Raw genomic sequence first — 57671 nt, 5'->3', positions numbered from 1 at the left:
CTTTGTTGATATTTATCTCTAAAATTTCTAGTCTTTTTTGATAAACTTCTGCTGTAACACTCATCGTATCAAGTGCAGTTTTAAAGCGTTCTAGTTGTTTAGTTTTTTTGCTTGAATCTATATCATATTTATTATCAATATCTATTGAAGTTAATTCGTTATAAATCATTTTTTCTTTTTCTAAAATAGCTATCAAATCAGTTAGTTCATTTTTTCTTTTTATATAATCATTGTAACCTGAGGTAAGTGTTTTTTTAAGTGAAATTCCTGCAAAAATATCAAAAGGGTTTGATATGCTTGGTCTATCTTCAATACTTGGAGGAGTGATTATCTTTGAAAAGGGTGCTGTATTTTTCTTTTTTAGTTTTTCTATTTGAGAAGCTAAAATTCTCTCTTTTGAAATCAACGCATTTAGTTCATCCTGCTGACTTAGATTTTTTTTAGCTTTATTTTTAAGGTATTTTATGCGTTTTTTTATCTTTTGAAGAGAATTTCTAACATCAAGAGAGGTCATATAAGAAGCGTAACTTTTCGTCCAAACTTTCTCTTTAGATATTTCATTTTCAAGATTTTGTAAAGTTCTTACATATTCTATAACTTTTGTGACTCTTTGTCTTTCTTTTAGCTCGGCATTAGCTTTTAATTCTTCGGCTGTAATCTCATTTGCAAATAATACTGAAGAAATAAGTAATAAAATTGATAATATTTTCATCATCATACCTCTCCAAATTCATTTAAAACTGAGATAACTAAATCTTTATCTACTGCATCAGTAATTTTAACGCCACCGATGCCAACAGGAATGATAAAAGTTATCTTAGCATCTGAGCTTTTTTTATCAAGAAAAAATGTTTCATAAAAATTATCAGAGTTTTCTACATTATAGGTTATCGGTAGCTTGTATTTTTGCAATAACTCTTTTATACTTGAAGCTTCTTCTTTACTCATCAAGCCCATCTTTACAGATATTTCATTTGCCATAACCATACCTATGGCTACTGCCTCTCCATGTAAAAATTCTATATATTTTGTTTCATTCTCAATAACATGACCAAAAGTGTGTCCATAGTTTAAAGCAGCTCGTATGCCATGCTCTTTTTCATCTTGAGCAACTACATTAGCCTTTGTTTGAACTGCTTTTTTTATAACCTCTTCTAAGATTTTTTTATCTTTTAAATTGGCAGTTTGCAAATATTTAAAAAATTCTTTATTAAAAGTTATAGCCATTTTAACTATCTCAGCAAAACCTGCACTAAATTCTCTTGATGGCAAAGTAGTTAAAAAGTAAGGGTCTATATAAACAGCTTTAGGCTGATGAAAAGTACCAACAAGATTTTTACCATAAGAGTTATTCATACCTGTTTTACCACCTACACTAGCATCTACTTGAGAAAGAAGTGTTGTAGGTATCTGAATAAAGTTTATACCTCTTTGATAAATACTAGCAGCAAAACCTGTCATATCACCGATAACTCCACCGCCAAAAGCAATGAGCATTGACTTTCTGTTAAACTTTTTTTCAAACATAGAATTAAGTATGGCATCTATACTTTGTTGATTTTTATACTGTTCTCCATCTTTAAGCGTAATGATGTGAAGTTCTTTTGCAGATATATTTTTTAAAAGATATTTCAAATGTAAAGCAGACACAGTATCATTTGTAACAATAGCTACTTTTGTGTCAAAATATAGTTTAGGAAGTGCATCAATAGTTATGTCATATGAGTTATCAATAGTTTTTTTAAGAGGTATGTTTACTAGCATTATTTATCCAAAATTTTAATTAATTATATGAATAGATAATACTTAAAAAAGGCTAAAACAAGGCTTTATAATTGAACAGGTATAAAAATTTGATGGTAATTATCTAGTTTATAATAGAGTTTTTCGCTATCGGTAGAAAAGAGAGAAAAGATTCTATTTTTAGTTAACTTTTGCGTAAAAGGTAAAATATGCACAAAGTTTTCTTTTTTCTTAAGCACTCTAATAGGATTTTGTGTTTCTTTGATAACTTTAATATTTTTAGAAAAAATCGTTGCAAGGTTATAGTAGTGTTCTATCACTTCTTCTTTTTCTTCTTGATGTTCATTCATATAGTTGTATATTTCTAAGTTAAAACCAAGTTGTTCTGAAATATCAAAAATAGTCGCAGAAATCTTTTCTAAATCTCTGTTGTCACCTAAAATAATCGCCGCTTCTTTGATACTAGAAAATGGTTTATCTGATAGTTTCAAAATAGGAACATGAGATTCATAAAGAAGTTTTCTTGTATAATCATTTGCAAACATATCGCTAGAAACTATAACAAGTCCAATATGGTAAGATTTTATATCTTTATAAAAAACCTCTGCTAAATTCCTTGACTCATACTCTATATCAACAATAACATTGATATCTCTCAAATCTTTAATATACTGAAGTGTTGGGATATTACTCGGGTTTACTACTTTTATGATTAGGTCATGTTTGAATTTTTTATGTGCAAAAACTGCTCTTGTAATTAACTCTTCTATTGTTGTAAGATTAACCAAGGTCATATCAACATACAAGTAAAGATTAGAACCAAATGGTTCTGGAAACTCTCCAAGCTCTCTTTTAATAGCACGATAAACTGACTTTAAAACTGCTGGTTCACCCACCAAAACAAGTTGGTCATTTGGTTGAATCATTCTCCTTCTTGAAGGCATAAGAAGTTTTCTATTTCTATATATAGCAACTATTCGCCAGTTTTTTTGCTCTATAACACCTATATGCTTATAAACAAAAGAGCTTCCAAATGGAACAAGAACTTCCATGATTTCACCCTCACCTAAACCAACATTTTGAGCAATTACTGGAACATTTGGAAGATAGTCAAGAAGTCTAGATGCTAAAATTTCATTTGAATTTACTATGACTACATTTGCATCTTCACTTTGTAGTTCATGCTGCGTTAAAACTATTGTACGGAGCTGTGCTTTTACTAGTTTAATGTTTTTGATAGTGTTTTCAATCTCAACTAGATTGTCCATAGCAATCATTACTTGGACAAATTCCATTTTAAGAAGGTTTGATAATTTTGAAAAACTTGTCGGGTCAAAATTATAAAATTTAAATCGTGCTGGATTTATATCTTCATACTCTTTTGCTCTGAGTTCAACTATATAGTAAATATTTTCACTAGTGTGAGTTTGAAGGACTCTTCGTATAAAATGCTCGCCAACAGTGCCATCACTAATTATCAGTATCTTTTTCATAGGCGAATTATATCATTTTTAGATTAACTTTTATTTCTTTACAAAGAGCTAAAAAATCTTCCCCATATCTTTCATACTTAACCTCTCCCACACCGTTTACTTCTAGCATTTCTTCTTTGTTTTGTGGTAGTTTTATAGAGAAATCTATAAGTGTTTTATCCGAAAATACTATATATGCAGGTATTTCATTTTTAGTCGCAATTTCCAGTCTTAATGCTCTAAAGAGTTCAAAGACATCATCATTAACTGGAGTTGATTTTTCTTGTCTTTTGGTCTTAGTTTTTATATTCATCTTATGAGCATCTATCTCAATTTTTGCTTTTTTTTGTAAAGTTTTTATACCGAAATTTCTAAGCTTTATAGCTCTAAACTCGCCTATTTCCATAGCATCTAACTCAAAAAGTCTATCGGCAACTGCGTTCCAATCATTTTTACTAACATCACTTCCGATACCATAAACAGAGAGTTTATCATGGTTAAACTGAAAAACCTTTTGCCCTTTTGAGCCTCTAAGTACATCTACAACATGAATTAAACCAAATTTTTGTTCGCATCTATAGATGCCAGAAAGTAATTTTTGTGCAAGAAGTGTTATATCTACTTTTTTAACCTCTCCTCTTTTACAGTTATCACAGATTTCTTCACAAGCATCTATATCATCATCAAAATAGTTGGCAATTAGTTTATGCCTACATTCACTAGAGTTTGAATAACTATACATCTTGCGAAGTTTATTATAGAGCAACTCTTTATATTCGCTATTTTCTATTTCATCTATAAATGATCGCATCTTAACATCATCAGATTTTGTATATAAAAGAAGTGTTTGTGCATTTACACCATCTCTACCTGCCCGTCCTATCTCTTGATAGTAGTTTTCCATGGTTTTTGGCATACTCATATGAACTACAAAGCGAATATTACTCTTATCTATACCCATTCCAAAAGCGATAGTTGCTACTACTATATCAATCTTTTCATAGATAAAATCTTTATATACTTTATCTCTTTGTTTACTTGGTAATCCTGCATGATACGCTCCAACGCTATAACCTTTTGTTTTTAAAAAGCCTGAAACACTTTCCACATCTTTTCTACTAAAGGCGTAAACTATTCCACATTGAGCACTAAACTTAGATATAAAGTTTACTAATTGATTTCGTCCATTACCAACTCTTTGCTCTGAGTATATTTTTAGATTATCTCTAAGAGTTTTTCCACGAAGCTGTAGAGGATTTTGTAGGTTTAAAGTTTTTACTATATCTTCTTGAACTTTATGAGTTGCTGTTGCTGTAAAAGCGGCTATATTTGTTGAAGGGAAAATCTTTTTTAATAAACAAAGATTTCTATAATCTTCTCTAAATTCATGCCCCCACTCACTTACACAATGAGCTTCATCTATAACAAAAAAGTTTATCTTTACTTTTTTTAGAAGTTCAACAAAACCATTTGCACTCAATCTCTCTGGTGCGATATACAAGAGTTTAATCTCACCTGCTAATAAGTCTTTAATAGTTTCTTGTATCTCAGCATAGTCTTGCGAAGAGTTTATCATTTGAGCTTTTATAGAGCTATTTACAAGAGCATTTACTTGGTCTTGCATAAGAGCGATTAGAGGAGAGATAACGATGGTAACACCTTCCATCATCAGAGATGGAAGCTGATAGCATAAAGATTTTCCACCACCTGTTGGCAAAATGGTTATCAAATCCTTCTTAGACAAGATAGCATCTATCGCTTCTTCTTGAAAAGCTCTAAATTCATCATGTCCAAATGTACTCTTTAGTATTTTATATTTACTCATGTGGGAATAATACATTCATTATGCTTATTCTCATATTTTTAAAATCCTAATTTTTCAAAATCACCTTCATTCATTTTTCTACTTTCACCATCTAACTCATAAATGCGACCTTTTTTAGCTTTGCCATTTTCCATAGAAACTCTATATTTCATATTTCCATTTTTATAATACTCTTTTTGAGTTCCATAAAAATTTCCATTATCATCAAACTGAAGTTTTGCCTTCATACTTCCATTTGAATAGTAGATTTTTTTATTTCCAATCAGCTTATCCATTTTGTAATTACTTACTGACTTTAACTGTGAGTTATTGTAAAACTCTTTTTGAGTTCCATTTATCTTACCTTTTTTCATAGGAATTTTTGCTTTTAATCTACCATTTTCATAATAACCATAAGTAACTCCATCTACTTTACCATTTACAAAATATGTTTTTGTTTTTATACGCCCACTTTTATAATAAACTCTTGCATGACCGTTTAACTTTCCATTTTTATAAGTTTTCTCAAACTTTACTTTTCCATTTTTATACAGAGTCTTTTTAACCTCTGCGTTAAGTGATGTTATTGCTAACAATGCCACTAAAACAAGTCCTATTTTTTTATTCATTTTTTTTCCTTTTTTTTTAAATTTAAGTTTTATTACTTATAAGCCTATTTCTTCAGGATCCACATGTTCAGCTATCCCACCATGACATTCATGATGTTTATGATCCATTCCCTCTGGACAAATCGCCACAGTATTTACTATTAAAACAGGAACTAAAAACAAAGACACTACCGTAGAAGCAATAGAACCAAAAATCAAAGCAACACCTAATCCACCAAAAATAGGGTCAGTAGAGAGTAATAATGAACCTAATATAATTGCAACTGCTGTCATAACGATTGGCTTTGCTCTTGTTGCTGTTGCAATTGCTATAGCTCTTCTTTTCTCTACACCTTTTTTTATAAGTGCCATAGAAAAATCTATAAGTAACAATGAACTTCTAGCACTTATACCCATTAAAGAAATAAAACCGATGAGTGAAGTAGCAGTTAAAAAGAAGTTTATATCTGCGAAGAAGAGCGAAATAATATCTGTAATAAAATGCCCTGTAATAACCCCAATGATAGACAAAAAACTTGCTAATAAGATAATACCACTTAAGGCAAATGACTTATAATACATAACCATAAGTAAAAACATCAAGACAAGAGCTGCAATAAAAGCACCACCAAGGTCACGAAAAGTATCAAGAGAAACTTTCATCTCTCCATCCCATCTAAGCAACATTTTTTTACCTGAATTTTTTTCTACTAAGTTTAAGTCAAACATATAAGTTGACATTCCTTCTACTTTTGTAACATTAAAATCATCTGATAGTTTTTCTATTATTGTATCTCTTGCTTCTAAGAGTGGGTAAAGCTGAGAAACCAAATCACATTCTGCACTAATACTCACAAAATTTTGTAAATTTTTTCTAAAAATAGTTGGACTAGATGGAATCTCATTTACACTTATAACCTCTCTTATTGGTATCATCATACCCTTTTGATTTAAGAGTTTTAATCTTGACAATTTAAAGTATATCGCTGATTTGGAATTTGACATTATCTCTCGACTTTTATCATCAAGACGAACAAAAATCGGAATTTGATCTTGTTGTTTTTTAGAGTTTTTAACAGCAACAACCATACCCTCAAAAGCAATATATAAAATATTATTTACCTGATCAACACTAAGACCACTTTTTATAACTTTTTCTTTGTCTGGAATTATTTCAAAGTATGGATATATATCATCTTGCATAACATCTATATCAACTAAACCATCTGTTTGACCTAAAATCATAGCTACACGATTAGCAGTTCTACGCATCAACTCATCATCTTTACCAAAAATATTAATCTCTAAAGTTGCAAAAGTTGGTGGACCTGAAGGCATTTCTACAAATTTAATAGATGTAGAATTCACTAAAGTTCCACAAGTTTTTTGGATTAAAGGACGAATTCTATGTACCATTTTATATGATGTTTCATCTCGTGAATGTTTATCACTAAGATTTATAACCATCTCAGCTTGGTTTTTCATTCTCTTCAGGGCACTACCTTTAACTAACCCTGCATAATCCAGTGGTGCTCCTTGAGCCAAATATATTTCAATATTTTTAACAGCTTCTTCTTTTTTCAAATACGACAAAACACAATTTGTGACGCTGCTAGTTTCTCCAATCGAACTATTAGTAGCTGTATCTACATAGATGCTAAAAGTATTTGCACTTTTCCCAGGTAGCATTTTTGCCAGAACTAACTTTGTTGGAATGAGCATAACTGATAGTAAAAAAGCTAAAACTATATATAGTATAACCTTTCTTCTTTTAGCTTTTGAACCTATAATACCATATATCAGTTCTTCCATTAGTGCGTTCCTTTTGCACGCTTAATCATCTTTTTAGCTAAGAATGGAGTAAATACATAAGCTACAAAAAGTGAAACTGCCAAAGCAACTGGCACATTTAATGGTATGGGTTTCATAAACTGCCCCATCATCCCACCAACAAAACCCATAGGAACCATAGTTAATATAATTGCTATTGTTGCTATATTTGTTGAAGGTCCTATCTCATCTGTTGCTTCAACGATAATACGATCAAAACTATGATCTTTTGTTTCTTTTAAGTGCATTCTTCTATGTATATTTTCTATAACAATAATTGCATCATCTACAATAAGCCCTAGACTAAGTAAAAACGCAAAAAGTGTAATTCTATTTATAGTTTGGTCTGTCATATAAGCTATAAAAAGTGTTGTAGCTAAAATCATAGGAACTGCAATAGACACAACTAAAGACTCTCTCCATCCAAGAAACGGGATAAGAATAAGACCAATAATTCCTATGGTTATGACAAGATGATGCATAAGTTCACCAACAGCTTCATTTGCTCTCTCTCCATAGTTTCTTGTAATGATGTATCCTATGCCCTCTTGATTAAAAAATTCACTTCTTTTATTTAGTAAATCTAAAACATCCTCAGCCACATAAACAGCATTTGTACCTTTTAACTTTGACACAGTTAGCGTTACTTGCTGGACAGGTTCATCAAAAGAGCTATTATTATCTCTTTGTGAAATAAGAGAATTTTGAAAATGTTGTATATCATATCCATATTCAATCTTTGCAACATTTTTAAGATAAATTGGAGAACCCATATATTGTGCAATTATTAAATCTTTTAAATCATCTATATCTTCTATTGCATTTTTAACACCAAAAACAATTATAGAATTATTGCTTGTTGGGGCATTAATATTTGGTGCATTTGTTGCAATCGCTTTAACAGAAGCCGCTATTTGACCTAAAGATAGATGATAAGAAGATAGTTTGTCTATATCTACTTTTATATTAAACTGTGGCTTATGCATACCTTTTAGAGTGCTTTTAGACACATTATTTAATGCATTTATCTCTTGCTGAACTTCTCTTACTATGTGATATTGCTTTAAAGTGCTTGGTTTGGTTGAGTCTTTTTGATAAAAAGCAACTGTTACAACAGGGATATCAATATCTATATCAAAAGGTTTAACTAACGGCATTCCTATGCCCTTAGGTAAGGTATCCATATTTTGCATTACTTTATCATATAGTTTAAGATTTGAGGATTCTCTATCTTCGCCTATAAAATATTGTACATTTATCATACCAACATTATTCATCGCAGTACCGTAAATATGCTCAACCCCTTTAATCTCGCGTATTCTTCTCTCAAGTGGTTTTATAACAACATTTGTTATCGCTTTTGGAGATGCCCCTGGTATCATTATGATAATTGAACCACCACTGACCTCTATCTGAGGGTCTTCTTCTCTTGGTGCAATATTTAAAGTGATATAACCAAGAAGAATGATGGAGATTGCAAAAACCATAGTAAGGGGATTGTTTAAAAATGCTTGGGCTAAATATCCAGCTATATTTTTACTTTTATAAGCCTCAGACATTTATCTAATCTCTTGTATAATATTTATCATCTATTTTGATGAGAATTTTTGCATACATTCCAGGAAATATTTTTTCACTCTTCTTTTTGAAATTTATAATTATTTTAAATGTGTGTGCCATTGGATTTGCACTAGGTACTACTGATTTGATATAACCTGTATCTCGATAGCTAATAGAAGGGATTTCTATTTTTACTTTTTGATACTTGTTTACATATTTTAAATCTGATTCTGCAACTTCGCCTTCAATTTGTAAATGCTCTAAATCAACAATTATCATACCAAGCATACCTGGTGAGACTAAATCTCCAACTCGGATTCTTTTTTCAACTATGATACCACTGTTTGGTGCCTTTATCTCTAAGTAACCTGTAACAGTTGCAACTTGTTTTATTTTTGAAGCAGCATTTTTCACTAGAACTTGGGCAGACGCTAGTCCTGCTGAAACATTATCGGCTGTTATATCAAGATTTTGCATATCCTCTGGGTTGAACATACCTTGTTTTTTTAGTGCTTTTCTCTCTCTGTTGATAGAGTCCATACGAGTCTTATACATATTTACAATGGAATTTGCTTGTTCAAGAGCCAAATCTGCTTGAGATTTTAAGATATCAAACTCGGCAGATTCCATTTCAAAAAGAGTATCTTCTCTCTCTACCCTATCTCCAATGTCAAAATATATGTTTTTTATATAACCCATATACCTTGCTCCAACCATTTTTTGATTGTAAGACACGACAGTTCCTGTTATTGGCAACTCAAATGCCAAAACATCAATGCTTAATAAAATAAAAATTGTTAAAAAAATATTTTTCAATATATCACCATTGACGAATTTCGTGATGACACTTCATACATTGCTTCATTATCTTTGTATATGCTTGAGTTGCAGCTTGAACATCACCAGTAGCAAATCTTTGGATAATAATCTTTGCCTTTTTATCAATAGTTTTAACTATTTTATTGCTAAATATTATTTTATTATTCATATATCTAGTCATTGGGTCTTTTTCTTCTAGTTCTTGCAATGGTGGCTGAACTCTTCTTATAGCATCTGAGAGTGCTAAAGCACCATTTTGAACTATATCATTATTATTATAAAAAAAACCAGTTCCAATAGTTGTCATTGCTTCTGCCATAACTTGCATATCTTTTATGCGATCTTGCTTCGTATAAACACCAGAAAAAAGTGCCGTACTTAATAATAAAGTTGCTAATGTTTTTTTCACTTATATAACCTTGTTAAAAATTTGTTATCTATTGGTGAATAGTATAACTAAAATATTTACTTTTGTAACACTTAATCATAAATTTATAAATTTAATTTTGTCACATTTTTGTCACATTAATATAGCTTGTAACATCACAAGTAACGGGTTTAAATGAAGGTTATAATCACATAGTATAGATAGTATAGTATTTACTTATAGTCCAGTATTATTGGGCTTTACAATAGGTTTTAGAGCTAAAATTTCTTATTTTTCTATAAAATATTATAATGTGAATTTAAGTTACACTTTAGCTTTTACGGGATATAGTTATGACATAACACACTTTTATCACATTTTGCTGTGGCAAAAAGGCTAATGATATGCAGTGAAAATCAAGGGGAATAAATGAAAAAAATAATTCTAATGAGTACTATAGTATTAAGTCTATTAACTTCAACAGTGTCAGCTGGTGATTTTAGTTTTGGTGATATGTTTAAAGACATGAAAGACGCAACTACAACTATGAGTCATGATGCTCGTGATACAGCAGATTCTATGAAAGATGGTGGAGTTGAAGTAAGTAAAAGCGGTGAGAGAACTGTCACTTCTTTAGGACATGACGCTCGTGATACTGCTGTAAAAGCATCTGATGATCTGAAGACTAGTGAAATTGCAACAGTTAAAAGTGGAGAGGTTTCTACCACAAGTGTAAGTCGTGATGTTCGTGATAGCACAATAGAGTTAGCAGAAGATTCTAAAGATAGTATCTCTAATACAAGTCGTGACTTTAAAGATAGCTCAACTATGGCTACAAAAGATTTTAAAGATTCTACTATAGCAGTTTCTCATGATGTAAATGATGCAACTAAAACTACATCAAACAATTTGAATGACTCTACTAAAACTGTTTCAGGTGACCTTAAAAGTTCAACAGAAACTACATCAAATAACTTGAATGACTCTACTAAGACTACTTCAAACAATTTGAATGATTCTACTAAAACAACTTCTAATAACTTCAATGATTCTACTAAAACTGTATCTGGAGATATCAAAAATTCAACAGAGACAACTTCTTCTAACTTCAATGATTCTACTAAGACTATCTCAAATGATACTCGTAAATCATCAGTTAGTGCAACAGAAAATGCAAATGATTCTACGAAAACTATCTCAAATGATACTCGCAAATCAACAATTAGTGCAACAGAAAATGCAAACGATGCTACTCATTCGTTAACTGATAAAGAGTATGAAGAGTATAAAAAATATAAAGCTTCTAAAAAATAGACCTTATTTAAATCTAGGGAGCATCTAGCTCCCTACAGCATTAGGAATACCATGAAAACTAACTTCTTTAAAGTTTTATGCATAACACTTTTTTCTATTTTAAGTATGTCAAATTTATATGCTACTCAGAACAAAACTATCATAATTGATGTGCCAAGAGCACCAAAGGTTCAAGCAAAAGTTCCTTCTGTCATTGTGATACAAAACTCACAACAAGTAAACAAAACAACTAATACTACAAAGACTAGTGCTATTGGCGGTAGTAAAAGAGTTCCTCCAAACTATTACAAACAAACGAGTAATACAACTATAAAAAATACTAAAGCAGGCGAAGTAAAAAACTCTAGAGTTAGTGCATATTTACAGACCTCAATCATTACAAAAGAAGAACTTACACAAAGACTACAAAGTGCTGGTTTTAAAATCCTTGGTGAATATAAAGTTGATAAAAAAGCAAATTATATATCCATGATTTTTACAAACGACGAACTAACAAAGATGGCTTCAAAGACTAAAAGAGGTTTTTCTGGTTCTATTAGACTTCTAATAGATAAGAAGAATTCTCAAATCAGCATCTTAAATCCTTTATATGTCAACAAAGCCTTTATGCAAGATAATTATGATGAAAAAGTGACTAAAAAAACATTAAAAGATTTACACTCTATCTTTAGTGATTTAAAAGACTCAAAAGATATTGTAAAATTTGCAAGACTAAATAGATACCAATTTATGCAAAATATGCCACATTATCAAGATATGATTAAAGTAGCAATTGGTGAAAATAAAAAACTTCTAAAAAAAGCTCGAAAATCAAAAAAAATTATCTATGAACATCATTTAGATAATGGCTCAGTTGTCATTGGTGTTAAACTATCAAGAAGAACAAGCAAGTTTGTTAAAAAAACTGGTTATCAAAATAGTGAACTGCTACCTTATCCTATTCTCATAGAAGATAATGTAGCTAAAATACTTGCACCAAAATACTATATAGCAATAATGTATCCAAACCTTTCAATGTCGGAGTTTATGACAATTGCTACTATTCCAGGGGCTATTCAAAAAGATTGTGACAAGGTGTTTCGCTAGATGCAAGATATAGAAGAGTTTAATCAACTGTCAGTAGTTTTAGGTAAAGGACGAGATTGTTCTTTTAGGTTTTTATGGTTACTTTCGGTACCTATTTTTCTTTTAGCATTTGCTCTAGCAGGTTATCTAAAACTCATAAATTTTCGTGTTGAGATACACAGTATTTTAATGCTTGGTGCTATTTTTGTCATTTATCTATTTTTCGTAAGACATAATGCTTATTATGCTTCTTGTAAACTTAGAAAAAATTTTGATGAAGTTAAAAGTAATTTAGTTGTTTTTATAAACAAGAACCTTCTATTTATTGCAGGTATTGAAAAAGCAAATGCTTCTTTAGAAGATTTTTTAAGCCAAGAAGCAAAAAAAATGAGAAATGAAAATTTTTCTTCAATTGCTGCTGGCATATTTCCAACTTTGGGTATTTTAGGTACTTTTATTAGTATTGCAATCTCAATGCCTGACTTTTCTTCACAAACCTCACAAGTTCTTGAAGAAGAAATTTCAAAACTTTTGGGAGGAGTTGGTACAGCTTTTTATGTTTCTATTTATGGTATATTTTTATCTATTTGGTGGATATTTTTTGAAAAAACAGGAATGAGTCGTTTTCAAAAAGATGCAAATCTTATAAAAGAAGCAACAAGTGAATATTTTTGGCAAAAAGAAGAGATTGAGCAAACATACTTCAAGAAGAGTATGGAAAACTTTGAAAAATTAAATAGTGTTTTTGATACCTTTGCATCTGGTGCTTTTGTTGAAAACCTTAACCAAGCACTTGCTCAAAGAATGAATATATTTGAACAAATCATAGACCAAGAACAAAAAGCTACTCTCAAAGTGTCAAAAATTTTACAAGAGAGCGCCGACATGGTTAGTAATATTGCTTCAAAGCAAAAAGATTTGGCATCTATTTTTGATAAAACAATCCAAAAATTTGAAAATTTTTCATCAAATATCAATGCTCAACATAACACCTTAGACAAAGCGCACAATTCGCTTTCAGCTGAATTTTCCCGTGCCGTTATGATTGCTGAAATATTAAGTGAAAATAGTAGTAAACTAAATGAAGCTTTCTCAAATATGAATAAATAAAATCTTATGTTAAAGCAAAATAAAGAAGAAAATCAGAACTTTTGGGTGTCTTATGCTGACTTAATGGCTGGTCTTCTTTTTGTTTTCATACTCGTTGTTGGTGCGATAGTAGTAAAAACATTACTTATGCAAAGTGACTTAGAAACCATTCGTATAAACCTGCAAAAAGAGAAAAGTGCTTTACAAATGAGTGAGTCTGAACTTTTTGATAAAAAAAGTAAACTTCGTGAACTTGTAAAAAAACTCCGCGCTTCAAGAGAAAAAAACATGAAATTAAGTCTTATGATAAGTAGGCTGGAGAGTGAAACAAGTGAATTAAAAGATGATATATCATTTTTAAATTTAAACATAGAAACAAAAGCTTCAAAACTATCACTAAATGACAAAGAGATGCAGTCTTTAAAAGAGTTACTACTTGCAAGTGAAGAAGATGCAGATATGTTGGGATTTAAGATAAATATACTTAATAAAGAAGTTTCAAGTCTTAAGACTTATGCTAAAAATGCAAATATTAGACATGAACTAGATAGTAGTTTTATACAAATAAAAGATGAAGAGATAGCTCAACTTGAAAAAGCCCTACTTCTAAAAGCAAGAGATTATCAAAGAGTTGTTGAAGATTTAAATATAACTAAAATTAAAATTAAAAACTTAACAGGTATAAAAATTTCTGTAGTTAGAAGACTTAAGAGAAAACTAGGTGATTCTATCCAAATAAACCCCCAAACAGGAGCCTTATCTTTTAGCTCAAATATTCTTTTTAATCAAGGAAAATCAGAACTAAAAATAGGTGCTAAAAAAGAGCTTAGTCGTATATTAGGTCGTTATATAGATGTACTGCTAAATGACGCTAAAATGCGTCGTTATATTGACTTGATAACGATAGAGGGACATACAAACTCTGATGGCTCATACCTTTACAACCTTGATTTATCTCAACAAAGAGCTTTGGCAGTTATGCGTTTTTTATATAAACAGTATCCTAAAAATAGAAAACTTTTCAAAAAATATTTAAGCGCAAGTGGTCGTTCATTTGCACAACCTATTCTTACAAAAAATAAAAAAGAAGACAAAGACGCTTCTAGAAGAATTGAGATTAAATTTCGCATTAAAAACGAAGATGCAGTTAAAGAATTAATGAATTACTTAAAATCACAATCAATCTAAAAGGTAGAAGTATCTTTTCATAATTTATTTTCTTTTATATACATCAGTTTTCTTTATCCACATAGCATCTTTTGCGCGTATCCATTTTTTATTTATAAAATAACCTGTTACTTTTATCCAACTTTTTGTTCCTAAATTTGATGTAAATGTTCTATGTTTTTCCCAATCATCTATCTTTTTAGAATTTGGTGAAATATATATAGCACTATTTTTTTTCAAACGAAAACTACTTGCTTTGAAGCTTATGATTTGCTCTTTTTTTGCAACTATTTTATTTTCAACTATGATTATATTTCCCTTTGGCATGAGTTTTGGAAAGGGATTGTCATCTTTTTTTACTTTACATATTTGTAGAGTTTTTTTAGTTGTTTTATTACTTATTTTAGAATTTTTCAACTTATTTTTTAAATCTTTTATCTCTTTATCTTTTAGTTTTAAAAGTTTTTTATATTTTTTTATAGACTGAGTATTACCTGAAGATGCACTGCTAATATAATCTAGTTCAGCTTTTAATATAATATTTTTTTGCTTAGATTCCTTTAGGAGTTTTTTATATTTTTGCACTTGTTCTTCATTAATCTTATACTTAACTAAATCAGGTCTTATATGTTTGTTATCACTTAAACGCTGTTTACATTTTTCATAATCAATTCTAAGTTTTGATATATCATCAACTATTGACTCTATTCTTTGTATTTCATTTGCATGAAATATCGATACTAACAATAAACAAACAATTACTATTTTCATTTTATTTTCCTAAGCAATTTAACACCCATTTCAACATGATGAGTATAAGCAAACTGATCAAAAAGAGCCATATTTACAACTTCATGTGTTTGGCAAAGAAGTTCTAAATCTGTGAGTAAACTCTCTGGGTTGCATGATATATATAATATATTATCATATCTTGAAGCAAAAGAACAACTAACTTCATCCATTCCACTTCGAGGCGGGTCAACAAAAATTGTGTCAATGTTATAGGAGTTTATATCTATATCTTTCATTCTGTGATATTCTCTAACTCCATCTAATGCTCCAACAAAATCTTCAACACTCATGCGAACAAACTCTATATTTTTAACATCATTTAAAAGCATATTTTCTTTTGCTGCGTTTATTGAAGATTTTGATATCTCAGTTGCTAAAACTTTTTTAAACTTTTTTGCAAAAGGTATTGTAAAATTTCCAGCACCACAATACAGTTCCAATAAATCTCCACTTGAACTTTCAACTTGCTTTAATGCCCATGAAATCATCTGCTCATTGACCTTAATATTTGGCTGAGTAAAGCTATTTTCTATATAGCTAAACTTAAATATTTTCTCATCTATATTTAAACTCTCAGTAATGTAGTCTTGCCCTATGATTAGCTTTTGTTTTCTACTTCTACCTATGATATAGATGCCAAGTTCATTAGCTATTATTTTTGCTTTATTTTGCCATTGCTCATCTAGTTTACGATGATAAATCAGAGAAACAACAATTTCGCCACTAGCTGAACTTAAAAAATCAGCACCAAAAAGTTTAAAGTCAATATCTTGATTTTTTATACTTTTTAGTAACTTTGGCATAAGTTTAAATATATGAATATTCACCTGAGGACATTCATCTACTAAAACAACACCTTTATGCTCTAAATGATTCATAGCGTAATGAATCTCATCATCTTTATGCCAAATCTTAAACTCACTTCTTGAGCGATAATTTGACTCTGGAGATTTACAAGCTAAAATATCACCCTTATAAAAAGGCTTAAATCTTTGTTTATTTAGTTTTAATTTATAGTCTAATTGTGCCTCATACCCATCTTCATAAATTCTGCAAGCACCACATTCACCAAAATATTTACATTGCATCTAGAAAAACCCTATTTTATTGTAGCTATTAAATTGCCAATGATTAAGCTCCAACCATCAATAAGAACAAACACGAGTATCTTAAAGGGCAGAGATATCATAACAGGAGGTAGCATCATCATACCCATAGACATAAGTATAGATGCTACAACCATATCTATGACCAAAAATGGTAAGAAGATTAAAAAACCTATCTCAAAAGCAGTTTTCAACTCACTCACCACAAAAGAAGGGATAATAATAGAAAGAGGAACTTCAGCAATAGTTGCAGGATTTTCCATCTTGCGTATTCTAAAAAAAAGTGCTAAATCTTTTTCTCTAGTATTTCTAATCATAAAGTTTTTAAAAGGCAAAACTGATTTAGCAAAAGCTTCTTCATAACCAATCTTCTCTTCTATATATGGTTTTATACCATTGTCGTAAGCTCTTTGACCGACTGGTTCCATAACAAAAAAAGTTAAAATCATAGCTAGCATTACTAAAAGTTGTGTTGGTGGAACTTGTTGAGTTCCTAAAGCTTGACGCAAAAAACCAAAGACTATGACAAAACGAGTAAATGTTGTCATAACTAAAATCATACTTGGAGCTAAAAATAGTAAGGTAAACACGACTAAAACATTTAATGAACTTACTAACTGCTGTGGAGTATCTGGAGCATTTAGGGCAAAATTCATAGTAGGAATATCTATAGGTGCTGCTCCTAAAATGGAAGCCAAGAGTATTACAAAAACAAAGAAAAAAAGTTTTCTCATTATTTAGTAGTAACTTTATCTAAAACGGATTGTTTTGTTTTATCTTTATTATCTGATTTACCACCAAAAAAGTGTAATTCCACTCTACGATTTTTTGCTCTTCCTGCTTTGGTGGCATTTGTAGCCAATGGCTTAAACTCAGCGTGTCCTGACGCACTTATGCGTTTTGGGTCAACTCCATCTAAAAGAAGTTCCTGAAGCACTGAAATCGCTCTTGCAGAAGAAAGTTCCCAGTTGTCTTTAAAGACACTATTTTTGCCAGGTCCTTGGTTGTCAGTATGGCCTTGAACGCTTACTTGCATAGTATTTGGTAGTTCATCTACAATAAGAGCAATTCTTTTTAAAAATAAAAGTGCATCTTCGTTCTCAATAGTTGCACTTCCAGATTTAAATAGTAGAGATGCGGGTAATTCAATAACAAAACCTTCTTGACCTTCTTCAACTGTAATAGCAGGACCTTTACCTTTGTCTATCATCTCATTTGCATCCATAGCAGCTTGAGCCACTCTGTTTACTGCTTCACTTGTTTCATCATTTGAGTCTATTGGAGTTGATTGTTGCATTCTTTGTTTAGATATTTCAGTCTTTGTTCCACCCTCTAAAACACTCATGGCACCACTAAGTGATCCAATAGCTTCAGAGATTTTTTTTGCATCCATACTTGACATAGAAAGTAGTAGAACGAAAAAACATAAAAGAAGTGACATCAAGTCACCAAAAGCAGCTAACCACGCGGGTAAACACTCTTTACAATCAGGACATTTTTTCTTAGCCATTAATCAATCCAATCTTTAATCAAACTGACTAACACGGTCTTTTGGTGCCAAGTAACTTAAAAGTTTCGCTTCTAAAACTCTTGGAGCATCACCTGATTGTATAGACATAATTCCAGATAAAATCATCTCTTTAACTAAGGTTTCTTCATCATTTCTAATTGTTAAAATATTATAAATAGGAGTACCAAAAACATTTCCAATAATCGCACCATACATCGTAGTAAGTAAAGCAACTGCCATAGATGGGCCAATAGCTGAAGGGTCAGCCATGTTAAGTAACATCGCAACAAGACCGATTAGAGTACCAACCATACCCATAGCTCCAGCTAATCCTGCCCAGTTGTTAAATATAGAGCTGTTTATTTTATGTCTTGTGCTTGTCTGTTCCATGTCAATTTCTAAAAGCTCACGAATAGTATCTGGCTCACTACCATCTATTGCCATAGAAAGACCTTTTTTCAAAAACTCATCTGGTTCTGAATTTACTTCAGACTCTAGTGCCAAGATGCCATCTTTTCTGGCTTTTGTAGCAAAATCCACAAGTTTTTTAATGAGTTCTATCTCATCTGTTGTAGGAGGCTTGATAGCAATCATGAAAACTTTTACAAAACCCTTCATCTGTGAAGGCTTAAAAGAAATCATCAATGCACCGATAGAACCACCAACAACAATAAGTACAGATGGAATATCAATATACGCACCTATCCCAACACCCATACTCATAGCTCCAAGTAAAAGAGCCATAATTAGAACTATACCAACAACCGTACCTAAATCCATTCAAATACCTTAAAACTAAATATTAAGCTTATAATACCACAAAAAAGATTTTATATTTCTATTTTACTTTAACATCATCTTCAAAATATTAATAAATATACTCTCTTTACTGATGAGTTTACTATTTCCAATTTTGATATAATGTTATTTATGAAACTAAGACTGCTGATATCTATACTATTTATCATTGCTACAACTGCGACAGCTATCCATGAACTAGAGCACATCCGAGGTGTTGACAGTTCAACATGTCAGGTATGTATCGTCGATGATCACGCAGTATCTGCGAATATCGTAAATAATTTTAAAAATGTAGAAGTTTTCAAATTTGAAAACATTATTCTTTCTAACTTAGTTCATAAATTCCACAGAAAAGACCACTCTTACCAAAACCGCGCACCTCCTTTTATATCCTAAATACTCAAAAATAAAACAAAAAACTATTACAAATATAAAAAATATTAGGATAATTATGAAAAAAATATTACTACTTAGCGCATTTTGCGCGACTATCGCCTTTGGCGGAACCGATGTGATTCCAGTTGAAAAGAGAACTTTTGCTCAGTCAAAATTTATGCCTGATATCTCTTTAGTTATGGATGCCTCTTATGTTAAGAGAAGCATTGCAGATGATAAAGTGGCTCACCTAGAAGTTCCGGGAGTCGCTCACGGTCTTTTAGGAAGTCACTCACACGGGGGAAATACACACACACCTTATAATGCAAAAAATGGTTTCAATATAAACTACGCAGAGCTTGTACTATCAAGCTCAGTTGATCCGTTCTTTACTATGGACGGAGTTTTTCACTTCTCTGAGAATGGCGTAGAGATAGAAGAACTTTACTTTACTACTACAGCTTTAGGATATGGTACGAGAGTAAAAGGTGGAAAGTTCAACTCTAACTTCGGTTACTTAAATGAACAACATCACCACTCTTGGAACTTTGCTGATATGCCGCTGGTCTATGAAGCATTTTTAGGAATGCACGGTATCAACGAGATTGGTCTTCAGGTTCAGTGGATAGCTCCAACTGACACATATCTTATGGTAGGTGCTGAAATTCTTCAAGGTGAAAACACTCAGATGTTTGGAAAAGATATAATAGGAGACTACACGACTCAAGCAGATGCTCCTGCACTCTTTGTTGGTTACATAAAAACATCTTTTGACATAGATGATACAACTATTTTAGCCGGTCTTTCATACGCACAGGGAACTTCAAGATTAGACCATTCAGGCGATGAAGAACCTCATGTATTTAGTGGTGACTCTAAACTTTATGGTGCAGATTTAGTTGTAAAACACTACTTTGACTCATACAGCTTTTTAAAATGGCAGAGTGAAGTGTTAGGCAGAGATATGGATGGAACTCAATTCAACTTAGACCCCAATAACATAAAAGTAGTTCTGACAAGTCCAACACTTACAAAAAAACAAGCTGGACTTTATACTCAACTTGTATATGGCATCAACAAAAGCTGGCATACAGGTGTTAGATATGACACTATTTTTCAAAATGACATTACAGCTAATGGCAAAAATGTTGATAAAGGGAATAACTTTAACAAGTATTCCGCAATGATTGAGTACCACACAAGTGAGTTTGCAAGATTTAGGCTACAGTATAATCGTAATAGTTCTCTATACAATGAAGATGGGAATAGACAAGATATAAACACTATCATACTTCAAGCAAATATATCAATCGGTGCTCATGGAGCTCATAGCTTCTAGATAGTCCAATAAAGGAATAATAACTATGAATAAATTTTTAATAATGCTTTTTTTACCGCTCACACTATTTGCTCAGATAAATATAGCTGTTAGTTACCCTTATATCGGTGCTATTACAAAGAGCATCGGTGGTGAGCATATCAAAACCGTTGTTTTAGCAAAAGGAAATTGGGATCCACACTTTGTGGTTCCTCGTCCTTCGCTTATATCTAAGATGAGAAATGCAGATGCTCTTATCATAAATGGTGCTCAGCTAGAGATTGGTTGGATACCTGCCCTTCTTCGTAGAGCAGGAAACCCAAAAACAAATGTTGGCTCAGAGAGTTTTTTAAATCTCTCTCATTATGTTGAGCTTTTAAACAAACCAATTTCAGTTAATCGTGCGGGTGGAGATATCCATCCAAATGGTAATCCACACTTTCATCTTGACCCACAAAATATTATAGTTTTAGCAAAAACTATCGAGAAGTTTCTTATCTCTTTAGATAGCCAACACGCTAATATTTACAAAAAGAACTATGAAAAGTTCTCTACTTCTTGGCAAGAGAAAATGAAAACTTGGCATAAAAAAATGCTAAATAAAAAAGGTATGAAAGTTATACAGTTTCATAATAACTTAGCCTACTTTAACAAGGCTTATGGTCTTGTAAACATTGGTACTATAGAACCTCTTCCTGGAATTCCGCCATCATCAAGGCACATCATAAAAACTATAAAACTCATCAAAGATGAAAAGCCTTGTTGTATATTGCACGATGTTTATCACTCTACAAAAACAGCTGAGTTTATTAGTAAGAAGACAGGCGTAAAAATAATTTTGATGCCTCATGATATAGGCGCACTTCATAATACAGAAGACTTGACATCATTGTTTAACTACCTGACAGGGGCTATTTAATGATGGATATCCTTCTAGTTCCAATTGCTTTGGTTATCATTCTCGTTATGATTCACTCATGGTTTGGTATAAGAATTCTTAAAAAAGGAATTATTTTTACAGATTTAGCCATTGCACAGTTTGCAGCTCTTGGTTCTTCTATAAGTCTTGGTTACTTTCATTCCGAGTACTTTTATGTTCTTACCCTTGTTTTTGCTCTTTTTAGTGCTTTTATCATAGCAATAGCATCTCAAAGAAACATAAAACTAGAAGCCTTTATAGGGCTTCTTTATGTTCTAGGAGCAAGTGGAATTATGATGGTTCTTTCTAACTCAGCAGAAGGTATGGAACACTTCAAGTCTCTACTTGCAAGTGATATACTTTTCACTCCAGTAGATGATGTAATAAAAAGTGCTGGCATCTATGCTTTTATAGCTTTGATTATTTGGAAGGTTTATCCAAGACTCACAGGTTTTTTTAAAGAGTTGATGTTCTTTTCTTTGTTAGCATTAACCGTCACTTCATCCGTAGCCTTAGCTGGTGTACTTGTAGTTTTTGTACTTCTTATTGCCCCTGCACTTGTATCAACTACACTTAAACTAAACAAATCACTTATAAGTAGTTTTATTTTTGGATGGTTTTTTAGTATAAGTGCTATTATCATTTCATACTATTATGATTTACCTACAGGTTACACCATCGTATTTTTAGGTGCATTACTGAGTTCACTCATATTGCTGTTTTCATCTAAAAAACTTACATAAATTGAATCTTTTACTATATATAATGGCTAAAACTGTACAATTAGACAACCTAAACTCTAACGGATATATTTTTAATGCTTGAACTTCTACACAAAACACCTAAAAAAAGTGCTTATACTATTATAATTTTACTAGCAATTTTCAGCACAATATACAACGCATTTTTACCTCTTCATGGAGATGAAGCTTATTACTGGATGTGGAGTCATCACTTACAAATGGGCTACTACGACCACCCTCCAATGATTGCTTATCTTATATATCTGACAAACTTTATCTCTGAGAGTGAATGGGGAGTAAGACTTGTAAATGTATTTTCATTTAGTATAGGAGCACTCTATGTTTTTAAACTCGCTTCAGAGATGTTTGATGAAGATATAGCCCTAGATGCTATCATAATTTTTTCAAGTGTAATTTTAGTTCATGCTGGGTACATCATGACCACAACAGATTCGCCTATTATTTTGTTTTGGACACTAAGTATGTACTATTCGTATAAGGCTATATTTCATGGTAAAACAAAAGATTATATTTTAACAGGAATCATGCTTGGACTTATGATGCTTAGTAAATATACGGCTATTTTATTTGTTTTTACTCTTCTGATTTTTTTAATTTTTAAAAGAAGAGATGTCTTTTTAAACCCTCGCTTTTACTTAGCCATAATCATAGCCTTGTTAGTTGTTTCTCCAATGCTTTGGTGGAACTATCAAAATGACTGGATAAGTTTTGGGTTTCAAATGAATCATGGTTCTACTGATGATTTCAAGTTAAATATTCCTGATTCGTTTGGTTTTTTAGCTGGGCAGTTTGGTATATTTTCTCCTGTGTTTGCAGGTTTGTTGTTTTTTTATTTAGCTAAAGATAAACTTTACTATAAAGATAATAAACTCTTTTTCCTCTCTCTAAGTATTGTGGTTATTTTAGGCTTTTTTATGTATAAAAGTTTGTTCAAAAGTATGGGCTTAAACTATGCTGCTCCTATGTATATTGGAGGTGTAATTCTCCTTTCATATATCATAAGCAAGTATGAGTTTAAAAAAGCATATAAAATCGGTCTGATAATTGCCATCACTTTTAGTATTATAGGTCGCATCGGATTTATGTTTTTCCTAGAAATAGTTCAAGATAGGATGTATGGAAACAAAGAGGCGGTGCATCTAGTACAAACTTATGCAAAAGATGGGGATGCCTTTTATGGCGACCATTTAACCATCGCTGCATATCTAAAATACTACCTTAAAAATCACCCTGATACCGACCTAGCACTTCGTTCAAGATTTTCTCAGTATGATATGTGGAGAGAAAAAGACTATCTAAAAAATGGGCTAGTTTTAACACAAGACCCAGTAGAAGGACAGTTAAAAGCTAAATATCATGAGGTGAAACTTTTAGATAGCATAAGCTTTCAAAGAGGTATAGACAGAACTAAAACATTCTATATTTACCGTGTTAAAAATTCAATTAAATGATATAATTAAAATATGAAACATATTATCACTCTTCTAAGACCGCATCAGTATATAAAAAATCTTTTTATATTTGCTCCCCTTCTTTTTAGTTTTCACTTTAGCGTGGGGAGTTTACTCTCAACCTTCATAGCTTTTATACTATTTTGTGTTGTTGCAAGTAGCATCTATGTGTTAAATGATTTAATGGATATAGAAGAAGACAAAAGACACCCAAGCAAAAAAAATCGCCCTTTAGCCAGTGGTAAAATTGATGAAAAAACAGCAAAAAAACTCATAATATTTCTTTCTAGCGGAGCTTTTTTATTCTCTTTTATTTTTGATATAAAACTTTTTATGATTTTGTTACTTTACTTTATTTTAAATGTTCTTTACTCATTTAGACTTAAACATATCGCCATTGTAGATATTTTCATCATCTCAACAGGTTTTGTATTAAGGCTGTTTGCAGGTGCTTTAGTAACCGATACACCTCTTTCTATATGGATAATCATCATAACTTTTTTACTTGCTATCTTTTTATCTTTAGCAAAAAGAAGGGATGATGTCCTATTATCTCTCGCAGGCAAAGAAACAAGAAAGAATATAGATGGATACAACCTAGAGTTTGTCAATGCATCTATGGTTTTGATGGCTGGAGTTGTTATAGTTAGTTATCTTCAATATACTGTATCTTTTGAAGTTATTGAGCGTCTAAATACTCATAACTTATACTTAACTACATTTTTTGTAGTGCTTGGCATCTTTAGATATATGCAAATAACTTTCGTGGAAGAACAAAGTGGAAGTCCAACTAAAATAGTTCTAAAAGATAGGTTTTTACAAATCACAATTTTGCTTTGGATAGCTAGTTTTATAGGGGTTATTTCTTTAGCATGATTGCTCTTCGTTATATAGTTTTTGCTATAATCTCAACCATTATTAACCTCTTTTTTCAATACTTAAGTTTTTTGATTTATGAAGGTTCATTTTCACTCTATGTTGCTATGTTTGTTGGAACTCTTAGTGGTTTGGTTTTAAAGTATATACTAGATAAAAAATATATCTTTTTTCATACAACTAAAAACAAAAAAGATGAGAGTAAAAAGTTTTTATTATACACCCTTATGAGCGTTTTTACAACTATCATATTTTGGGGTTTTGAGATTGGTTTTGACTTTTTCTTTGATAGCCAAAATGCAAAATATATAGGCGCTATTATAGGCTTAAGTATAGGTTACAGCATAAAGTATTTTTTAGATAAAAAATTCGTTTTCAAGGATTAACATGAGTTTAAACTCTTGGGGAATGTACCCACAAATAGACAATAAAAAAATTACTCTAAAAACTCCCAAACAAATTAAAGCCTTCATAGATGCCAATAAAGAAATCATTCCTTATGGAAATGGTAGAAGCTATGGAGATAGCGCTTTAAATACAAATATAATCTACACAAAACCGTACAATAGCTTTTTAAGTTTTGACGATAAAAAAGGTATTTTGCATATTCAAACTGGCGTTCTTTTAAGTGAAATCATTGAGAGTTATCTACCTCGTGGTTGGTTTTTAAAAGTAACGCCAGGTACTAAGCTTATAACTATTGGTGGAGCCATAGCATCTGATATTCATGGTAAGAATCATCATGTTGAAGGTTGTTTTAGTGAGTGTGTAGAAGAGTTTAAACTTCAACTTCCTAGCGGAGAGATAAAGAGTTGTAAAAAAGGGGATGAACTTTTTTTAGCAACTTGTGGAGGTATGGGTTTAACAGGAGTTATCCTTGATGCAAAAATCTCTTTAAAAAAAGTTTCATCACAGTTCATAAACCAAACAACGATTAAAACAAAAAACCTACAAGAAACTTTTGAAGCTTTTGAAGAGTACAAAGAGCTTCCTTATTCTGTTGCTTGGATAGACTGTCTTGCAAGTGGAGAAAACATAGGTAAATGTTTACTTATGGTTGGTGATTTTTGTGATGATGGCAAACTAAAGTATAAGGAAAAAAATAGATTAAACATCCCATTTAACTTTCCATCTTTTGCGTTAAACAACTTAAGTGTGAGAGCTTTTAACTGGCTTTACTACAACAAAGCACCAAATGGAGTATCAAAACAAAAAGTTGGAATTGACTCATTTTTTTATCCGCTTGACAGCATAAAAAATTGGAATAGAATTTACGGTAAAAATGGTTTTACACAGTACCAGTTCATTCTTCCAAAAGAGAAAAGTTATGATGGACTAAAAGAGATACTCCAAACTATTTCTGGTAGTGGAAAAGGCTCATTTTTAGCAGTTTTAAAACTCTACGGTAAAGCAAATAAAAACTACTTATCATTTCCAAAAGAGGGATACTCCTTAGCACTTGATTTTAAAATAGAAGATGGTGTTTTTGAGCTTTTAGATGCTCTTGATAAAATAGTTTTAAAATATGAAGGTCGAATCTACCTAACAAAAGATGTACGAGTTTCAAAAGATACTTTTGAAACAGGTTATGAGGATATAGAAATATTTAGAAATTTAAGAAAAAAGTATAAGATGGATGAAAAGTTCAATTCTGTACAAAGTAAAAGGTTGGGGTTATGAGTTATGTTTTTATAGTTGGTGCAAAGAGTGATATAGCAAAAGAAGTAGCAAGAGTTTATGCAAAAAATGGTTATAACTTATACCTAAGTGCAAGAGATACAAGTGAGCTTGAAGAATTAGCAACAGATATACAAGTTCGTTCAGGCGTAGAAGTAAAACTTGTAGAACTAGATGTCACTAAGTATAAAACTCATGAAAAAATCTATGAAGATTTAGAAGAAAAACCTCTTGGCGTTATTTATGTAGCTGGATTTATGGCAGATCAAGATGAGGCTCAAGAAGATTGGAGCAAATCGCTAAATACTATAAATGTAAACTACACCGGAGCAGTTAGTTTTTTAAATATAGTAGCAAACGATTTTGAAAAACAAAGACGCGGTTTTATAGTTGGTGTAAGTTCTGTTGCTGGTGACAGAGGAAGAAAAACAAACTATATCTATGGAAGTGCAAAAGCTGCTTTTAGCACTTACTTAAGTGGAATGAGAAACAGACTTCATGAGGCTGGTGTGTCAGTATTAACAGTTAAGCCTGGATTTGTGGCAACTAAAATGACAGAAGGTTTAGACCTACCAGAAAAACTAACAGCACAACCACAAGAAGTAGCAGATGATATTTTCTCAGCTCAACAAAGTGGACATAATACACTTTACACAAAATGGATGTGGCGATACATTATGCTTATCATAAAACATATTCCAGAGTTTATATTTAAAAAAATGAGTATCTAGTTTAATGATAAAACTCTATTCTAAAGAGATAAAAATTGTTTTTCTTATATTTATATTTAAGATAATTCTAATCTCTTTAGTTCCTTTAACAGGTGATGAAGCCTATTTTATAAAGTGGGGAAACACCTTAAGTATGGGATATTACGACCATCCACCTATGGTTGGTTGGCTTATCTATCTTATGAGTTTTGTAAGTGACAACTATGTTTTTTATAGATTTTTCTCCGTAGCTACTACTCTTATAGTAGCTTATCTTATTTACAAAATCGCACAGTTATATATGGAGCAAAAGAGAGCATTTTATATTGCCCTACTCTTTTTAGCATCTCCTGTTGATATCTTAATCTCTTTATTTACAAATGATGTGGCACTTTTACTCTTTGGAACATTAGGAGTATTTTTTCTACTGTACTCTTTTGAAAAAGAGAGAAAAACACTTTATGCCATACTCTCAGGTTTATTTTTAGGTTTTGCTTTTTTAAGTAAATATTTTGCTGCTTTTTTACTTATTTCATTACTTATTTTTGTATTTATAAAGTACAAAACAAAAGCTATAAAAAATGTTTCTATTATTTCAGTAATTGTTATCTTGGCAATAGCGCAAAATCTATATTTCAACTACAACTGTTGCTGGAACAACATCATGTTTAACTTCTTTGCTAGAACAAGCAGTGAGTACAACTTAGAAACCATAGGTAATTTCTTTTTAAACTTGACTTATTTAGTTACTCCTTGGGGATTTTACTTTCTTTATAAAAGTAGAAAAAACTTTAAAAATAACGATTTAATGAAGCTTATCTCATCTATTTTAATCCTTATATTTGTAGTATTTTTTATAGTTGCACTTAAAAATGAACTTGGCATCCATTGGTTTATTCTTTTCATACCTTATCTATTTTTACTCTTTAGTTTTCTTGATGATGTTTATCTTCTTAAACTATTTAAGTACAACTATATCTTTACATTTATTCATATTATCATTTTATTTGTAGCATTAAGTATCCCAACTTCTTTTCTAGAAAAACAAAAATATTACTCAGATATCATCTATGCTACTGAACCTGAATTAATTTGTAAAAAGTTTGAACAATACGCTGATGGTGAACTCTTTACTCTAGGTTACACAACAGCATCTATGCTCTCATATAGTTGTAAAAGGGATATTAAAATGCTCTTTAATGATTCTAAATTTGGTCGCTTAGATGATAAACTTTTAGATATACGAAGTCTAGATGCAAAAGATATTTACCTCTTTGACAACCATGAAATAAAAACTAACGAACTAGATGGAGTTTGTACAGAAGTATTAATAGAAGAGTTTTATATAAAGGGAGCAAAATTCCATATGGCAAAGTGTAGTGGGTTTAACTATGAAAGTTATAAAAAAGAACATTTAGAACTTCAAAAAAAGAGATTTTATACTATTGCTAAATGGTTGCCTATAGGTAAATGTTACTTTTTAGATAGATATTATGAAGGCAAAAGAGATTGAATTTAGCACTTTTTGATTTTGATGGAACACTAAGTACAAAGGACTCACTTGGAGAGTTTTTTAAATACGCCGTGGGAGATACAAAGTACTACTTAACTCTTATAAAATTCAGTCCTTTTTTTATACTTTGGCAACTCAAACTTATGAAGAATTATAGGGCAAAAGAGATACTTTTTAAGTTGTTTTTTAACGATGTAAATGAAAAAAATTTTAAAGATTTAGCGCAAAAATTTTCTTTAGAAGAGTTAGATAAAATACTTAGAGCAAATGTTTATGAAAGATTTAAAAAACATATAAATGATGGAGATAGAGTCATAATAGTTTCAGCATCTATGAAGTGTTGGTTAGATGCTTGGTGCAAAAAAGAAAATGTTGAGTTAATATCAACAGAGTTACTTTTTGAAAATGATAAATTTAGTGGAGAATTTGCTACAAAAAACTGTCATGGAATTGAGAAATTTAACAGAATAAATGAGCATCTAAATATTACTGATTATGATAGTATCTATGCCTATGGCGACAGCAGTGGAGATACACAGATGCTAGAGATGGCAGACTACAAATACCTCATAAAAGATGGTGCTATTAAACAAATTTAATCTTTTTTTAGATAAAATACAAACAATTTAAGAAATCTGGTTGTATATGAAAAATATTATAAAACTTTTAATTACTATTATTATATTTTACTACCTATTTCAGTATATTGATTTTAATGAATTAAAAAATGTATTGGCAAAAAGTCATGGTGGAACGATACTTATCGCCCTGCTTCTTCAACTTGCTAGTACCTATCTAGCTGCATATAGATGGAGAGCCATAAGTGAACTACTTGTTTTTAAAGAAAAACTATCTTTTTATGTAAACAGTTATTTTAAAGGTGCGTTTTTCAATCAAGTACTACCAAGTAGCATCGGTGGAGATGCAGTAAGAATCATAGACTTAACAAGAAAAGGTTATGAGAAAAAAGATGCTTTTTATGGTGTTTTTGTAGATAGAGTTGTGGGACTTGTTGGTTTGTTAGTTCTAAACCTATTGGCATCTATAATATTTTTTGGAACTTTTGAAAAAGACTTCTCTCTCTTAGTAATTTTTATCTCTAGTTCTGGGATTGCTGGATTTGCTCTTCTTTTTCATCTTGATAAGATTACTTTTCTTTCCAAATACAAAGGCTTAGACCTTTTTTACAGACTAGCTAGAAGATTAAATACCCTTTATGCTGATAGAACTCTTTTATACAAACACATTAGCATCTCAGTTGGGGTGCATCTACTCTCTGTTTTAGTTCTTTTTGCACTTGCAGATAGTATAAACATCAACATGAACCTACAAACCTTTCTCATAGCCGTTCCTCCTGTTTTTCTACTGACAATTATCCCTTTATCTCTTGCAGGTTGGGGAATTAGAGAAGGTGCTATGGTTGGTATCTTTATGCTTGTAGGAGCAGATGAAACTAAGATTTTAGCTATGAGTATTTTGTACGGAATACTTCTAATTATCGCTTCTTTCCCTGGTTCTTACCAATGGATAAAAAGTAAAAAAGCAACTTAATACAAAACAAATAAAACAAACTAAAGGAATTATATGAATGTAGATACTATGAGAAACATCGACCATTACGCTGGTGTTCCACTAACATTTTTTGGTACTATAATTAAAAAAACTATTGAATTTTTCAAGCCACCTAAAAAAATAAAACCTAAAAATGTTCTTCTTATCGAACTATCAGAGATGGGAAGTGCGATTATCGTTGATCCTGCTATGAGAAAACTTCAAAAGAACATAGAAGGTGAACTATTTTTTGTTATATTTTCTAAAAATAAAGTAAGCCTTCAACTTCTTGGCACGGTAAAAGAAGAAAATATTTTTACTATTGATGAAAGTTCCATTCCAAACCTAGCCATAAGTGCCATAAACTTTTTAAAATGGTGTCGTAAAAACAAGATAGATTCTGTCATAGACTTAGAACTATTTTCTCGTTTCACAGCACTACTAAGTGCGACATGTGGAGCAGTTAATGTTGTAGGCTTTCACTCTTTTCATAACGAAGGACTTTATAGAGGAGATTTTTTAACTAAAAAAGTTGCTTATAATGCTCATCAGCATATTGCTAAAAACTTTATAGCTTTAGTAGATGCTCTTTTAAGTGAAAAACAAGAACTTCCATTTACTAAACGCGTAATTGATGAAGATGAAATCGTAATCACAAAAGCACAAGTAAATGAAAATCAAAAAGAAAGTATCATTGTAACAATCTCTAAAATGTATGAAGGTTTTGACAAAGATAAAAATCCAGTTATTTTAGTAAACTCAAATGCATCAGACTTACTTCCTCAAAGAAGATGGGATAAAGAGAACTATGGTGATGTAATAAAAATGATTTTAGCTGCTAATACAAAAGTGATTATCCTTCTTACGGGTGCACCTGCTGAAAAAGAGGGAGCACAGATTTTAACAAATTATGTAGACGACAAGAGATGTATAAACTTTGCTGGTGCAGTTAAATTTCTACAACTCCCCGCTCTTTATAGTGTGAGTAAATTTATGCTTACAAATGACTCGGGACCCGCTCACTTTGCATCTATCACAGATATGCACACTTTTGTTTTATTTGGACCTGAAACACCTGCTCTTTATGGCTCACTTGGACCAACTACTCCTATCTATGCAGGTATGTCTTGTAGTCCTTGTGTAAGTGCTTCAAACCATAGAAAAACACCTTGTTCTGACAACCAATGTATAAAAATAATAACTCCTGAGTGGGTATTTAACACACTCAAACCAAAACTTGATGAACTCTATTAAAGCACACTCGCCTTTTTTTGCTTTTATAGCTTTAGTTGCAATAATACGACTACTTTTAGCTCCACATTTGGGGCTTGGTGCGGATGAAGCACACTATGTTATTTATGCTTTAAACCTTGACTGGAGTTATTATGACCACCCTCCTCTTGTTGGTTGGGTTCAGTATATCTTTACATCTATCTTTGGCTTAAATGAGTTTGGAGCAAGAGTAAGTGCTATAAGCATCGGTTTTTTTACTTCTATCTTTATCTACTTTCTTATATTTCAAATTGATAAAGATTCAAAAAGAAGTTTTATTGCCATCTTAGCTCTTCACGCTTCTTTTCTTTTTAACGCTCTATTTTTGATGACGATGCCAGATACTTTGCTTTTTTTGCTAATCATTCCAATCATATACAGCGTTATAGCGATTGAAGAAAAAGGAAGTAATCGTTCATGGCTTATGCTTGGTCTTTTTTTAGGTCTTGCAGGTTTAGCAAAATACACAGCTATTTTATTTTTAATTCCAATAATTTTATATTTTATTATTAGACGCAGATTTGATATTTTATTTTCACCAAATATCATTCCATCTGCTTTTCTTGCTCTTTTGATTGTTTCACCTGTAATTTACTGGAATATACAAACAGATTTTGCAAGTCTTATCTATCAAAGCAATCATGTAGTAGGAGCTTCAAGTATAAACTGGAATGGTTTTACAACATCTCTAGTTGGTCAGTTTATTGCTTATAATCCTTTTCTTTTTCCTTTAGCATTTTTTGGACTTTACAAATCTCTTAGATCTAAAAATTCTTATCTATTTTTATCAGCTTTATTTGGCTTAGTATTATTTTCATTTTTTACCTATTCTGCACTTTATAAAACGGCTCTTCCACATTGGAGTGCACTATTTTATATGCTTTTTATTCCTATTGGTGTCTATTATTTTTATGAACTCTCAAAAGGTTATAAAAAATATCTTAAAATTGGTATAGGTTTTGGTCTAATAGTCTCGGCGTTAATCTATATAGAAGTTGCAACTAAAATCATACCTCTTCCAGATGAAAATTCACTGCAAATCGATATTTATGGTTTTGAAAACATCTTAAAAGAAGCAAACGGGGCTATAAAAGACGGAGAAAGCCTAGCAGTAACTCACTGGACTTTAGCATCTCGGGCTATCTTTTACAATGACAAATACCGCTCTAAAATGTTTCTTATAGATTCAAGAGATGACCAGTTTGATATTTGGGAAAAATCATCTCCAATAGGAAAAGATTTGATTGTTATAGACATAAACTTCCTACACAAAAATGTAAATAACTATATGAAATGTGACAAAGTTGAAAAACTAAAAAGTTTCAATGTAACACTAGATAAAAGTAAGCCAAATACTATTGAGCTTGTTAAATGTACAAATTTTCAAGGTCTTAAATGATTTACTTTTTAATTCTCACAGCACTTACCTTTTTATCCTACTTTTTTGTAGATAAAAGTGTTGCTGAGTATTTTTTAGCAAATATTCCAAGCTATGAGCATATTGGCGATACAATCAGCATACTTGGCGAATCACATTGGTATATAGGAACTGCAATTATTGGATTTATATTTTTTAAGTATTTCAAAAAGAACAAATTATTTGAGCAAAGATTTCTATTTTTACTTTATATCAATATTTTTTCAGGTCTTATAAGTTTAGTTTTAAAACAGCTTTTTGGACGCATACGACCTTGGGGTATGAGAGGTGATAGTGATGATTATGGATTTTTACTTTTTCAAAATTTCGACCTTGGAATATTAGAGAAGATGAAGTACCACTTTGCAACTGTTTTAGAATCACCAACTACCTACTCCTCTTTTCCATCAGGACATACAACCACTGTTGCGGCAGTTTTTACCTATTTGATTATTTTGTTTCCTCGTCATCTATATTTGATAGTAAGCGCTGGAATTGTTATAGTTTCTAGTAGAATTTTAGCAAATGATCATTTTATAAGTGATATTTTTGCAGGTATTATGGTTGGTAGTTTTTCTACTATCTATTTATATTCTAAATTTAAGGATAAAATCCATGAAAATATTTAAAAGAATTGCAATTTTTTTAGTTGCTATTGTTCTCATATATGGCATCGGAAGATTAGGTGTTGTAACTTATGATAGTTATGTTTTCGTTCCTCGCGCACCATACTTGGTTATGCAGACACAAAATTCAATAACTGTTAAATGGCAAAGTCCAAAGTATGAAATGGGAAAAGTAGAATATGGTTTTTTCGAAGATACCCTTGATAAAAATATTATAGATACAAAAGAAACAAACAAACATTCACTAACTATTTCAGGCTTAAATGAGTGTACAAAATACTACTACAAAGTTTCCTCAAAAACATTAGAAATAGACAATACAAACAGAAGCTTTAAAACACTTTGTAAAAACTCGGATAAACAGCTTTTATGGGTGATCGGAGATAGTGGGGAAAAAGGAGAAAATCAAGAGCAGGTTTATGCTCAGATGCTTAAATTCATGGATAATGATATAAATAAGCTCGATATGTGGCTACTTTTAGGAGATAACGCATACAGAAGTGGAACTCAAAAACAGTACAATGAAAAACTTTTTGAGCCATACAAAAAACTTCTAAAACAGTTTGTTCCTTGGGCAGTTATCGGTAATCACGATGCTAGAAGATGGGCATTTTATAATATTTGGGATTTTCCTACTAAGGGTGAAAGTGGTGGAGTTGCTAGTGGCAGTGAGAATTTCTACTCCATTGACAATGGAAATCTTCACCTTGTAATGCTCGATAGTGAAACACAAAGATTTGATGTGAATTCTAACCTCTCAAAATGGTTAAAAAAAGACTTAGCAGAGAACAAAAAACCTTGGGTTATAGTTGCTCTTCACACTCCACCATATACAGATGGTGGACATGATTCTGATAACAGTTCTGATAGTGGTGGTCGCATGAAAAGAGTAAGAGAGCATCTTATTCCAATCTTTGATGAGTTTGGAGTAGATTTGGTTTTAAGTGGACACTCACATGATTATGAACGCTCAAAACTTTTACTAAATCATCTTGGAACAAGTGATACTTTTAATCCAAAAGAGCATCTAGTTCAAGATAATGATTCTTGCTACACAAAACCTCTTAAAGCCACAAAAAATAGTGGTACTATCTATCAAGTATGTGGTTCTTCTTCTAAGTTAGATGGAGCAGAACTAAAACACCCTGCACTTCCCTTTGCTTTTGAAATCATGGGTTCAATTATGCTAGAAATTACACCAACCACACTTAGTTCAAAATTTTTAACTATTGATGGCGAGATTAAAGATGAATTTATCATCAAAAAAGACAACACAACATGTGAAGGAAACAGATGAATAAAAACAAAATAAGCATAGTTATTTTAGCTGCTGGAAAAGGCAGTAGAATGAAATCCATTACAGCAAAAGTTCTTCATAACATTAGCGGTAAACCTATGCTTTATCACATCATAAAGTCTTCACTAGAAATCTCAAATGATATAACAGTTGTTGTCGCACACCAAAAAGAAGTTGTCATAGAGAAGATGAAGTCTTATTTTGATGACATAAACTTCGTGAGCCAAGATGCTAAAGAGTTTCCTGGAACTGGTGGAGCGATGATGGGAGTAAAAGCTAAAAATGAAAAAGTTTTAGTTTTAAATGGAGATATGCCTCTTATAAAGCCAAGTTCTTTACAAGGCTTTTTAGATACAGATGCTAAAGTAATCATGTCTATTTTTGATTTACAAAATCCAGATGGTTATGGTCGAGTTTTAATAAAAGATGGTGAAGTTCAAAGTATAGTTGAACAAAAAGACGCTTCTAATGATGAACTTAAAATCACAACTGTAAATGCTGGCATCTATGCTTTTTCCAAAGATATTTTAGAGAAATACATTCCTCTTCTTAGCAATGACAATGCACAAAAAGAATACTACCTAACTGATGTAATCGCAATGGCTAAAAAAGATGAAGTCAGCATAGTACCACTTTTAGTAGATGAAGAAGAGTTCAAGGGTGTTAACTCAAGAGTAGATTTAGCTGCGGCAGAAGTAATTATGCAAGATTTTATTAAAGCAAAGTGGATGATGAGTGGTGTAAATATGCAACTGCCTTCTAGCATCTTCGTAGAAGAAAGTGTTACATTTAAAGGTGAGTGTATCGTTGAAAATGGTTGTCGTTTAACTGGAGAAACTCTCATAAAAAACTCTCATATAAAAGCAAACAGTATTATAGAAGACTCTATCGTTAAAAACTCTGATATCGGTCCTTTAGCTCATCTTCGCCCTGCTTCGTGTATAGAAGATTCTCATATTGGAAACTTTGTTGAAGTTAAAAAAAGCTCTCTTAAAGGTGTTAAAGCTGGGCATCTAAGTTATATTGGCGATGCTTTAGTAGATGTTGGTACAAATATTGGTGCTGGTTTTATAACTTGTAACTATGATGGTATAAATAAACATAAAACTATCATAGGTAAAAATGTATTTGTAGGTAGTGATACTCATCTAGTCGCACCCGTAACACTTGAGGATGATGTAATGATAGCAGCAGGAACAACAGTGACGACAGGAACAGTAAAAAAAGGCTCATTAGTTTTAAGTAGAACTAAATTAAGAACTATCAAAGATTTTTATTATAAATTTTTTGGTAAAATCAAGTAAAGAGGTGATTTCATGCTTATTCCATCCGACTTATTAAAAAATAAAAAAATACTCTTAGGTGTAACAGGTTCTATAGCTGTTTACAAATCACTTGAACTTACAAGACTTTTTATAAAAGCAGGCGCAGAGGTTAAAGTTGTTATGAGTGAGGCATCTAAAAAATTTGTCACACCTTTAAGCTTTGAAGTCTTAACATCAAATAAAGTTTTAGATGATACAAATGAATCTTGGACAGATGAACATAACCATATAAAAACAACACAGTGGGCAGATATATTTATCATAGCTCCTGCAACTGCAAACACAATTGCGAAACTTGCGAATGCCATAGCTGATAATATGCTTTTGCAATGTGCATTAGCATTCCCAAGCGCAAAAATCATAGCACCATCAGCCAATACAAATATGCTTGAAAATCCCATAACAAAAGCTAATCTAAAAATGCTCTCTATTGCAAACTATGAAGTAGTTGATACTCAGGTAAAAGAATTAGCTTGTAAAACTATTGGTGATGGAGCGATGGCGGAACCTCTTAGTATCTTTTGGCAAAGTGCAAGAGAGTTGCTAAGAGAAGAGTTTTGGAATGATAGAAGAGTTATAGTCACAGGTGGTGGAACGATTGAAAAGATAGATGATGTTCGGTATCTTTCAAATTTTTCAAGTGGTAAAATGGCTTCATCTTTAGCTACTGCTCTTTATTGCAAGGGTGCCGATGTGAACTTGATTGCAACTAGATTTGAAGATAATATACCTCAAGGAATTCATACTATTGATGTTGAGAGTTCAGATGAGATGCTAGAGTATTTAACAGACTCTATACGCATCGCAAAAAAAGGTAAACTATCAAAAGCAACTCTTATGAGAGATGAGCAAATACATCTAATCCAAAAAGAGCCTTATCTTTTTATGGCAGCTGCTGTTAGTGATTATATTCCTAAATTTGTTCAAGATGGAAAGTTAAAAAAAGAGATGTTAGGAGAAGAGTTTGAACTTAGTTTAACTAAAAATGTTGATATTTTAAATTCTATCGATAAAAAAGGTATCATAACCATTGGCTTTAAAGCAGAGATGGATAAAGATACAGCTATGAGAAACGCTTCAAAAATGATAGATAAAAAAGATGTTGATGCAGTTTGTTTAAATATTTTGAAAGACTCATCAAGTTTTGGAAGTGACACAAATACCATAGAGTTTATAACTCCTCACAAAATCGAGATATTACCAAACAATGATAAGCTTAGTTTATCTTTTGATGTTATTTCACATGCGAAAAATCTATAAATGAATAGAGCAAAACATATAGCCATCATCATGGATGGAAATGGTCGTTGGGCTGAACTTCAAGATAAAAAAAGAGTAAAAGGGCATGAGGAAGGGGCAAAGGTTGTGAAAAATATCACAACTTACTGCTCAAACAACCCTGATATAGAACGATTAACACTATATGCTTTTTCAACTGAAAACTGGAAAAGACCTCGTTTAGAAGTTGAGTTTTTAATGAAACTTTTACAAAGATACCTAAAAAATGAACTTCCTGTTTATCTAAAAAATAATGTTAGATTTGAGCCTATTGGTGATATAAGAGCTTTTTCAAAGTCTTTGCAAAAGACTATAAATGAAGTAAAAGAAAAAACCGCCCATTGTGATGGTTTAGTTCAGTCTTTAGCCCTAAACTATGGCGCACAAGACGAGATAGTAAGAGCAATAAATAAACTTAAAAATGATGAAGACAGCATAACAGAAGCGATGCTCAGTAATGCCCTAGATGCTAAACATAGTGTTGATTTACTTATCCGAACTGGTGGTGACCATAGACTTTCTAACTTTTTACTTTGGCAAGTGGCTTATGCAGAATTATTTTTTGTAGATACGCTTTGGCCTGATTTCTCGACACAAGACTTAGAAAAAATTATAAAAAAATTTACAAAAATTGAACGCCGTTTTGGAGGTTTAAAATGATGGAAATGATACTTGCTTTTGTACTTGGTACATTAATTGGCTCATTTGTTAATGTTTTAATTTTAAGGATTCCAAAAGATGAAAGTGTTGTTTTTGGCTCATCTCATTGTCCAAAGTGTTTAAATACACTAAAACCTTGGCATAATATCCCTATATTTTCTTGGATTTTTTTAAGAGGAAAATGCTCTTTTTGTAAGTCTAGTATCTCCGTTCAGTACCCAGTAATAGAGTTTATTTCTGGTCTTATATTTCTAATACTAGCTACTAAATACTCTTTATCTCTGCCTTTACTTTTAATAGGTTTGAGTTTTTAATGCTTTTAGCCTTGTCTATCATTGATTTTAGATACAAAATGGTTCCAGATTCCTTAAACCTTCTAGCTATCTTTTTTGCTATTTTTGGAGCATGGAACTTGGATGGAATTTTTGTAAATTTTCAAAATGCTCTACTTTTTGCAGGAGGTTTTACACTTTTAAGATTTACACTTTCTTACTACTTAACATCTAGCATTTACAGAGCAGGACTAAAAACAAAAACGACATGGAATAAACATTATGACAGAGCACCCTTTATCGAAGCAATGGGAGAAGGCGACATAATGGTCGCGGCAACTATGGGAGCTTTACTTGGTGCAAAACTAACGCTTGTGGCAATATTTTTATCTGCCATTTTAGCCTTACCCATAATGCTACTTATGCTAAACAAATCAGCCGAACAACAAAGGGTTCCTTTTGTTCCTTTTTTAGCACTAGCCACTTTTATAGTTTTTATCTACGATTCACCAATACTTTCATACATTGAGGCAAATTATTAACCATGGATAAACTTAGAAAATATATGCTCAACAATCTTTTTATGATATTTTTATCGATGTTTATGCCTCTGTTTGCCATAGCATCTGTTATATTTATGATTAAACTCGCAACATATACAGCAGTTATACAACTAAGTATCTTAGATATGATAAAACTTTATACTTTTGTTTTACCAGAGATTTTATTTTACACTTTACCTCTTACATTTTTTATAGCGGCTACACTTTCACTATTTAAACTCTCAACAGATAACGAGATGGTTGTTCTGTTTTCTCTTGGCATCCGTCCAAACTTTATACTAAAGACATTTTTAAAACCTGCCGCTTTACTTTCAGCTCTTTTACTTTTTGACTTTTTCATACTTTTTCCACACTCCACTACGCTCTCTAGTAATTTTGTTTCATACAAAAAAAGTGAAGCAAAATTCAATCTAAGTGCGTCTGAATTTGGACATAGTTTTGGAAACTGGCTTCTTTATATTGGTAAAGATAATGGTAATGAAACTTACTCTAATGTTATTTTATTTAACAAAAACAAAAAAGAAGAAATAATCATCAATGCAAATAAAGCAGAGATCATAAACGACTCAGGCATCTTAAGACTTAAACTCATTGATGGACAAGGTTATAGCTACTCAACAAAAAAATCATCACAAATAAACTTTGAAATAATGTATATAAATGACACAATGGCAACAGACCTAGCAACTTACCGCTCACCCATAGAGTATTGGCTTTCAGATGAGCGAAAAGAGAGTAAAACTCATATGATGATTACAGATGTTTTGTTAAGTCTTTTTCCTCTTATAAGTCTTTTTTTAGTTGCTAGTATTGGTGTTGTTCATGTTCGTCATCAAAAAGGGAGAATATATCTATATCTTTTTTTAAGTATCTTGATTTTTTATGGAGCAACTTTAGGACTCCAAAAAGCTTTAGTTTTTTATACCATTCCTTTTGTTTTGGTAACATGGTTAGCGGGAACTTACTATATATACAAAAAAACTATTTTAGAGAGGTTTTAAAGTCCTTATGCGTTGTGCTTTAATCTTGTCCTATGATGGTACTCACTTTTTAGGCTCACAGACTCAAAAAAGCTCAAACAACACAATACTTGGTAATTTACAAAAAGTCCTCTCTACTCTTAGCATAGACTCTAAAATCATAGCATCTGGAAGAACAGACAAAGGTGTTCATGCTACAGGTCAAGTTTGTCATATTGATTTACCTGAATTTTGGACAGATATTAAAAAGCTAAAAAAAGTTTTAAATGAGATGCTACCTTCTAGCATAAAAGTAAAAAATATTAAAAAAGTAGAAGCAAAATTTCATGCAAGATATAGTGCTAAAAAAAGAGTTTATCGCTACATCATAAAAGAGTCAAAAAGTAATCCTTTTGAAGCAAATTATGTGACATTTTTAGACTCTGTAGATTTTGAAGCAATACAAAAAAATATAAAACTTTTTATAGGTGAACATAATTTTTCAAACTTTAAAAAAACAGGAAGTGATACAAAAAGCAATATAAGAGTAATTTTCAGTGCATCTGCATACAAACATAAGAAATATATTGTCTTAAATTTTGAAGCTAATGGATTTTTAAGAAGTCAAATTCGCTTAATGGTTGGAGCGTTATTAAAGCTAGATGCATCTGAAATAATCTCGCAACTAAACTGTGAGAAAAATTTTAAGATAAGACCCGCACCATGTAACGGACTTTACCTCTCTAAAATAAAATATTAACTACTTTTTAACATCTGCTTGTTTATTAAAATAAGGAATATACTTAGCAGTTTCATAGATGCCAAAGGTTAAATCCTTCATCTTTTTTAGTAACTTTTCATTTTGACTTGAATGATCTTCAAGTGGGGAATCACTATATATATCAAAAAGAGCCTCATTTGTTCCGTCTGCCTTAGTTCTGAAGTAGTATTTTTCTCCAACTAGACCAATAGTAGGGTTTGAACTATGCTGGATTGTAAAAGCATATCTACTATTATCAAACTCTTCATCAAAAGCATCTCGACCTAGAGTTGTCGCAGTATATGAGATATTTGCCATAGATGCTATTGTCGGTAGAGCATCTATTTCACTTAAAACTGTGTCATATATTTTTGGCTCTTTTATAAGTGGTGAGTAGATTACAAAAGGGACTCTATGTGAGCCTAAACCTAAGTTTGAGCTACTTTCTCCAACAAATGTATGCTCACCAGTTCTTCCATCGATGCCGTGATCTCCCCAAAAGATAAAGATAGTATTTTTGTAGTACGCACTTTTTCTTGCAAGTTGGATAAAATGACCAACTGAGTAGTCCATAAATCTAAACGAGTTGTACTCTTTTACAGACTGAAAGCCATACTTTACAACTTCATCTTCACTTATGTCAGTTCTAACTTTAAAACCATAACTATCATCTGGAATAGTGTATGGTCTATGATTTCCTGAAGTTTGTATCACGCTAAAAAATGGCTCTTTTTCTTTTGAAAGTGCTTTGTTTGCTTCACGAAAAAGGTCTATATCTGAAATACCCCAAACATCATTACGAGGTGATGAGTAATCTCCCTCTTCATATAATTTTAGGTTTGTCATAGACTGAGTTAGCATACCACGAATATTTCCCCATGAAGCAGAACCACCTATGAAGTAAGACTTCTCATAACCTTTGAAATCTTGAGCAATACTATGTTGGTCAACTATAAGAGGATTTCGTGAAGAAGTACCCTTTAGTTCTACATCTGGAAGGCTTATTACAGTTGTGTAAATTGAACGAGCAGTTCCAGTTGATGGAGTAAAATAGTTTTTAAAGAAGTAACCATTTTTAGCTAAATCATTCATATATGGAGATGGGTTTAATGGATTGCCAGATAGATTAGACTTATATGAAGCGAAAGATTCTAAAATAACTATAACAATATTTGGTTTTTTACCTACTATGTGTTTTGGAGTTATCTCTCTTTTAAAGTTTAACTTTTCTTCATCTTTATCTATAACACCTAAAAAATCAGCTATCAAAGAGTAGTATTTTTGAACTTCTTTTTTATCATAAGATACTCTTCCATTTTTCCAAGTATCAAAAAAATAATGCACAGGGTTATAAGTGAGTTGAGTAGCAAAAGCGTGTTTGGAAAAAGCCGCTTCACTCCATCTAAGTGGATACTGAGAAAACTTGCTATATCCGCCAACAAGAAGAATCAAAAATGCTACAAATCCAAACATAATACCTTGGCTAATAGATACTTTAACATCTTTTTGCTCTTGGATATCAAGAATCAATCTATATGTTAAAAATATAAAAATAAAATTTGCCAAAAGTACACCTAAAGATATCCAGATAACAGGGTAACTCTCCCAAACCATTTGAGTAGAAATATCAAAATTTTCCAAAAATCTTATAGCTGTAAAATCAACTCTGGTGTGAAGATAAGCGAAGTGACCAAAGTCAATAGTATAAAACATAAAGTAAAAAGCAAATACTAAACTTAGATAAAGAAGCCAAAAATATTTAAAAAAGCTACTCTTAAATGGACTAAACCACTTAATACCACCAAATAAAAAGAGTGGTAAAGTCATTAAAATAACCATTCTTAAGTCAAATCTAAACCCAAGCCACATAGCTTGAGCATAATCACTAAAGATAAGTGGAGAAGATGGGTCAGAAAAAACCATATAAAAAACAACTCGCATAAAAACATAAAGGAATGTCAAAGAAGGTATAAAAATAAGCAAAAATCTTAATAGTTTTGGAAGTTTTAAAAACATGGATAAGCTCTCTTTATGAAAAATATAATAGAATTCTACTATTTACTTCTTAATTTACTCCATAAAATACCATAATATTCGTGCATAGCCCTTTGAGAGTTTTCAAAAGAATCAATACTTGGAAGCATAAAAAGACTAATATCATCTCTTTTTTGAAAATCCGTAGATGCTGAAATGACATTAAGTCCATAACTTGAAAATAATCTTACAGCTCTGGGCATATGACTCGCAGATGTAACCAAAATAAGAGAAGAATCTTTCACTATTTTTTTACTAAAAAGTGCTTCTTCTTTTGTGTCTTTTGGCTCTTTGCCCACGATAATATCTTCTGCTTTTACACCAAGTTCTATCGCCATTTTTGCATGCATCTGTGCATTTGAAATATCCGTTTTTCCAGCATAACCCGTAAAGATAAGTTTTGAGCCTTTTAAATGATTATAAATTACAACACCTTCCACTACTCTTGTTAAGCCTGTAGCTCTTACTTGTGAAGAGAGAGGCTGAGAAGCATCTGTGTTATGTCCACTTCCTAAAACATGAATATATTTAGCCTCTTGTTTATAGTCATATTTTGTTTGCATATCTTCTAAGTTTGTGATTAAAAAGTTTGAAGATGGAGGATAAGAGAACAAGAACATAAGAGTAAAAGCAAGATAAAGTGAAGCCGTTGAGAGCTTTTTTTTCTTCATTTTTAAAAATAAGTACCAAAAGATAAATAGTAAAAGAATCATGCCATAAGGCTCAACAAAAAAAGAAACCCACTTTTTTATAAAAAATCCAAATTCATTCATTTAAGAACTCCATTTATTTCATCAGTAACTTCTTTATCCCAAAGCAACTCTTTATGACTTAAGCCATCTAACTCTCTATAAAGAGCTAAGTTTTTTATATGTTCTTTTAGATTTATAGCATTTTGTATATATGTTGTTTCATCATCACGACTTACAAAAAGGTAAGTTTTAGCATCTATGCTTTGAACATGCTCATAATTTCTAAATTTATATCTAAAGATATTACTTAAATCTACCATAGGAAAACCACCTCTTTGTACAAACTTTTCTTTAGCAACAGATGCTATGGAGTCAAAGGAACCAACTAAAATAACTCCTAAACTTTTATGTTTACTTGCAACGAAAGAAGCGACACTTGAACCTAGTGAAAATCCAAAAATATAAAAATCTCCATAATGTTTTTGAGTTAATTTTGCGATTTGAAGTCCATCTTTAAAAAGATTTTTCTCACTAGCCTTACCCTCACTTTTTCCATAAGAACGGTAATTAAAAGAGATGATTCTAACACTTGGGTAAGTGACAGAAAGCTTATTTATCAAACCAACAACATCATGCGAACGACCACCAAAAAATAACATTGTATTTTTAAACTCTTTTGGAGTAAAAACAACACCTTCAAGCTCAACACCATCTTCACTTTTAACACTTAGCATCTCAAAACTATCGTCAAGTTCATCTTCTCGATGCAGAGTTGGAGTAAAAATCATATAGTATTGCCACTCATAAAAAATAAAAATAAGTATCATAAAAGTAAAAAATAAAAAAGCCATATAAATCATGTGGAGAATTATAGTATATTTTTTAATATATTTGACTTTATACATATAAAAGGTGTATAATCATACACATAAAAGGAAGTGATATTATGATATAATGAACCCCTAAAACTGAACCAGTAAAATTTGTTTTCTTATTTCAAAAATGATAAAATTGAAATAGAGAATATAGGAATTAAATATGAGTGCAAAAAGAAAAAGTTATAGTGCAAATTTTAAAGCAAAAGTAGTACTGGAAGTTTTAGAGGGTGAAAAAACTGTTAATGAAATAGCTAGTGGATATGAAGTCCTACCTCTAAGTTTAAGAAATTGGAAAAAACAGTTTCTTGAGAATATGTCATTAGCATTTGATAAAAGTACTGTTGTAAAAGAATACAAAGATGAAATTGATACTCTTAAATATGAAAAAGATGCAATTGCAAAAAAACTTGGAGAGACAATTGTTGAGAAGGATTTTCTTGTGGAAAAGCTAAAAAGCTTGGCCTCATCTAAAGAGAGAAAAACTCTACTTGATGCTAAGCATAAATTATCACAGAATAAGCAGTGTCAATTGCTACAGGTAAGTAAGTCGAGTTTGTACTATACTCCAACTAAACCGTTTAGTAGAGGTAAAGACTTGAAAATATTAGATGCTATAAATAATATATATTCAGACTTTCCATCATATGGAAGTAGAAGAATTCATGCTCAACTTTTAAGAGATGGGTATAGCATAGGGAAAAAGTTCGTTAAGAAAGCTATGAAGTATATGGGTATAGAAGCCTTGTATCCTAAGCCTAAGACCACTACAGCAAACAAAGAACATTATAAGTATCCATATCTCCTAAAAGATTTTAGAGATTATGCTGGACGTGTTGTAATTGAAAAAACTAATCAAGTCTGGAGTACAGATATTACTTATATCAAACTGGAAAAAGGCTTTGTATATTTAGCCGCAATAATAGATTGGCATAGTAAAAAAATACTCTCATGGAAACTTTCTAACACAATGGATATTTCCTTAGTTAAAAGTGTGTTAAATGAAGCACTCGCATTTTATCCTAAACCAGAGATATTTAACACAGACCAGGGAAGTCAATATACTTCAAAAGTTCATGTTGATATTCTCAAAAAACACAACATTAAAATTTCAATGGATGGAAAAGGTAGAGCTACTGATAATATTTGCATCGAAAGATTCTGGCGAAGTATTAAGTATGAAGAAATTTATCTGAATGAATATAAGAATATAAAATCTCTCAATCGAGCAATAAAAATATATATGAACTCTTACAACAAAAAAAGATTACATTCGGCGATTGGATATAAAACTCCAAATGAAGTTTATTATAAAGCTGTCAATAATTTAGATCCTAAAGGAGCAAAACTGTTACCACTGGTATCGTAAAGAGGTAAAATAAGAAAACTTGTTTTACTGGTCTTGAAAAAGGGAACCATTATACTTATGCATACTGGCAAAATCAAAAAGCTTAAAGGTCAAAAAGAAGTTCTTTATCGTTTAAAACTTCGCTCGTATAGAGTTGTGTATAAAAAATATGAAGATAGATTAGTGATTCTTGTAGTTCATGTAACTACTCGAGAGAGTGCATACAAGTAAATGCTTATTTTTATAGTACAATTTAAGAAACACGCTGATTAAGGGATTTAGGATATATTTGTAACAACTTTACTATGATTTAAAGTGTTTACAGTTACAAAACGGTTACAATTTTATATTTCTTCTTTTGACATATTATTTTACTTTTGATATACTTTTGTTGTGATACAAGATAACTCCTTAAGAAGCTTACTTAATTACTAAGCTTTGTTTTGGAAGATTAAAGGTTAGGGCTTCGGTCTTAGCCTTTTTTTTTTGCTATTTTTTTTTTAGCAAGTGGTGTTAGGTGTGGGATTAGGATTCTAATGTTAGGAGCTTATCTTGTATTTTAAGCTGATAGTAGTCTTTTTAGTGTTAATGGTGTTCGCACCCTCTTTATATTAATCAAAACAGAGGGATTAATTACCCCTCTGACTACTATTTTTTTATCTACAAAACTTCATCAGTTTTTCATTAAAATTTATTTTTTCTGCTTCATCAAATTTATCTCTCGGTAATGCAAATGTTCCATTAGTTGCTTTTATGATTAGCTTATCTTTTTTAAATAACTTAATACTATTTATACCAAGTATATGAAGTTCATCTAATTTCAATTGAGGTTTATTTTTAAAGTTATTTACATTATATATTTTTGTATTATATTGTAAGTTACTATTTTGATTATAATTATTTCTTCTGTTTTTATATTTTTGTTCTCTATAATATCTTTCATTTTGATTCTTTGCTTCATAATTTCTTCTTTTTCTTTCTTGATTCCGTTGTGCTTCTTCTCTTGTTTTCTTATTATCTAAATATCTTTGATGTTTAAGATTTATTTTTTGTTGGTCTAACAAATATTTATTTCTTTGATAAGTTTGATAATAATCAGCATATAGAAAAATTGGTAGTATTAATAAAATGACAATTTTGAAGTATAATGAACCCCTAAAACTGAACCAGTAAAATTTGTTTTCTTATTTCAAAAATGATAAAATTGAAATAGAGAATATAGGAATTAAATATGAGTGCAAAAAGAAAAAGTTATAGTGCAAATTTTAAAGCAAAAGTAGTACTGGAAGTTTTAGAGGGTGAAAAAACTGTTAATGAAATAGCTAGTGGATATGAAGTCCTACCTCTAAGTTTAAGAAATTGGAAAAAACAGTTTCTTGAGAATATGTCATTAGCATTTGATAAAAGTACTGTTGTAAAAGAATACAAAGATGAAATTGATACTCTTAAATATGAAAAAGATGCAATTGCAAAAAAACTTGGAGAGACAATTGTTGAGAAGGATTTTCTTGTGGAAAAGCTAAAAAGCTTGGCCTCATCTAAAGAGAGAAAAACTCTACTTGATGCTAAGCATAAATTATCACAGAATAAGCAGTGTCAATTGCTACAGGTAAGTAAGTCGAGTTTGTACTATACTCCAACTAAACCGTTTAGTAGAGGTAAAGACTTGAAAATATTAGATGCTATAAATAATATATATTCAGACTTTCCATCATATGGAAGTAGAAGAATTCATGCTCAACTTTTAAGAGATGGGTATAGCATAGGGAAAAAGTTCGTTAAGAAAGCTATGAAGTATATGGGTATAGAAGCCTTGTATCCTAAGCCTAAGACCACTACAGCAAACAAAGAACATTATAAGTATCCATATCTCCTAAAAGATTTTAGAGATTATGCTGGACGTGTTGTAATTGAAAAAACTAATCAAGTCTGGAGTACAGATATTACTTATATCAAACTGGAAAAAGGCTTTGTATATTTAGCCGCAATAATAGATTGGCATAGTAAAAAAATACTCTCATGGAAACTTTCTAACACAATGGATATTTCCTTAGTTAAAAGTGTGTTAAATGAAGCACTCGCATTTTATCCTAAACCAGAGATATTTAACACAGACCAGGGAAGTCAATATACTTCAAAAGTTCATGTTGATATTCTCAAAAAACACAACATTAAAATTTCAATGGATGGAAAAGGTAGAGCTACTGATAATATTTGCATCGAAAGATTCTGGCGAAGTATTAAGTATGAAGAAATTTATCTGAATGAATATAAGAATATAAAATCTCTCAATCGAGCAATAAAAATATATATGAACTCTTACAACAAAAAAAGATTACATTCGGCGATTGGATATAAAACTCCAAATGAAGTTTATTATAAAGCTGTCAATAATTTAGATCCTAAAGGAGCAAAACTGTTACCACTGGTATCGTAAAGAGGTAAAATAAGAAAACTTGTTTTACTGGTCTTGAAAAAGGGAACCATTATAGTGTCTTAAAAATACTTATATAAGGGCTTTCCCTAGTTTTTTATATATTTATAGTACAATTCCACTAATTATATACAGGAAATATAAATGCAAACATTTGGAATTTTTCAACAAACTTCGATCATGAGTACTTAACTAAACATTACATATACATCAACGAAAAAGATGAAGATAGACAAGATATAAAGATAGACTTAACTAGCTTAAAAAAAATGCTTAAAAAAAAGAGTAAAACAGTTGCGGGAACTATATTTTTATATAACCCAAGCATGAGTCCAATAGGTTATGATAACAACTCACAACTTAGTGAACAAGATTTTATTTATGATGGCGAATATAAAGAGTTGAATTTTAATGATGTTATGAATATTTTTTCAAAATCTATACGAGAGGGATATAGAGGGAAACTTATAGAAATTAAGTACCTTTTTAATCTTAACAAAGCCAATATTGAACCAACTCCAATCTTAGAAGAACTAGATGCTGATTTAGATAGATACAGTTCATCTCAACTTACGCGCTATGATAAAGAATTAAACTATCAAGACTACTTAAACATGCGCTTAAATGGAAAGTTTGTTTATTTTGGAAGCGGTCACAAATATGACAGACACCATAAAGAAATTATAGTTTACGCGAGGAACATTGCAACACAAGCTGTAAAACTTGGTAAAGATGTTTATTTTACACATGATAATAACTATGATGCTGATGAGTGCATAGATATCGCTTACTTTTTATCTCCGTTAGCAGCAGGTAAGATACGAGAAAAACGAGTAAACTCTTTTAAAGATGCTTTTAGAACCTGCCCACCAACTATTCAAAAACTAAAATAATGGTGGCGTTTAGAGATTCAATTGAATTTGTAGTATAAATCATCCCAGTGATTTGTCCAAGATACTGAAAGGTTTACCATATCAATTTTTTGATCATCTATACTTTCTGGCGTAGTATATAATTTATCTTAGAAGTTATAACCAATACCAATAGTATAACGATTAGTATTTTCAGTACTATTAACTGCTGAATCAGATGAAGTAGTAAAATCCATACTAGTTCTAAGTGCACTAATATTAGCTCTCAATTGTGCTGTAATAGCATATGATGCAGCAAGTCCATAACTAAATCCTTGTGTGTTCCAATCTCCCCAATCTGCGGCATACTTACCATATTCGTATCCAAACATAACACTTATATCAATTTCTTTATTTATAATATATGTAACTGTTGGTAGAAAGTCTATATTATACTCTGTAGGATTTGAAGAAGCATTACTAAGTTGCACAGATGGATTATAATCCATATTTATCGTTATACCAATAGCAATTGCGTCATTAATCGATTTCATCAACTTTCCGTTAATGTTAATACCATAATTGCCTTCCCATTCACTATCAGAACGCTCAATAATACTTGTCCCAATCCCGATTTCCTGTTTGTAGTCAAAAAAACTATCCGCTGTAGCTCCTGTTGTAATTAAAATTGACGCTAAAGCACTAAGTATTATTTTTTTCATTTTTATCCTTGATTATTATATTAAATTTTAAAAATTTGAATCATTTGATGATTAACTAATTGCGATTTAAATATTACTCCTTTTTTAAATTTGATATTATTTTTAACACTGTTAATAATACTTCCAAGGAGATAATATAATGAACCCCTAAAACTGAACCAGTAAAATTTGTTTTCTTATTTCAAAAATGATAAAATTGAAATAGAGAATATAGGAATTAAATATGAGTGCAAAAAGAAAAAGTTATAGTGCAAATTTTAAAGCAAAAGTAGTACTGGAAGTTTTAGAGGGTGAAAAAACTGTTAATGAAATAGCTAGTGGATATGAAGTCCTACCTCTAAGTTTAAGAAATTGGAAAAAACAGTTTCTTGAGAATATGTCATTAGCATTTGATAAAAGTACTGTTGTAAAAGAATACAAAGATGAAATTGATACTCTTAAATATGAAAAAGATGCAATTGCAAAAAAACTTGGAGAGACAATTGTTGAGAAGGATTTTCTTGTGGAAAAGCTAAAAAGCTTGGCCTCATCTAAAGAGAGAAAAACTCTACTTGATGCTAAGCATAAATTATCACAGAATAAGCAGTGTCAATTGCTACAGGTAAGTAAGTCGAGTTTGTACTATACTCCAACTAAACCGTTTAGTAGAGGTAAAGACTTGAAAATATTAGATGCTATAAATAATATATATTCAGACTTTCCATCATATGGAAGTAGAAGAATTCATGCTCAACTTTTAAGAGATGGGTATAGCATAGGGAAAAAGTTCGTTAAGAAAGCTATGAAGTATATGGGTATAGAAGCCTTGTATCCTAAGCCTAAGACCACTACAGCAAACAAAGAACATTATAAGTATCCATATCTCCTAAAAGATTTTAGAGATTATGCTGGACGTGTTGTAATTGAAAAAACTAATCAAGTCTGGAGTACAGATATTACTTATATCAAACTGGAAAAAGGCTTTGTATATTTAGCCGCAATAATAGATTGGCATAGTAAAAAAATACTCTCATGGAAACTTTCTAACACAATGGATATTTCCTTAGTTAAAAGTGTGTTAAATGAAGCACTCGCATTTTATCCTAAACCAGAGATATTTAACACAGACCAGGGAAGTCAATATACTTCAAAAGTTCATGTTGATATTCTCAAAAAACACAACATTAAAATTTCAATGGATGGAAAAGGTAGAGCTACTGATAATATTTGCATCGAAAGATTCTGGCGAAGTATTAAGTATGAAGAAATTTATCTGAATGAATATAAGAATATAAAATCTCTCAATCGAGCAATAAAAATATATATGAACTCTTACAACAAAAAAAGATTACATTCGGCGATTGGATATAAAACTCCAAATGAAGTTTATTATAAAGCTGTCAATAATTTAGATCCTAAAGGAGCAAAACTGTTACCACTGGTATCGTAAAGAGGTAAAATAAGAAAACTTGTTTTACTGGTCTTGAAAAAGGGAACCATTATAGTTGTTTTTGCATCTATGTTTATGTCCTTTGTTGCTTGGAGATTACTTCCTTGTATAGTTGCTTTATTTTTTGCTCTTAGTGTGATACTTTCAGCCATTACACCAGAAGCTATACTTTTTTGAGCATACTCTTCTAGTTGAGTTTGTACAGCATCTATATCTAACTCTATAGATGCACTAAGTGCTGTACCGTATGTTTGAGAAGCAGCGGTTGCTGTTTTTGTGATTTGGACTACAAGGGCTAGTTGTTTGGTGGTGAATGTTACTACGGCTAGGGCTATATTTGCTTTATAGTATTTATCATCTTCTTTTAAGTCATCTAGTAGTTCTTCGAACTCTTCTACATCTACTAGTTCTATATAGCCTACATCATTCTCATAGTCTTGTTTTACTTTAGCAAACAAACTCTCTTGTTTTTTTACTTCATCTTTATAGTCATCATAATTATCTTTTGCGGAGTCTATTGTCTTTTTTGCTTCTTGGACTGCTAATATCGCTTTATGAAGTGCAACATATTCTGTTTTTATTACAAACTTCGCTACTGCTACTCCATGTATCTCATCTGACTCTATTTCACTTGTTTCTTTGGTTTCTTTTATGGTTATATCTTCACTTGCTGTTAGGACTACATCTTTTTTAGCTTTTAGGTCTGAGCCTTCTACTAATATACTTTTTTCACTTGTTAGGTCTATATCTTTATCTGAGGAAACGCTTGACTTTTTAGCTGTTGTATCTATGGTTGTCTTTTTTACTTTATCTAGGGTTGCTCGACCTAGTTCTACTTCTAGTTGTCCTTCTCCAAATTCTAGTTCTGGTATTCTATAATGGTTCCCTTTTTCAAGACCAGTAAAACAAGTTTTCTTATTTTACCTCTTTACGATACCAGTGGTAACAGTTTTGCTCCTTTAGGATCTAAATTATTGACAGCTTTATAATAAACTTCATTTGGAGTTTTATATCCAATCGCCGAATGTAATCTTTTTTTGTTGTAAGAGTTCATATATATTTTTATTGCTCGATTGAGAGATTTTATATTCTTATATTCATTCAGATAAATTTCTTCATACTTAATACTTCGCCAGAATCTTTCGATGCAAATATTATCAGTAGCTCTACCTTTTCCATCCATTGAAATTTTAATGTTGTGTTTTTTGAGAATATCAACATGAACTTTTGAAGTATATTGACTTCCCTGGTCTGTGTTAAATATCTCTGGTTTAGGATAAAATGCGAGTGCTTCATTTAACACACTTTTAACTAAGGAAATATCCATTGTGTTAGAAAGTTTCCATGAGAGTATTTTTTTACTATGCCAATCTATTATTGCGGCTAAATATACAAAGCCTTTTTCCAGTTTGATATAAGTAATATCTGTACTCCAGACTTGATTAGTTTTTTCAATTACAACACGTCCAGCATAATCTCTAAAATCTTTTAGGAGATATGGATACTTATAATGTTCTTTGTTTGCTGTAGTGGTCTTAGGCTTAGGATACAAGGCTTCTATACCCATATACTTCATAGCTTTCTTAACGAACTTTTTCCCTATGCTATACCCATCTCTTAAAAGTTGAGCATGAATTCTTCTACTTCCATATGATGGAAAGTCTGAATATATATTATTTATAGCATCTAATATTTTCAAGTCTTTACCTCTACTAAACGGTTTAGTTGGAGTATAGTACAAACTCGACTTACTTACCTGTAGCAATTGACACTGCTTATTCTGTGATAATTTATGCTTAGCATCAAGTAGAGTTTTTCTCTCTTTAGATGAGGCCAAGCTTTTTAGCTTTTCCACAAGAAAATCCTTCTCAACAATTGTCTCTCCAAGTTTTTTTGCAATTGCATCTTTTTCATATTTAAGAGTATCAATTTCATCTTTGTATTCTTTTACAACAGTACTTTTATCAAATGCTAATGACATATTCTCAAGAAACTGTTTTTTCCAATTTCTTAAACTTAGAGGTAGGACTTCATATCCACTAGCTATTTCATTAACAGTTTTTTCACCCTCTAAAACTTCCAGTACTACTTTTGCTTTAAAATTTGCACTATAACTTTTTCTTTTTGCACTCATATTTAATTCCTATATTCTCTATTTCAATTTTATCATTTTTGAAATAAGAAAACAAATTTTACTGGTTCAGTTTTAGGGGTTCATTATAATACAACATCAGCTAAAGATTGTCCTGTTCTTTTTGTTTTTTCTAGGTCTTCTTTTATACTATTTAGTCCATCTTTTGTAAGAAGCCTAGTATCAAGTTCCCCTTCAACCCTTTATGACTGCTTATATTATAAATATCTACTTCATTGTTGCTTGCATCTCTGTTTAGCATTTTTGTATCAGAGTCTTCTTTGTTGGCTACTTGTATATTTCCACTTCCTAGAGTTGCAAGTGTTTTTGTTTTTGAGTTGGTTCTGTTGTTTGAGTAGTCTAGTGCTATTGTACTTACTCCATCTATCTCTGTTGTTCCACCTTCTATACCTTTGTTTATATTTTTAGAATTACTTGTTGTTACTCCTGATTGTATTCCTATAGACATACTTTTAGAGTTGTATGTGTTATTAAGGCTAGATGCTGTTAGAGTTTCTGTTTTTAGGTTTAAGTTACCGTTGTCATTTCCTTGTGCATCTAGTGCTGCTATAGTTGCACCTTTTAGTTTAGTGTTTTTTGCTGTAGTTATATCTACCTTGTTTCCTGTTAAGCTTGTAAGTATTGTCTGTTTAGATCTAGAGTTAGCTTTACTTTGGTTTGCTCCTAAGCTACTTAGACTTCCTCCTCCATATCCTGCACTTACTCCTATAGAGTGACTTCTTGTTTTAGCTGTGTCTTGTACAGATGCTACCTCTAGGTTTTTAGTGTTTATAACTAGAGAGTCTTTTGCTTTTACCTCGGCACCTTTTATGCTTGTTTTTTCTTTAGTGTTTATATTTATGTTATTTGCTTGAAGGTTTGAGTTTGTTTGAGTTGCTTGTTCATTTGTAGTCTCTGAGTTATCTACACTACCGCTCATGCTAAAGCCTGAACTTCCTATGCTTAGGTTTAGATGTTGGTGTTGTGTGTCTAGACTTTTATCATAGTTGTCTTTAGATGCTAGGATGTCTGTTGAAGTGGCATCTATGTTTATGTCCTTTGTTGCTTGTAGAGTACTTCCTTGTACTGTTGCTCTGTTTTTTGCTCTTAGTGTGATGCTCTCACCCATTACACCAGAAGCTATGCTTTTTTGAGCATATTCTTCTAGTTGTGTTTGTACAGCATCTATATCTAGTTCTATAGATGCACTTAGTGCTGTACCGTATGTTTGAGAAGCAGCGGTTGCTGTTTTTGTGATTTGGACTACAAGGGCTAGTTGTTTGGTAGTGAATGTTACTATGGCTAGGGCTATATTTGCTTTATAGTATTTATCATCTTCTTTTAGGTCATCTAGTAGTTCTTCAAACTCTTCTACATCTACTAGTTCTATATAGCCTACATTGTTTTTGTAATCTTGTTTTACTTTAGCAAATAAACCCTCTTGTTTTTTTACTTCATCTTTATAATCATTATAATTATCTTTTGCATTATCTATTGTCTTTTTTGCTTCTTGGACTGCTAATATTGCTTTATGAAGTGCAACATATTCTGTTTTTATTACAAACTTTGCTACTGCTACTCCATGTATCTCATCTGACTCTATCTCACTTGTTTCTTTAGTTTCTTTTATTGTTATGTCTTCATTTGCTGTTAGGACTACATCTTTTTTAGCTTCTAGGTCTGAGCCTTCTACTAATATACTTTTTTCACTTGTTAGGTCTATATCTTTATCTGAGGAAATATTTGACTTAGTAGCGGTTGTATCTATGGTTGTCTTTTTTATTTTATCTAGGGTTGCACGACCAAGCTCTACTTCTAGTTGTCCATCTCCTAGTTCTAGTTCTGGTATTCCTCCAGAATATATATGTATATTTAGGTTATCTACTGACTTTGTGCTTGTGTTTTTAGCGGCTGCTATTTTTAACTCACCGTCTGTTTGCATAGTAGTACTTCCACCACTACTTAAAACACTTCCTATAATATTTGTATCATTTTTACTTTTAATTATTAGATTAGAGCCAGATGCTATAGTGGAACCCTTGGCTTTTGAGAGGTCTTCTTGTTCATCTTTTAGAGTTAGGTCTATATCCATTTCTAGTCCCTCATCTGATGTTATTTTTACTTCTATGTAACCACTTGTTTCTTTATAACTGTGGTTGTCTTTATCGTAAGCTGATAAGATGTTTATGTTGTTTGCTGCATCTAGGGTTGGAAGATGTGCGTAGCAGTAGTTGTTTGAAAGGAAAAGTATTATTAATGCTGTTTTTAGTGGTTGCATCTAGTTGGACTTTCCTTTATTTGTTTTAAAGTGGAGATTCATGTATAGAAGTGTAACTTTTTCTACTTTACCTAACAGCACCTATCTCTTCATTTAGTAAATATTCATAAAGGTATTTTTCTTCATAAAACTTTATATGTAATCTCCAATTATCTCTACTTGGAGTGTCATTTGTTCTTTCAGGTTTTACATAATATTCAAATATTTTTTTCTCTTTATCAAATAGGATTGCATCTTCCCAGTATGTTTCATTGTACTCTTTTAAGATAGGTATTAGTTCTCCATACATATTTATAGCACTTCCACAATCTTCTTTTTTATTTATAAAAATAAGCTTCTCACCAAATCTAAAACCTTTTTCTTTCTTCTCTTTTGGAGCTAACTCTTTTGTGGCTAATAGAAGTCTTTGTTTAAACTCTTCAAAGCTATTCATAGGTTTTAACATTAGTTGCATTGCTTTATATATGTCTTCTGAAGAAGTATCATCAAAAGGGTATTCATGTTTTAGGTTTTTTGGAAGTAGTTCTGGGTTAGCTCGGTATTTTTTTAGGAAGAGGAGGAGAATTGAAAAGCTCTTTGGTTTTGTTGCAATATGTATTAGTTTTCCATTTTCATTTATATATAACTCATTGTAACCACTTTTTGTGTACTCTTTTTTTATCTCATAAAAAAATTTTTCTATTATAGAGGGAAGCTTATCAGTAAGAATATCTTCTGATTGATCTAAGTTATATTTATTGTATATATTCATTTATATTCTCCTATTAATTTTAGTTTAGTTCCTGTTTTAGGATCAGCCAAATCTGAAATACTCTCTCTAAATTTATATTGAACCCCGCCACCTACTTGGTCAAACCAAGGAGTGACTAAACTCTGCTTTGTAGGGATATCTTCTAAAACTTCTATTTTATATGCCACATAATCTTCTTTTTTTCCTGGAAGTGACAAACTTTCCCAATTTTCACCTGCTTTAGTTGTATATGTTCCTTTTGTGTCGTTCTCCAAATTATATTTATTATCATAACGTTTTAAAGAATTTTTTCTAACATAACGAATAAGTATATCCCCTTTTTGCAAATTAGTATCTTTTATTGTTCCAGGAATTGCATCTAAATCTTTAGTGTTATCTGGATATATATAGTGTTCATTTGCATCTTTAAAATTAGTTTTTTTTGTTAATGTTTGTGCTTTTGTAATTTGTAATTTTTTACTTATTTGTACAGAGTTTTTAACAATAGATTTAACACCTGCTTTACCTACAGCCGTAACTCCACCAATGCTAAGTAGTCCTTCAGCTACTTTCTCAGAAGCTAGTAATCCTTGTACAGTTGAAGCTGTTTTATCGTCATATAGTTCGTTTATTCTATTTGATGTTTTATCATCTGTAGTATTTGAATATAAATCTTTAGTAGAATCAACAACATCTTTTCCAAATTCAACTACATCATCAAGAGTATTAGAAGCTAATTCTTTGGAGTCTTTGTATATCTCTTCTTTAGATGTATTGTTGATATAATCTTTTGTGCTTTCATAAGCCTGTTTTGCTATTTCAGGTGAGTTTTTAACTGCTTCAACAATTTCTTTACCTGTTTGTATAGCTCTATCTTTAGCATCGTCTACATACAAGTCTTTTAGTGATTCTTTATTTGTTTTTTCTACATTATCTTTATAAAAGTTATTTAGATTTTCATATTCAAGAGAGGATAAGTCTTTTATATCTTTTTCCCCATTTGTAGAACCATCTTTAAATTCTTGCTGATTTTTCACAGCAAATAAACCATCAGAATTTTCTTTTAAGAATTTTTGAGCGTCTTTATCTGTTTCACCTAACACTAAAGACCAAGCTTTATCTGTACTTCGCATAGCTTCTTGCGCCAACTCATGCTCAGCACCCTGTATTTCTTCTGCTGTTGGGTTTGTTTTATTGTACTTTTGTTGTGCGTAGGTTTTTGCTTTTGTTTTTATGAAGGCTATTTCTGAGTTTTTAAGTTGTCTGTGTGCACCTTTACCTTTATCGAGCTTATTATAGTTTTTAGTATCTTGGATTATGTTGTTATTTAGTTCTTGTGGTCTGCTTAGGTTTGTACCTATATGATTATTTGTGACAGTATCAAGAGAACTGTAACCATTTGAAGCGTATTGTTTATTAACTAGGTCTTCTGCTAAATCACCCATATCTTCTGAGTATTCATTTCTATTGTTTTTATAGTTCTGTGTTTTTTCTACTCCTGCATCCCTACTTAAGTC

General features: G+C 31.2%; 56 protein-coding genes (2 of these 56 cut by a window edge). 32 read left to right on the top strand and 24 right to left on the bottom strand.

The features are described 5' to 3' along the window. From MOV50_RS12530 to MOV50_RS12490, 9 genes are all read right to left on the bottom strand, one after another. A protein-coding gene (locus MOV50_RS12530) for a mechanosensitive ion channel family protein (protein WP_321778235.1) crosses the window boundary here: on the bottom strand, positions 1 to 712 show its start. The gene continues 908 nt to the left of window position 1, outside the view; 712 of the gene's 1620 nt are visible here — the first part of the coding sequence; the start codon lies at positions 710 to 712; its stop codon lies off the left edge, out of view. Between the two features lie 2 nt (positions 713 to 714). Next, positions 715 to 1764 carry a 3-dehydroquinate synthase gene (gene aroB / locus MOV50_RS12525; RefSeq protein ID WP_321778234.1) on the bottom strand — a complete coding sequence of 350 codons (1050 nt, stop codon included), beginning with the start codon at positions 1762 to 1764 and terminating at the stop codon, positions 715 to 717. Positions 1765 to 1829: 65 nt separating this feature from the next. Next, positions 1830 to 3236: a COG3400 family protein gene (locus tag MOV50_RS12520; RefSeq protein ID WP_321778233.1), complete on the bottom strand. Its 1407-nt coding sequence runs from the start codon at positions 3234 to 3236 to the stop codon at positions 1830 to 1832. Positions 3237 to 3243: 7 nt separating this feature from the next. Next, positions 3244 to 5040: a DNA helicase RecQ gene (recQ, locus tag MOV50_RS12515; protein ID WP_321778232.1), complete on the bottom strand. Its 1797-nt coding sequence runs from the start codon at positions 5038 to 5040 to the stop codon at positions 3244 to 3246. Positions 5041 to 5078: 38 nt separating this feature from the next. Next, positions 5079 to 5648, bottom strand: a complete 570-nt coding sequence (locus MOV50_RS12510; protein WP_321778231.1) for a toxin-antitoxin system YwqK family antitoxin — start codon at positions 5646 to 5648, stop codon at positions 5079 to 5081. Positions 5649 to 5684: 36 nt separating this feature from the next. Further along, positions 5685 to 7439 carry an efflux RND transporter permease subunit gene (locus tag MOV50_RS12505; RefSeq protein WP_321778230.1) on the bottom strand — a complete coding sequence of 585 codons (1755 nt, stop codon included), beginning with the start codon at positions 7437 to 7439 and terminating at the stop codon, positions 5685 to 5687. Beyond that, positions 7439 to 9016 carry an efflux RND transporter permease subunit gene (locus MOV50_RS12500; protein WP_321778229.1) on the bottom strand — a complete coding sequence of 526 codons (1578 nt, stop codon included), beginning with the start codon at positions 9014 to 9016 and terminating at the stop codon, positions 7439 to 7441. Before MOV50_RS12500 ends, MOV50_RS12505 begins: the two co-directional genes overlap by 1 nt. Before the next feature lie 4 nt (positions 9017 to 9020). Next, entirely contained in the window at positions 9021 to 9833 is an 813-nt protein-coding gene (locus MOV50_RS12495; RefSeq protein WP_321778228.1) for an efflux RND transporter periplasmic adaptor subunit, read from the bottom strand. 4 nt (positions 9834 to 9837) lie between these two features. Then, positions 9838 to 10245, bottom strand: a complete 408-nt coding sequence (locus tag MOV50_RS12490) for a cytochrome C (protein WP_321778227.1) — start codon at positions 10243 to 10245, stop codon at positions 9838 to 9840. A 387-nt stretch (positions 10246 to 10632) separates the two neighbouring features. Between MOV50_RS12490 and MOV50_RS12485 the strand changes: the two genes are divergently transcribed. The 4 genes from MOV50_RS12485 to MOV50_RS12470 are packed head-to-tail and all read left to right on the top strand — an operon-like array spanning position 10633 to position 14859. Further along, the gene (locus MOV50_RS12485) at positions 10633 to 11517 is read left to right on the top strand and encodes a hypothetical protein (protein WP_321778226.1); all 885 of its coding nucleotides are present in this window, start codon (positions 10633 to 10635) and stop codon (positions 11515 to 11517) included. A gap of 51 nt (positions 11518 to 11568) precedes the next feature. Next, positions 11569 to 12603, top strand: coding sequence for a hypothetical protein (locus MOV50_RS12480; protein WP_321778225.1), 1035 nt, complete (start codon positions 11569 to 11571; stop codon positions 12601 to 12603). Next, positions 12604 to 13692 carry a MotA/TolQ/ExbB proton channel family protein gene (locus MOV50_RS12475; RefSeq protein WP_321778224.1) on the top strand — a complete coding sequence of 363 codons (1089 nt, stop codon included), beginning with the start codon at positions 12604 to 12606 and terminating at the stop codon, positions 13690 to 13692. It abuts the gene before it with no gap. Between the two features lie 6 nt (positions 13693 to 13698). Further along, a complete protein-coding gene (locus MOV50_RS12470) occupies positions 13699 to 14859 on the top strand; it encodes an OmpA family protein (protein ID WP_321778223.1) in 1161 nt (386 codons plus the stop codon). A 24-nt stretch (positions 14860 to 14883) separates the two neighbouring features. On the opposite strand, the gene MOV50_RS12465 is transcribed toward MOV50_RS12470, so the two are convergent. Genes MOV50_RS12465 through MOV50_RS12445 form a run of 5 tightly spaced genes read right to left on the bottom strand, consistent with a single transcriptional unit; the run spans position 14884 to position 19026 of the window. Next, a complete protein-coding gene (locus tag MOV50_RS12465; protein ID WP_321778222.1) occupies positions 14884 to 15609 on the bottom strand; it encodes a hypothetical protein in 726 nt (241 codons plus the stop codon). After that, positions 15606 to 16718: a tRNA (uridine(54)-C5)-methyltransferase TrmA gene (trmA, locus tag MOV50_RS12460; protein ID WP_321778221.1), complete on the bottom strand. Its 1113-nt coding sequence runs from the start codon at positions 16716 to 16718 to the stop codon at positions 15606 to 15608. Before trmA ends, MOV50_RS12465 begins: the two co-directional genes overlap by 4 nt. A gap of 11 nt (positions 16719 to 16729) precedes the next feature. Beyond that, positions 16730 to 17470 carry a flagellar type III secretion system pore protein FliP gene (fliP, locus tag MOV50_RS12455; protein WP_321778220.1) on the bottom strand — a complete coding sequence of 247 codons (741 nt, stop codon included), beginning with the start codon at positions 17468 to 17470 and terminating at the stop codon, positions 16730 to 16732. Further along, positions 17470 to 18246, bottom strand: coding sequence for a flagellar motor protein MotB (locus MOV50_RS12450; protein WP_321778219.1), 777 nt, complete (start codon positions 18244 to 18246; stop codon positions 17470 to 17472). The genes fliP and MOV50_RS12450 overlap by 1 nt, the downstream gene beginning before the upstream one ends. Positions 18247 to 18261: 15 nt before the next feature. Beyond that, a complete protein-coding gene (locus tag MOV50_RS12445) occupies positions 18262 to 19026 on the bottom strand; it encodes a motility protein A (RefSeq protein ID WP_321778218.1) in 765 nt (254 codons plus the stop codon). A gap of 472 nt (positions 19027 to 19498) precedes the next feature. On the opposite strand from MOV50_RS12445, the gene MOV50_RS12440 reads away from it, so the two are divergent. The 22 genes from MOV50_RS12440 (at position 19499) to truA (ending at position 40630) form a co-directional block, all read left to right on the top strand. Next, complete coding sequence (locus MOV50_RS12440; RefSeq protein WP_321778217.1) at positions 19499 to 20761, top strand: hypothetical protein; 1263 nt, start codon at positions 19499 to 19501, stop codon at positions 20759 to 20761. Between the two features lie 25 nt (positions 20762 to 20786). Further along, complete coding sequence (locus MOV50_RS12435; RefSeq protein WP_321778216.1) at positions 20787 to 21659, top strand: metal ABC transporter substrate-binding protein; 873 nt, start codon at positions 20787 to 20789, stop codon at positions 21657 to 21659. Beyond that, positions 21659 to 22402, top strand: a complete 744-nt coding sequence (locus MOV50_RS12430) for a metal ABC transporter permease (protein ID WP_321778215.1) — start codon at positions 21659 to 21661, stop codon at positions 22400 to 22402. Before MOV50_RS12435 ends, MOV50_RS12430 begins: the two co-directional genes overlap by 1 nt. 74 nt (positions 22403 to 22476) lie before the next feature. After that, complete coding sequence (locus MOV50_RS12425) at positions 22477 to 23874, top strand: glycosyltransferase family 39 protein (protein ID WP_321778214.1); 1398 nt, start codon at positions 22477 to 22479, stop codon at positions 23872 to 23874. 12 nt (positions 23875 to 23886) lie between these two features. Continuing rightward, positions 23887 to 24750 (top strand): UbiA prenyltransferase family protein, encoded by an 864-nt coding sequence (locus tag MOV50_RS12420; protein ID WP_321778213.1) that lies wholly within the window; start codon positions 23887 to 23889, stop codon positions 24748 to 24750. After that, entirely contained in the window at positions 24747 to 25136 is a 390-nt protein-coding gene (locus MOV50_RS12415) for a GtrA family protein (protein WP_321778212.1), read from the top strand. Before MOV50_RS12420 ends, MOV50_RS12415 begins: the two co-directional genes overlap by 4 nt. Position 25137: 1 nt before the next feature. Further along, entirely contained in the window at positions 25138 to 26430 is a 1293-nt protein-coding gene (locus MOV50_RS12410) for an FAD-binding oxidoreductase (protein ID WP_321778211.1), read from the top strand. After that, on the top strand, positions 26427 to 27158 hold the full coding sequence (locus tag MOV50_RS12405; protein ID WP_321778210.1) for an SDR family oxidoreductase: 732 nt from the start codon (positions 26427 to 26429) through the stop codon (positions 27156 to 27158). Before MOV50_RS12410 ends, MOV50_RS12405 begins: the two co-directional genes overlap by 4 nt. A 4-nt stretch (positions 27159 to 27162) precedes the next feature. Then, positions 27163 to 28650 (top strand): glycosyltransferase family 39 protein, encoded by a 1488-nt coding sequence (locus MOV50_RS12400; protein ID WP_321778209.1) that lies wholly within the window; start codon positions 27163 to 27165, stop codon positions 28648 to 28650. Further along, positions 28647 to 29249 (top strand): HAD family hydrolase, encoded by a 603-nt coding sequence (locus tag MOV50_RS12395; RefSeq protein WP_321778208.1) that lies wholly within the window; start codon positions 28647 to 28649, stop codon positions 29247 to 29249. Before MOV50_RS12400 ends, MOV50_RS12395 begins: the two co-directional genes overlap by 4 nt. Before the next feature lie 46 nt (positions 29250 to 29295). Continuing rightward, positions 29296 to 30201 (top strand): lysylphosphatidylglycerol synthase transmembrane domain-containing protein, encoded by a 906-nt coding sequence (locus tag MOV50_RS12390; protein ID WP_321778207.1) that lies wholly within the window; start codon positions 29296 to 29298, stop codon positions 30199 to 30201. Between the two features lie 33 nt (positions 30202 to 30234). After that, on the top strand, positions 30235 to 31455 hold the full coding sequence (locus MOV50_RS12385) for a glycosyltransferase family 9 protein (protein WP_321778206.1): 1221 nt from the start codon (positions 30235 to 30237) through the stop codon (positions 31453 to 31455). Beyond that, positions 31442 to 32872 carry an ArnT family glycosyltransferase gene (locus MOV50_RS12380; protein WP_321778205.1) on the top strand — a complete coding sequence of 477 codons (1431 nt, stop codon included), beginning with the start codon at positions 31442 to 31444 and terminating at the stop codon, positions 32870 to 32872. The genes MOV50_RS12385 and MOV50_RS12380 overlap by 14 nt, the downstream gene beginning before the upstream one ends. Then, positions 32869 to 33519, top strand: coding sequence for a phosphatase PAP2 family protein (locus tag MOV50_RS12375; protein ID WP_321778204.1), 651 nt, complete (start codon positions 32869 to 32871; stop codon positions 33517 to 33519). Before MOV50_RS12380 ends, MOV50_RS12375 begins: the two co-directional genes overlap by 4 nt. Then, positions 33506 to 34813: a metallophosphoesterase family protein gene (locus MOV50_RS12370; protein WP_321778203.1), complete on the top strand. Its 1308-nt coding sequence runs from the start codon at positions 33506 to 33508 to the stop codon at positions 34811 to 34813. The genes MOV50_RS12375 and MOV50_RS12370 overlap by 14 nt, the downstream gene beginning before the upstream one ends. Continuing rightward, complete coding sequence (glmU, locus tag MOV50_RS12365; RefSeq protein WP_321778202.1) at positions 34810 to 36117, top strand: bifunctional UDP-N-acetylglucosamine diphosphorylase/glucosamine-1-phosphate N-acetyltransferase GlmU; 1308 nt, start codon at positions 34810 to 34812, stop codon at positions 36115 to 36117. Before MOV50_RS12370 ends, glmU begins: the two co-directional genes overlap by 4 nt. A gap of 12 nt (positions 36118 to 36129) precedes the next feature. Then, positions 36130 to 37398 (top strand): bifunctional phosphopantothenoylcysteine decarboxylase/phosphopantothenate--cysteine ligase CoaBC, encoded by a 1269-nt coding sequence (gene coaBC / locus MOV50_RS12360; RefSeq protein ID WP_321778201.1) that lies wholly within the window; start codon positions 36130 to 36132, stop codon positions 37396 to 37398. Then, a complete protein-coding gene (locus tag MOV50_RS12355) occupies positions 37399 to 38076 on the top strand; it encodes a di-trans,poly-cis-decaprenylcistransferase (RefSeq protein WP_321778200.1) in 678 nt (225 codons plus the stop codon). Beyond that, a complete protein-coding gene (locus MOV50_RS13540; RefSeq protein ID WP_415846372.1) occupies positions 38073 to 38390 on the top strand; it encodes a prepilin peptidase in 318 nt (105 codons plus the stop codon). Before MOV50_RS12355 ends, MOV50_RS13540 begins: the two co-directional genes overlap by 4 nt. Continuing rightward, a complete protein-coding gene (locus MOV50_RS13535) occupies positions 38390 to 38890 on the top strand; it encodes a prepilin peptidase (protein ID WP_415846371.1) in 501 nt (166 codons plus the stop codon). Before MOV50_RS13540 ends, MOV50_RS13535 begins: the two co-directional genes overlap by 1 nt. 2 nt (positions 38891 to 38892) lie before the next feature. Continuing rightward, complete coding sequence (locus MOV50_RS12345; RefSeq protein ID WP_321778199.1) at positions 38893 to 39912, top strand: LptF/LptG family permease; 1020 nt, start codon at positions 38893 to 38895, stop codon at positions 39910 to 39912. 7 nt (positions 39913 to 39919) lie between these two features. Beyond that, positions 39920 to 40630 carry a tRNA pseudouridine(38-40) synthase TruA gene (gene truA / locus MOV50_RS12340; RefSeq protein ID WP_321778198.1) on the top strand — a complete coding sequence of 237 codons (711 nt, stop codon included), beginning with the start codon at positions 39920 to 39922 and terminating at the stop codon, positions 40628 to 40630. Here truA and MOV50_RS12335 read toward each other — a convergent pair whose 3' ends face one another. From MOV50_RS12335 to MOV50_RS12325, 3 genes are read right to left on the bottom strand one after another with little or no spacing between them, the layout of a single operon-like run. Continuing rightward, positions 40631 to 42646 carry an LTA synthase family protein gene (locus MOV50_RS12335; RefSeq protein ID WP_321778197.1) on the bottom strand — a complete coding sequence of 672 codons (2016 nt, stop codon included), beginning with the start codon at positions 42644 to 42646 and terminating at the stop codon, positions 40631 to 40633. A 38-nt stretch (positions 42647 to 42684) separates the two neighbouring features. After that, on the bottom strand, positions 42685 to 43437 hold the full coding sequence (locus MOV50_RS12330) for a YdcF family protein (protein ID WP_321778196.1): 753 nt from the start codon (positions 43435 to 43437) through the stop codon (positions 42685 to 42687). Further along, a complete protein-coding gene (locus tag MOV50_RS12325) occupies positions 43434 to 44207 on the bottom strand; it encodes an alpha/beta hydrolase (RefSeq protein WP_321778195.1) in 774 nt (257 codons plus the stop codon). The genes MOV50_RS12330 and MOV50_RS12325 overlap by 4 nt, the downstream gene beginning before the upstream one ends. A 187-nt stretch (positions 44208 to 44394) precedes the next feature. Between MOV50_RS12325 and MOV50_RS12320 the strand changes: the two genes are divergently transcribed. Beyond that, positions 44395 to 45600, top strand: coding sequence for an IS3 family transposase (locus tag MOV50_RS12320; RefSeq protein WP_321777146.1), 1206 nt, complete (start codon positions 44395 to 44397; stop codon positions 45598 to 45600). Between the two features lie 57 nt (positions 45601 to 45657). After that, positions 45658 to 45810: a hypothetical protein gene (locus MOV50_RS12315; RefSeq protein WP_321778194.1), complete on the top strand. Its 153-nt coding sequence runs from the start codon at positions 45658 to 45660 to the stop codon at positions 45808 to 45810. A 425-nt stretch (positions 45811 to 46235) separates the two neighbouring features. Here MOV50_RS12315 and MOV50_RS12310 read toward each other — a convergent pair whose 3' ends face one another. Next, on the bottom strand, positions 46236 to 46643 hold the full coding sequence (locus MOV50_RS12310) for a hypothetical protein (RefSeq protein WP_321778193.1): 408 nt from the start codon (positions 46641 to 46643) through the stop codon (positions 46236 to 46238). Between the two features lie 167 nt (positions 46644 to 46810). Between MOV50_RS12310 and MOV50_RS12305 the strand changes: the two genes are divergently transcribed. Then, positions 46811 to 48016 (top strand): IS3 family transposase, encoded by a 1206-nt coding sequence (locus tag MOV50_RS12305; RefSeq protein WP_321777146.1) that lies wholly within the window; start codon positions 46811 to 46813, stop codon positions 48014 to 48016. Positions 48017 to 48282: 266 nt separating this feature from the next. Beyond that, on the top strand, positions 48283 to 48906 hold the full coding sequence (locus tag MOV50_RS12300; RefSeq protein ID WP_321778192.1) for a hypothetical protein: 624 nt from the start codon (positions 48283 to 48285) through the stop codon (positions 48904 to 48906). Positions 48907 to 49034: 128 nt separating this feature from the next. On the opposite strand, the gene MOV50_RS12295 is transcribed toward MOV50_RS12300, so the two are convergent. Further along, on the bottom strand, positions 49035 to 49586 hold the full coding sequence (locus MOV50_RS12295) for an outer membrane beta-barrel protein (protein WP_321778191.1): 552 nt from the start codon (positions 49584 to 49586) through the stop codon (positions 49035 to 49037). 223 nt (positions 49587 to 49809) lie between these two features. On the opposite strand from MOV50_RS12295, the gene MOV50_RS12290 reads away from it, so the two are divergent. Further along, positions 49810 to 51015: an IS3 family transposase gene (locus MOV50_RS12290; protein ID WP_321777146.1), complete on the top strand. Its 1206-nt coding sequence runs from the start codon at positions 49810 to 49812 to the stop codon at positions 51013 to 51015. On the opposite strand, the gene MOV50_RS13530 is transcribed toward MOV50_RS12290, so the two are convergent. Beyond that, positions 50955 to 51761 (bottom strand): hemagglutinin repeat-containing protein, encoded by an 807-nt coding sequence (locus MOV50_RS13530; protein ID WP_415846386.1) that lies wholly within the window; start codon positions 51759 to 51761, stop codon positions 50955 to 50957. The genes MOV50_RS12290 and MOV50_RS13530 overlap by 61 nt on opposite strands. Between MOV50_RS13530 and MOV50_RS12280 the strand changes: the two genes are divergently transcribed. Next, positions 51667 to 51894, top strand: coding sequence for a hypothetical protein (locus MOV50_RS12280; RefSeq protein ID WP_321778189.1), 228 nt, complete (start codon positions 51667 to 51669; stop codon positions 51892 to 51894). The two genes, MOV50_RS13530 and MOV50_RS12280, sit on opposite strands and share 95 nt — an antisense overlap. Positions 51895 to 51943: 49 nt before the next feature. Here the strand turns inward: MOV50_RS12280 and MOV50_RS12275 are convergent, their stop codons facing one another. The 4 genes from MOV50_RS12275 to MOV50_RS12260 form a co-directional block, all read right to left on the bottom strand. Next, positions 51944 to 53149 carry an IS3 family transposase gene (locus MOV50_RS12275; protein WP_321777146.1) on the bottom strand — a complete coding sequence of 402 codons (1206 nt, stop codon included), beginning with the start codon at positions 53147 to 53149 and terminating at the stop codon, positions 51944 to 51946. 151 nt (positions 53150 to 53300) lie between these two features. Continuing rightward, the gene (locus MOV50_RS12270; protein ID WP_321778188.1) at positions 53301 to 55424 is read right to left on the bottom strand and encodes a hemagglutinin repeat-containing protein; all 2124 of its coding nucleotides are present in this window, start codon (positions 55422 to 55424) and stop codon (positions 53301 to 53303) included. A gap of 67 nt (positions 55425 to 55491) precedes the next feature. Next, a complete protein-coding gene (locus tag MOV50_RS12265; RefSeq protein WP_321778187.1) occupies positions 55492 to 56175 on the bottom strand; it encodes a hypothetical protein in 684 nt (227 codons plus the stop codon). Then, positions 56172 to 57671 carry the final stretch of a hemagglutinin repeat-containing protein gene (locus MOV50_RS12260; protein WP_321778186.1) on the bottom strand. 6600 nt of this gene lie beyond the right edge of the window, so only the last 1500 of its 8100 coding nucleotides appear in the window; the start codon falls outside the window, past its right edge; it ends in the stop codon at positions 56172 to 56174. Before MOV50_RS12260 ends, MOV50_RS12265 begins: the two co-directional genes overlap by 4 nt.

The organism is Sulfurimonas sp., from assembly GCF_029027585.1.
In the GTDB taxonomy this organism is placed as follows: domain Bacteria; phylum Campylobacterota; class Campylobacteria; order Campylobacterales; family Sulfurimonadaceae; genus Sulfurimonas.
This window is presented reverse-complemented; position numbering and strand designations above follow the sequence as displayed.

Excerpts from the sequence above, each read along its gene's own strand:
- MOV50_RS12345 (WP_321778199.1), top strand. The coding sequence starts at position 38,893 with ATGGATAAACTTAGAAAATATATGCTCAACAATCTTTTTATGATATTT.
- MOV50_RS12385 (WP_321778206.1), top strand. The coding sequence starts at position 30,235 with ATGAATGTAGATACTATGAGAAACATCGACCATTACGCTGGTGTTCCA.
- MOV50_RS12485 (WP_321778226.1), top strand. The coding sequence starts at position 10,633 with ATGAAAAAAATAATTCTAATGAGTACTATAGTATTAAGTCTATTAACT.
- MOV50_RS12425 (WP_321778214.1), top strand. The coding sequence starts at position 22,477 with ATGCTTGAACTTCTACACAAAACACCTAAAAAAAGTGCTTATACTATT.
- MOV50_RS12290 (WP_321777146.1), top strand. The coding sequence starts at position 49,810 with ATGAGTGCAAAAAGAAAAAGTTATAGTGCAAATTTTAAAGCAAAAGTA.
- MOV50_RS12325 (WP_321778195.1), bottom strand. The coding sequence starts at position 44,207 with ATGGCTTTTTTATTTTTTACTTTTATGATACTTATTTTTATTTTTTAT.
- fliP (WP_321778220.1), bottom strand. The coding sequence starts at position 17,470 with ATGAGAAAACTTTTTTTCTTTGTTTTTGTAATACTCTTGGCTTCCATT.
- MOV50_RS12440 (WP_321778217.1), top strand. The coding sequence starts at position 19,499 with ATGAAAAAAATATTACTACTTAGCGCATTTTGCGCGACTATCGCCTTT.
- MOV50_RS12400 (WP_321778209.1), top strand. The coding sequence starts at position 27,163 with ATGATAAAACTCTATTCTAAAGAGATAAAAATTGTTTTTCTTATATTT.
- MOV50_RS12435 (WP_321778216.1), top strand. The coding sequence starts at position 20,787 with ATGAATAAATTTTTAATAATGCTTTTTTTACCGCTCACACTATTTGCT.
- MOV50_RS12470 (WP_321778223.1), top strand. The coding sequence starts at position 13,699 with ATGTTAAAGCAAAATAAAGAAGAAAATCAGAACTTTTGGGTGTCTTAT.
- MOV50_RS12430 (WP_321778215.1), top strand. The coding sequence starts at position 21,659 with ATGATGGATATCCTTCTAGTTCCAATTGCTTTGGTTATCATTCTCGTT.
- coaBC (WP_321778201.1), top strand. The coding sequence starts at position 36,130 with ATGCTTATTCCATCCGACTTATTAAAAAATAAAAAAATACTCTTAGGT.
- MOV50_RS12330 (WP_321778196.1), bottom strand. The coding sequence starts at position 43,437 with ATGAATGAATTTGGATTTTTTATAAAAAAGTGGGTTTCTTTTTTTGTT.
- MOV50_RS12445 (WP_321778218.1), bottom strand. The coding sequence starts at position 19,026 with ATGGATTTAGGTACGGTTGTTGGTATAGTTCTAATTATGGCTCTTTTA.
- MOV50_RS12410 (WP_321778211.1), top strand. The coding sequence starts at position 25,138 with ATGAGTTTAAACTCTTGGGGAATGTACCCACAAATAGACAATAAAAAA.
- glmU (WP_321778202.1), top strand. The coding sequence starts at position 34,810 with ATGAATAAAAACAAAATAAGCATAGTTATTTTAGCTGCTGGAAAAGGC.
- MOV50_RS12450 (WP_321778219.1), bottom strand. The coding sequence starts at position 18,246 with ATGGCTAAGAAAAAATGTCCTGATTGTAAAGAGTGTTTACCCGCGTGG.
- MOV50_RS12510 (WP_321778231.1), bottom strand. The coding sequence starts at position 5,648 with ATGAATAAAAAAATAGGACTTGTTTTAGTGGCATTGTTAGCAATAACA.
- MOV50_RS12520 (WP_321778233.1), bottom strand. The coding sequence starts at position 3,236 with ATGAAAAAGATACTGATAATTAGTGATGGCACTGTTGGCGAGCATTTT.
- MOV50_RS12415 (WP_321778212.1), top strand. The coding sequence starts at position 24,747 with ATGATTGCTCTTCGTTATATAGTTTTTGCTATAATCTCAACCATTATT.
- MOV50_RS12315 (WP_321778194.1), top strand. The coding sequence starts at position 45,658 with ATGCATACTGGCAAAATCAAAAAGCTTAAAGGTCAAAAAGAAGTTCTT.
- MOV50_RS12475 (WP_321778224.1), top strand. The coding sequence starts at position 12,604 with ATGCAAGATATAGAAGAGTTTAATCAACTGTCAGTAGTTTTAGGTAAA.
- recQ (WP_321778232.1), bottom strand. The coding sequence starts at position 5,040 with ATGAGTAAATATAAAATACTAAAGAGTACATTTGGACATGATGAATTT.
- MOV50_RS12305 (WP_321777146.1), top strand. The coding sequence starts at position 46,811 with ATGAGTGCAAAAAGAAAAAGTTATAGTGCAAATTTTAAAGCAAAAGTA.
- MOV50_RS12405 (WP_321778210.1), top strand. The coding sequence starts at position 26,427 with ATGAGTTATGTTTTTATAGTTGGTGCAAAGAGTGATATAGCAAAAGAA.
- MOV50_RS12355 (WP_321778200.1), top strand. The coding sequence starts at position 37,399 with ATGAATAGAGCAAAACATATAGCCATCATCATGGATGGAAATGGTCGT.
- MOV50_RS12480 (WP_321778225.1), top strand. The coding sequence starts at position 11,569 with ATGAAAACTAACTTCTTTAAAGTTTTATGCATAACACTTTTTTCTATT.
- MOV50_RS12335 (WP_321778197.1), bottom strand. The coding sequence starts at position 42,646 with ATGTTTTTAAAACTTCCAAAACTATTAAGATTTTTGCTTATTTTTATA.
- MOV50_RS12505 (WP_321778230.1), bottom strand. The coding sequence starts at position 7,439 with ATGGAAGAACTGATATATGGTATTATAGGTTCAAAAGCTAAAAGAAGA.
- MOV50_RS12320 (WP_321777146.1), top strand. The coding sequence starts at position 44,395 with ATGAGTGCAAAAAGAAAAAGTTATAGTGCAAATTTTAAAGCAAAAGTA.
- MOV50_RS12265 (WP_321778187.1), bottom strand. The coding sequence starts at position 56,175 with ATGAATATATACAATAAATATAACTTAGATCAATCAGAAGATATTCTT.
- MOV50_RS12465 (WP_321778222.1), bottom strand. The coding sequence starts at position 15,609 with ATGAAAATAGTAATTGTTTGTTTATTGTTAGTATCGATATTTCATGCA.
- MOV50_RS12370 (WP_321778203.1), top strand. The coding sequence starts at position 33,506 with ATGAAAATATTTAAAAGAATTGCAATTTTTTTAGTTGCTATTGTTCTC.
- MOV50_RS12380 (WP_321778205.1), top strand. The coding sequence starts at position 31,442 with ATGAACTCTATTAAAGCACACTCGCCTTTTTTTGCTTTTATAGCTTTA.
- MOV50_RS12375 (WP_321778204.1), top strand. The coding sequence starts at position 32,869 with ATGATTTACTTTTTAATTCTCACAGCACTTACCTTTTTATCCTACTTT.
- MOV50_RS13540 (WP_415846372.1), top strand. The coding sequence starts at position 38,073 with ATGATGGAAATGATACTTGCTTTTGTACTTGGTACATTAATTGGCTCA.
- MOV50_RS12280 (WP_321778189.1), top strand. The coding sequence starts at position 51,667 with ATGGTTATATCTTCACTTGCTGTTAGGACTACATCTTTTTTAGCTTTT.
- MOV50_RS12420 (WP_321778213.1), top strand. The coding sequence starts at position 23,887 with ATGAAACATATTATCACTCTTCTAAGACCGCATCAGTATATAAAAAAT.
- aroB (WP_321778234.1), bottom strand. The coding sequence starts at position 1,764 with ATGCTAGTAAACATACCTCTTAAAAAAACTATTGATAACTCATATGAC.
- truA (WP_321778198.1), top strand. The coding sequence starts at position 39,920 with ATGCGTTGTGCTTTAATCTTGTCCTATGATGGTACTCACTTTTTAGGC.
- MOV50_RS12270 (WP_321778188.1), bottom strand. The coding sequence starts at position 55,424 with ATGCAACCACTAAAAACAGCATTAATAATACTTTTCCTTTCAAACAAC.
- MOV50_RS12300 (WP_321778192.1), top strand. The coding sequence starts at position 48,283 with ATGCTTAAAAAAAAGAGTAAAACAGTTGCGGGAACTATATTTTTATAT.
- MOV50_RS12295 (WP_321778191.1), bottom strand. The coding sequence starts at position 49,586 with ATGAAAAAAATAATACTTAGTGCTTTAGCGTCAATTTTAATTACAACA.
- MOV50_RS12390 (WP_321778207.1), top strand. The coding sequence starts at position 29,296 with ATGAAAAATATTATAAAACTTTTAATTACTATTATTATATTTTACTAC.
- trmA (WP_321778221.1), bottom strand. The coding sequence starts at position 16,718 with ATGCAATGTAAATATTTTGGTGAATGTGGTGCTTGCAGAATTTATGAA.
- MOV50_RS12275 (WP_321777146.1), bottom strand. The coding sequence starts at position 53,149 with ATGAGTGCAAAAAGAAAAAGTTATAGTGCAAATTTTAAAGCAAAAGTA.
- MOV50_RS13535 (WP_415846371.1), top strand. The coding sequence starts at position 38,390 with ATGCTTTTAGCCTTGTCTATCATTGATTTTAGATACAAAATGGTTCCA.
- MOV50_RS12500 (WP_321778229.1), bottom strand. The coding sequence starts at position 9,016 with ATGTCTGAGGCTTATAAAAGTAAAAATATAGCTGGATATTTAGCCCAA.